The organism is Oerskovia turbata, assembly GCF_000718325.1.
Classification (GTDB): domain Bacteria; phylum Actinomycetota; class Actinomycetes; order Actinomycetales; family Cellulomonadaceae; genus Oerskovia; species Oerskovia turbata.
Genome location: NZ_JOFV01000009.1, coordinates 1 through 56,327, shown reverse-complemented (window position 1 = coordinate 56,327; position 56,327 = coordinate 1). Strand labels below are relative to the sequence as shown.

At 73.2% G+C, this 56,327-nt stretch carries 53 protein-coding genes, 1 tRNA gene and 1 pseudogene (1 of these 55 running past the window's edge); 26 read left to right on the top strand and 29 right to left on the bottom strand.

Annotation, left to right across the window (positions count from 1 at the left end; genetic code table 11):
• A protein-coding gene (gene rlmC, locus IE95_RS0111455) for a 23S rRNA (uracil(747)-C(5))-methyltransferase RlmC (protein WP_030151763.1) crosses the window boundary here: on the bottom strand, positions 1-1,050 show its 5' portion. 90 nt of this gene lie to the left of the window's left edge; the window shows 1,050 of its 1,140 coding nt (coding positions 1-1,050); the start codon lies at positions 1,048-1,050; its stop codon lies beyond the left edge, outside the window.
• A gap of 10 nt (positions 1,051-1,060) precedes the next feature.
• Positions 1,061-1,861 (bottom strand): putative protein N(5)-glutamine methyltransferase, encoded by an 801-nt coding sequence (locus IE95_RS0111450; RefSeq protein ID WP_051703033.1) that lies wholly within the window; start codon positions 1,859-1,861, stop codon positions 1,061-1,063.
• A gap of 51 nt (positions 1,862-1,912) precedes the next feature.
• Between IE95_RS0111450 and IE95_RS0111445 the strand changes: the two genes are divergently transcribed.
• Positions 1,913-3,286 carry a M18 family aminopeptidase gene (locus tag IE95_RS0111445; RefSeq protein ID WP_084690164.1) on the top strand — a complete coding sequence of 458 codons (1,374 nt, stop codon included), beginning with the start codon at positions 1,913-1,915 and terminating at the stop codon, positions 3,284-3,286.
• 161 nt (positions 3,287-3,447) lie between these two features.
• Positions 3,448-6,189 carry a DEAD/DEAH box helicase gene (locus tag IE95_RS0111440; protein WP_084690162.1) on the top strand — a complete coding sequence of 914 codons (2,742 nt, stop codon included), beginning with the start codon at positions 3,448-3,450 and terminating at the stop codon, positions 6,187-6,189.
• On the opposite strand, the gene IE95_RS0111435 is transcribed toward IE95_RS0111440, so the two are convergent.
• The 5 genes from IE95_RS0111435 to IE95_RS0111415 form a co-directional block, all read right to left on the bottom strand.
• The gene (locus IE95_RS0111435) at positions 6,190-6,726 is read right to left on the bottom strand and encodes a hypothetical protein (RefSeq protein ID WP_030151759.1); all 537 of its coding nucleotides are present in this window, start codon (positions 6,724-6,726) and stop codon (positions 6,190-6,192) included. It lies immediately after the preceding gene.
• 103 nt (positions 6,727-6,829) lie between these two features.
• Positions 6,830-7,183, bottom strand: coding sequence for an Rv3654c family TadE-like protein (locus tag IE95_RS0111430; protein ID WP_051703032.1), 354 nt, complete (start codon positions 7,181-7,183; stop codon positions 6,830-6,832).
• Complete coding sequence (locus IE95_RS0111425) at positions 7,180-7,560, bottom strand: TadE family type IV pilus minor pilin (protein WP_030151757.1); 381 nt, start codon at positions 7,558-7,560, stop codon at positions 7,180-7,182. Before IE95_RS0111425 ends, IE95_RS0111430 begins: the two co-directional genes overlap by 4 nt.
• A 2-nt stretch (positions 7,561-7,562) precedes the next feature.
• Complete coding sequence (locus IE95_RS0111420; protein WP_030151756.1) at positions 7,563-7,775, bottom strand: DUF4244 domain-containing protein; 213 nt, start codon at positions 7,773-7,775, stop codon at positions 7,563-7,565.
• Between the two features lie 162 nt (positions 7,776-7,937).
• Positions 7,938-8,897 (bottom strand): alpha/beta fold hydrolase, encoded by a 960-nt coding sequence (locus IE95_RS0111415; RefSeq protein WP_030151755.1) that lies wholly within the window; start codon positions 8,895-8,897, stop codon positions 7,938-7,940.
• Positions 8,898-9,058: 161 nt separating this feature from the next.
• Here IE95_RS0111415 and IE95_RS0111410 point away from each other — a divergent pair, with 161 nt between their 5' ends.
• Genes IE95_RS0111410 through IE95_RS0111400 form a run of 3 tightly spaced genes read left to right on the top strand, consistent with a single transcriptional unit; the run spans position 9,059 to position 10,943 of the window.
• Positions 9,059-9,469: a YciI family protein gene (locus IE95_RS0111410; protein ID WP_051703030.1), complete on the top strand. Its 411-nt coding sequence runs from the start codon at positions 9,059-9,061 to the stop codon at positions 9,467-9,469.
• Positions 9,470-9,472: 3 nt separating this feature from the next.
• Positions 9,473-9,643, top strand: coding sequence for a hypothetical protein (locus IE95_RS20430; RefSeq protein WP_157283428.1), 171 nt, complete (start codon positions 9,473-9,475; stop codon positions 9,641-9,643).
• 22 nt (positions 9,644-9,665) lie between these two features.
• A complete protein-coding gene (locus IE95_RS0111400; RefSeq protein ID WP_036571909.1) occupies positions 9,666-10,943 on the top strand; it encodes an RNA polymerase sigma factor in 1,278 nt (425 codons plus the stop codon).
• Between the two features lie 34 nt (positions 10,944-10,977).
• Here IE95_RS0111400 and IE95_RS18950 read toward each other — a convergent pair whose 3' ends face one another.
• From IE95_RS18950 to ssd, 4 genes are read right to left on the bottom strand one after another with little or no spacing between them, the layout of a single operon-like run.
• Entirely contained in the window at positions 10,978-11,592 is a 615-nt protein-coding gene (locus IE95_RS18950; RefSeq protein WP_240666245.1) for a type II secretion system F family protein, read from the bottom strand.
• The gene (locus tag IE95_RS0111390; RefSeq protein ID WP_129429564.1) at positions 11,589-12,248 is read right to left on the bottom strand and encodes a hypothetical protein; all 660 of its coding nucleotides are present in this window, start codon (positions 12,246-12,248) and stop codon (positions 11,589-11,591) included. Before IE95_RS0111390 ends, IE95_RS18950 begins: the two co-directional genes overlap by 4 nt.
• A complete protein-coding gene (locus IE95_RS0111385) occupies positions 12,245-13,402 on the bottom strand; it encodes a TadA family conjugal transfer-associated ATPase (protein WP_036571908.1) in 1,158 nt (385 codons plus the stop codon). Before IE95_RS0111385 ends, IE95_RS0111390 begins: the two co-directional genes overlap by 4 nt.
• Entirely contained in the window at positions 13,399-14,157 is a 759-nt protein-coding gene (gene ssd, locus IE95_RS0111380) for a septum site-determining protein Ssd (RefSeq protein WP_240666244.1), read from the bottom strand. The genes IE95_RS0111385 and ssd overlap by 4 nt, the downstream gene beginning before the upstream one ends.
• Positions 14,158-14,357: 200 nt before the next feature.
• Here ssd and IE95_RS0111375 point away from each other — a divergent pair, with 200 nt between their 5' ends.
• The 3 genes from IE95_RS0111375 (at position 14,358) to acs (ending at position 19,296) form a co-directional block, all read left to right on the top strand.
• Positions 14,358-15,233, top strand: coding sequence for an HAD family hydrolase (locus IE95_RS0111375; protein ID WP_051703029.1), 876 nt, complete (start codon positions 14,358-14,360; stop codon positions 15,231-15,233).
• Positions 15,234-15,638: 405 nt separating this feature from the next.
• On the top strand, positions 15,639-17,042 hold the full coding sequence (locus tag IE95_RS0111370; RefSeq protein WP_030151747.1) for an NAD-dependent malic enzyme: 1,404 nt from the start codon (positions 15,639-15,641) through the stop codon (positions 17,040-17,042).
• Positions 17,043-17,265: 223 nt separating this feature from the next.
• Complete coding sequence (gene acs, locus IE95_RS0111365) at positions 17,266-19,296, top strand: acetate--CoA ligase (RefSeq protein ID WP_084690158.1); 2,031 nt, start codon at positions 17,266-17,268, stop codon at positions 19,294-19,296.
• A gap of 133 nt (positions 19,297-19,429) precedes the next feature.
• On the opposite strand, the gene IE95_RS0111360 is transcribed toward acs, so the two are convergent.
• A complete protein-coding gene (locus IE95_RS0111360) occupies positions 19,430-20,284 on the bottom strand; it encodes a hypothetical protein (RefSeq protein ID WP_051703028.1) in 855 nt (284 codons plus the stop codon).
• 271 nt (positions 20,285-20,555) lie between these two features.
• On the opposite strand from IE95_RS0111360, the gene IE95_RS0111355 reads away from it, so the two are divergent.
• Positions 20,556-21,185 carry a GNAT family N-acetyltransferase gene (locus IE95_RS0111355; RefSeq protein WP_084690184.1) on the top strand — a complete coding sequence of 210 codons (630 nt, stop codon included), beginning with the start codon at positions 20,556-20,558 and terminating at the stop codon, positions 21,183-21,185.
• A gap of 66 nt (positions 21,186-21,251) precedes the next feature.
• Here IE95_RS0111355 and recQ read toward each other — a convergent pair whose 3' ends face one another.
• From recQ to IE95_RS0111340, 3 genes are read right to left on the bottom strand one after another with little or no spacing between them, the layout of a single operon-like run.
• Entirely contained in the window at positions 21,252-23,144 is a 1,893-nt protein-coding gene (gene recQ / locus IE95_RS0111350; RefSeq protein WP_030151743.1) for a DNA helicase RecQ, read from the bottom strand.
• On the bottom strand, positions 23,104-24,576 hold the full coding sequence (locus tag IE95_RS0111345; RefSeq protein ID WP_051703027.1) for an MFS transporter: 1,473 nt from the start codon (positions 24,574-24,576) through the stop codon (positions 23,104-23,106). The genes recQ and IE95_RS0111345 overlap by 41 nt, the downstream gene beginning before the upstream one ends.
• On the bottom strand, positions 24,573-25,817 hold the full coding sequence (locus tag IE95_RS0111340) for an NAD(P)-binding domain-containing protein (RefSeq protein WP_051703026.1): 1,245 nt from the start codon (positions 25,815-25,817) through the stop codon (positions 24,573-24,575). Before IE95_RS0111340 ends, IE95_RS0111345 begins: the two co-directional genes overlap by 4 nt.
• Positions 25,818-25,991: 174 nt before the next feature.
• On the opposite strand from IE95_RS0111340, the gene IE95_RS19640 reads away from it, so the two are divergent.
• The 4 genes from IE95_RS19640 to IE95_RS0111320 all read left to right on the top strand — a co-directional run bounded on the left by IE95_RS19640 (position 25,992) and on the right by IE95_RS0111320 (position 31,663).
• Entirely contained in the window at positions 25,992-27,251 is a 1,260-nt protein-coding gene (locus IE95_RS19640) for an alpha/beta hydrolase (protein ID WP_051703025.1), read from the top strand.
• A gap of 64 nt (positions 27,252-27,315) precedes the next feature.
• On the top strand, positions 27,316-28,314 hold the full coding sequence (gene mshD, locus IE95_RS0111330; protein WP_051703024.1) for a mycothiol synthase: 999 nt from the start codon (positions 27,316-27,318) through the stop codon (positions 28,312-28,314).
• The gene (locus tag IE95_RS0111325; RefSeq protein WP_030151738.1) at positions 28,311-30,644 is read left to right on the top strand and encodes an RNA degradosome polyphosphate kinase; all 2,334 of its coding nucleotides are present in this window, start codon (positions 28,311-28,313) and stop codon (positions 30,642-30,644) included. Before mshD ends, IE95_RS0111325 begins: the two co-directional genes overlap by 4 nt.
• Positions 30,641-31,663, top strand: a complete 1,023-nt coding sequence (locus IE95_RS0111320; RefSeq protein ID WP_084690154.1) for an NUDIX hydrolase — start codon at positions 30,641-30,643, stop codon at positions 31,661-31,663. Before IE95_RS0111325 ends, IE95_RS0111320 begins: the two co-directional genes overlap by 4 nt.
• 112 nt (positions 31,664-31,775) lie before the next feature.
• Here the strand turns inward: IE95_RS0111320 and IE95_RS0111315 are convergent, their stop codons facing one another.
• The 4 genes from IE95_RS0111315 to IE95_RS0111300 form a co-directional block, all read right to left on the bottom strand.
• Complete coding sequence (locus IE95_RS0111315; protein ID WP_036571906.1) at positions 31,776-32,711, bottom strand: hypothetical protein; 936 nt, start codon at positions 32,709-32,711, stop codon at positions 31,776-31,778.
• 164 nt (positions 32,712-32,875) lie between these two features.
• The gene (locus tag IE95_RS0111310) at positions 32,876-33,880 is read right to left on the bottom strand and encodes an inorganic phosphate transporter (RefSeq protein ID WP_030151735.1); all 1,005 of its coding nucleotides are present in this window, start codon (positions 33,878-33,880) and stop codon (positions 32,876-32,878) included.
• A gap of 5 nt (positions 33,881-33,885) precedes the next feature.
• Positions 33,886-34,506: a DUF47 domain-containing protein gene (locus IE95_RS0111305; protein ID WP_030151734.1), complete on the bottom strand. Its 621-nt coding sequence runs from the start codon at positions 34,504-34,506 to the stop codon at positions 33,886-33,888.
• 477 nt (positions 34,507-34,983) lie between these two features.
• Positions 34,984-35,583 carry a hypothetical protein gene (locus tag IE95_RS0111300; RefSeq protein WP_030151733.1) on the bottom strand — a complete coding sequence of 200 codons (600 nt, stop codon included), beginning with the start codon at positions 35,581-35,583 and terminating at the stop codon, positions 34,984-34,986.
• 164 nt (positions 35,584-35,747) lie between these two features.
• On the opposite strand from IE95_RS0111300, the gene IE95_RS19635 reads away from it, so the two are divergent.
• From IE95_RS19635 to IE95_RS19630, 4 genes are all read left to right on the top strand, one after another.
• Positions 35,748-36,287 (top strand): MarR family winged helix-turn-helix transcriptional regulator, encoded by a 540-nt coding sequence (locus IE95_RS19635; protein ID WP_164984120.1) that lies wholly within the window; start codon positions 35,748-35,750, stop codon positions 36,285-36,287.
• Between the two features lie 162 nt (positions 36,288-36,449).
• The gene (locus tag IE95_RS0111290) at positions 36,450-38,150 is read left to right on the top strand and encodes an MDR family MFS transporter (protein ID WP_240666243.1); all 1,701 of its coding nucleotides are present in this window, start codon (positions 36,450-36,452) and stop codon (positions 38,148-38,150) included.
• A 119-nt stretch (positions 38,151-38,269) separates the two neighbouring features.
• Positions 38,270-38,746, top strand: a complete 477-nt coding sequence (locus IE95_RS0111285; RefSeq protein WP_030151730.1) for a MarR family winged helix-turn-helix transcriptional regulator — start codon at positions 38,270-38,272, stop codon at positions 38,744-38,746.
• Position 38,747: 1 nt separating this feature from the next.
• Complete coding sequence (locus IE95_RS19630; RefSeq protein ID WP_051703023.1) at positions 38,748-39,188, top strand: DUF2809 domain-containing protein; 441 nt, start codon at positions 38,748-38,750, stop codon at positions 39,186-39,188.
• Between the two features lie 41 nt (positions 39,189-39,229).
• Here the strand turns inward: IE95_RS19630 and msrB are convergent, their stop codons facing one another.
• Together msrB and IE95_RS0111270 are read right to left on the bottom strand one after the other, a co-directional pair.
• Complete coding sequence (gene msrB / locus IE95_RS0111275; RefSeq protein WP_051703022.1) at positions 39,230-39,679, bottom strand: peptide-methionine (R)-S-oxide reductase MsrB; 450 nt, start codon at positions 39,677-39,679, stop codon at positions 39,230-39,232.
• Between the two features lie 322 nt (positions 39,680-40,001).
• Entirely contained in the window at positions 40,002-41,426 is a 1,425-nt protein-coding gene (locus tag IE95_RS0111270; protein ID WP_051703046.1) for a DEAD/DEAH box helicase, read from the bottom strand.
• Positions 41,427-41,977: 551 nt separating this feature from the next.
• On the opposite strand from IE95_RS0111270, the gene IE95_RS0111265 reads away from it, so the two are divergent.
• Complete coding sequence (locus IE95_RS0111265) at positions 41,978-42,724, top strand: M50 family metallopeptidase (protein WP_030151726.1); 747 nt, start codon at positions 41,978-41,980, stop codon at positions 42,722-42,724.
• Between the two features lie 249 nt (positions 42,725-42,973).
• On the opposite strand, the gene IE95_RS0111260 is transcribed toward IE95_RS0111265, so the two are convergent.
• Positions 42,974-43,258, bottom strand: a complete 285-nt coding sequence (locus IE95_RS0111260; protein WP_030151725.1) for an iron-sulfur cluster biosynthesis family protein — start codon at positions 43,256-43,258, stop codon at positions 42,974-42,976.
• A 496-nt stretch (positions 43,259-43,754) separates the two neighbouring features.
• Between IE95_RS0111260 and IE95_RS0111255 the strand changes: the two genes are divergently transcribed.
• A tRNA-Lys gene (locus IE95_RS0111255) sits at positions 43,755-43,826 on the top strand.
• An 11-nt stretch (positions 43,827-43,837) separates the two neighbouring features.
• Here the strand turns inward: IE95_RS0111255 and IE95_RS18935 are convergent.
• The gene (locus IE95_RS18935) at positions 43,838-44,515 is read right to left on the bottom strand and encodes a PAS and ANTAR domain-containing protein (RefSeq protein ID WP_051703021.1); all 678 of its coding nucleotides are present in this window, start codon (positions 44,513-44,515) and stop codon (positions 43,838-43,840) included.
• A 629-nt stretch (positions 44,516-45,144) separates the two neighbouring features.
• Between IE95_RS18935 and IE95_RS20425 the strand changes: the two genes are divergently transcribed.
• Positions 45,145-45,342 (top strand): hypothetical protein, encoded by a 198-nt coding sequence (locus IE95_RS20425; RefSeq protein ID WP_129429562.1) that lies wholly within the window; start codon positions 45,145-45,147, stop codon positions 45,340-45,342.
• 50 nt (positions 45,343-45,392) lie between these two features.
• The gene (locus IE95_RS0111235) at positions 45,393-46,154 is read left to right on the top strand and encodes a class I SAM-dependent methyltransferase (protein ID WP_030151723.1); all 762 of its coding nucleotides are present in this window, start codon (positions 45,393-45,395) and stop codon (positions 46,152-46,154) included.
• Positions 46,155-46,258: 104 nt separating this feature from the next.
• On the opposite strand, the gene IE95_RS0111230 is transcribed toward IE95_RS0111235, so the two are convergent.
• Complete coding sequence (locus IE95_RS0111230) at positions 46,259-46,489, bottom strand: hypothetical protein (protein WP_030151722.1); 231 nt, start codon at positions 46,487-46,489, stop codon at positions 46,259-46,261.
• Between the two features lie 147 nt (positions 46,490-46,636).
• Here IE95_RS0111230 and IE95_RS0111225 point away from each other — a divergent pair, with 147 nt between their 5' ends.
• Together IE95_RS0111225 and IE95_RS0111220 are read left to right on the top strand one after the other, a co-directional pair.
• Entirely contained in the window at positions 46,637-47,620 is a 984-nt protein-coding gene (locus IE95_RS0111225) for a DUF2804 domain-containing protein (RefSeq protein WP_030151721.1), read from the top strand.
• Between the two features lie 78 nt (positions 47,621-47,698).
• Positions 47,699-48,265, top strand: a complete 567-nt coding sequence (locus tag IE95_RS0111220; RefSeq protein WP_030151720.1) for a pyridoxamine 5'-phosphate oxidase family protein — start codon at positions 47,699-47,701, stop codon at positions 48,263-48,265.
• A 298-nt stretch (positions 48,266-48,563) separates the two neighbouring features.
• Here IE95_RS0111220 and IE95_RS0111215 read toward each other — a convergent pair whose 3' ends face one another.
• Positions 48,564-49,703, bottom strand: coding sequence for a sensor histidine kinase (locus IE95_RS0111215; RefSeq protein ID WP_206053300.1), 1,140 nt, complete (start codon positions 49,701-49,703; stop codon positions 48,564-48,566).
• Positions 49,704-49,708: 5 nt separating this feature from the next.
• On the bottom strand, positions 49,709-50,383 hold the full coding sequence (locus IE95_RS0111210; RefSeq protein ID WP_030151718.1) for a response regulator transcription factor: 675 nt from the start codon (positions 50,381-50,383) through the stop codon (positions 49,709-49,711).
• 135 nt (positions 50,384-50,518) lie between these two features.
• Here IE95_RS0111210 and IE95_RS21085 point away from each other — a divergent pair, with 135 nt between their 5' ends.
• Positions 50,519-51,262 carry a M15 family metallopeptidase gene (locus tag IE95_RS21085; protein ID WP_084690178.1) on the top strand — a complete coding sequence of 248 codons (744 nt, stop codon included), beginning with the start codon at positions 50,519-50,521 and terminating at the stop codon, positions 51,260-51,262.
• A 7-nt stretch (positions 51,263-51,269) separates the two neighbouring features.
• Here the strand turns inward: IE95_RS21085 and IE95_RS0111200 are convergent, their stop codons facing one another.
• On the bottom strand, positions 51,270-53,096 hold the full coding sequence (locus IE95_RS0111200; RefSeq protein WP_240666242.1) for a glycoside hydrolase family 2 protein: 1,827 nt from the start codon (positions 53,094-53,096) through the stop codon (positions 51,270-51,272).
• A 4-nt stretch (positions 53,097-53,100) separates the two neighbouring features.
• Positions 53,101-54,711 (bottom strand): methyltransferase domain-containing protein, encoded by a 1,611-nt coding sequence (locus IE95_RS0111195; RefSeq protein WP_030151715.1) that lies wholly within the window; start codon positions 54,709-54,711, stop codon positions 53,101-53,103.
• A gap of 138 nt (positions 54,712-54,849) precedes the next feature.
• Here IE95_RS0111195 and IE95_RS0111190 point away from each other — a divergent pair, with 138 nt between their 5' ends.
• Together IE95_RS0111190 and IE95_RS0111185 are read left to right on the top strand one after the other, a co-directional pair.
• The gene (locus tag IE95_RS0111190) at positions 54,850-55,224 is read left to right on the top strand and encodes a VOC family protein (protein WP_030151714.1); all 375 of its coding nucleotides are present in this window, start codon (positions 54,850-54,852) and stop codon (positions 55,222-55,224) included.
• Positions 55,221-55,808: a TIGR03086 family metal-binding protein gene (locus IE95_RS0111185; protein ID WP_030151713.1), complete on the top strand. Its 588-nt coding sequence runs from the start codon at positions 55,221-55,223 to the stop codon at positions 55,806-55,808. Before IE95_RS0111190 ends, IE95_RS0111185 begins: the two co-directional genes overlap by 4 nt.
• On the opposite strand, the pseudogene IE95_RS20670 reads toward IE95_RS0111185, so the two are convergent.
• Positions 55,799-56,327: pseudogene (locus tag IE95_RS20670) on the bottom strand (hypothetical protein); the annotation flags it as partial. The gene IE95_RS0111185 and the pseudogene IE95_RS20670 overlap by 10 nt on opposite strands.

Sequence of the window (56,327 nt, the reverse complement as noted above, 5' to 3'; positions counted from 1 at the left end):
GGGGCGCAGCGACGGCATGGCGGCGAGGTCGCGGGCCAGCGACACCGCGTTGCAGCTCGAGTAGACGACCTGCCGGACGGTCGAGGACTCTAGCCAGCCCGCGAGCGCGGCGCCGATCCCGCGCCGCGGCGGGTTCACGATCACGAGGTCGGGGTCGTGCTGGGCCGCGAGGGCGAACGTCGTGGCGTCCCCGGCCCGGAACGTCACGTCGTCGAGCCCTGCCTGGGCCGCGCTGCGCTCGGCGCTCAGGATCGCCTCGCGGCTCGACTCGATCCCGACCACCTCCCTGCCAGGGGTCGCGCAGTGGAGCGCGAAACCACCCACGCCGCAGTACAGGTCCCAGACGCTGTCCGGCGCGGCCTCGTCGACCCACTCGCGCCCCTGGCGGTACAGGGCCGCAGCGACCTCGGTGTTGGTCTGGAAGAAGCTCTGCTGGCGCAGGTGCATCTCGATCCCGTTGACCCGCATGGTCAAGGTGTCGGCCTCGGTGAGCAGGATCTCGTGCTCGCCCTCGAGCGCGGCCTTGTGCTCGGGCAGGATGTTGGCCGACACCACGCGCGCCTGCGGCAGCGCGTCGAGCAGGCTCGGCAGGTGCTTGCGCAGGCGTGAGACCGGCTCCTGCGAGCGCAGCACGAAGCGCACCATGAGCTCGCCGTCCGGGGACTGCGTGACCAGCAGGTTCTTGAGCTCACCGCGCCGCGTCGCCACGTCGTAGGGCGTGAGGCTCGCCCGGGTGACGAAGTGCGCGAGGACGGGGAGGACGGCCTGGAGGTCGGCCGGGTAGAGACCGCAGTCCTGGAGGTCGACGCCGCGTCCACCGGCGTCGAGGATGCCGAGCGTCGGGCTCTCGACCGTGCCGCCGACGACCATCTTGGCCTTGTTGCGGAAGCCCGACTCGCGGCTCGCGACCGGTCGCTCCCACCGCAGGTCGGCGTGCGCCGCGAGGAGCTCGCCCGCGTGCCGCTGCTTGTCGGCGAGCTGCGCGGCGTAGCCCTGGCCCATGAGGGTGCACGAACGGCACTCGTGGGCGTCGAAGTGGGGGCACTGCATTCCCCCGATCCTACGGGGCGGGCCTGGGCGGGACGGCCCCGTCCCGGGGCGCTACCGGCTTCTCGCCGATCACGACCGTCGCCCCGAGCTCGTCGTCGGTCTCGATGCTCGCCAGGAGTCCCGCACGCTCGAGGAGCCCGACGGCGACGGGCGCCTGGTGCTCGCTCGTCTCGATCAGGAGGTGGCCGCCGGGGGCCAGCCAGGACGCTGCGTCGGCGGCGACGCGGCGGTGCACGTCGAGGCCGTCGTGACCGCCGTCGAGCGCGACGCGCGCCTCGTGGATCCTCGCCTCGGGCGGCATGGTCTCGATCGCGTCGGTCGGGACGTAGGGGGCGTTGACGACGAGGACGTCGACGTTCCCGCGCAGACGCACCGGCAAGGCGTTGTACAGATCACCCTCGTGCACTTGTCCATCGAGGTTCCGGCGGGCGCTGCGCACCGCGGCGGGATCGATGTCCGCTGCGTGCAGGTCGATGCCCGGGTGCGCCGCCCGCAGCACCGCCCCCAGCGCGCCCGTGCCGCAGCACAGGTCCACGACCGTCGCGCGCTCCCCCGTGAGCCCGCTCGCGAGCGACGCGAGGACCTCGGTGCGGCGTCGCGGCACGAACACCGTCGGCTCGACCAGGATGCGTAGCCCGCAGAACTCCGCCCAGCCCAGGACCTGCTCCAGGGGCAGCCCCGCCACCCGGCTCGCCACCATGTCGTCCAGCTCGGCCGGGGAGGTGGCGGCCGCACGGAGGAGGTCGGCCTCCTCCTCGGCGAACACGCACCCCGCAGCACGCAGGGTGGACACGACGTCTGACGGGCTCATGGCGGGACTCACGCTACTACCCGGCCCCGCTCACGGGCGGACAATGGACCCATGCCCGACGACGCAGCCCCCGCCCCCACCCGTCCCACCCCTCCCGTGGTCGCCACCCCACGGGGCCCGTCCCCGCAGGCGCGAGCCCACGCGGAGGACCTCGCACGATTCGTCGAGGCCTCGCCCTCGTCGTTCCACGCGGCCCACGAGGTCGCGCGCCGCACCGTCGAGGCGGGCTTCACGCTGCTCGACGAGGCCGACGCCTGGCCGCAGCAGGCCGCCGGGGGCCGCTACGTCGTCGTGCGGGACGGTGCCGTCATCGCCTGGGTCACGCCCGCGGGCGCGACCCCGACGACACCCTTCGCGATCCTCGGCGCGCACACCGACTCCCCCGGGTTCAAGCTCAAGCCCAGGCCCACCACGGGCCGCGAGGGCTGGTGGCAGGCCGGCGTCGAGGTCTACGGCGGGCCGCTGCTCAACTCGTGGCTCGACCGCGAGCTCGAGCTCGCCGGTCGGCTCGTGACGCTCGACGGCCGCAGCCACCTCGTGCGGACCGGCCCCCTGCTGCGCATCCCGCAGCTCGCGATCCACCTCGACCGCACCGCGAACGACGGCCTGAAGCTCGACAAGCAGCGCCACACCCAGCCCGTATGGGGCCTCGGTGCGCCCGACGCCCCCGACGCCGACCTGCTCGCGCTCCTCGCCGAGCACGCGGGCGTCCGGGCCGCGGAGGTCGGCGGGTACGACCTCGTCGTGGCGGACACGCAGGCGCCGCGGATCTTCGGTGCGCACGAGGAGCTGCTCGCCTCGGGACGGCTCGACAACCTGCTCTCGGTGCACGCGGGACTCGTCGCGCTGCTGGAGGCGGCTGCCGGGACCGAGACCGGAACCCCGGGCGGTGAGGCACCGATCGCGGTCCTCGCGGCGTTCGACCACGAGGAGATCGGCAGCGAGACGCGCTCGGGGGCCAGCGGGCCGTTCCTCGCGGACGTCCTGTCGCGCATCAGCGGCGGGTCCGGGGCCGGCGCCGAGGACCGGTACCGCGCGCTCGCGGGGTCGCTGTGCGTGTCGAGCGACGTCGGGCACTCGGTCCACCCCAACTACCCGGAGCGGCACGACCCGGCCAACCGCCCCGTGGCAGGCGGTGGCCCGATCCTCAAGATCAACGCCAACCAGCGGTACGCGACCGACGCCCACGGGGCAGCGGCCTGGGCCGCGGCCTGCGCGGCGGCCGGGGTCCCGAGCCAGGAGTTCGTCTCGGAGAACACGGTGCCGTGCGGGTCGACGATCGGGCCGCTGACCGCGACCCGCCTCGGTATCCGGACGGTCGACGTCGGCGCGCCCATCCTCTCGATGCACTCGGCGCGCGAGCTCACGGCCGTCGCGGACCCGTACTACCTGTCCCGCGCGATCGGGCAGGTGTTCGCGGGCTGAGACCGGCGGACGCCCGTCACCGGTCACCGAGGGAGAACGTGGTGCGCGAGGTAGAAGCCCTCGCGCACCGCGTCGCGCAGAACGTTCCGCCTCGTCGCCCTCGGGGCAGTGCCCGCTCGACGGTTCGGTGCCCGCAGGTGCCAGGTGGGAGACTCTGAGACGTGCCCAGCCCGTCGCGAACCCCGGAACCGGGCGTCCTCCTCGACGTCCTGCTCGCGGGCGGCCGCCGCGCCGACCGGCTGACGCACGTCGAGCACCTGCCCGGTCGCCCCGGGCGGCAGGCGGACTGGCCCGCCTGGGCCGACGCGTCGCTCGTCGCGGGCTACCGCTCGATGGGCGTCGATCGACCGTGGTCGCACCAGGTCGAGGCCGCCGAGGCCGCCTGGTCGGGGCGCCACGTCGCGCTCGCGACGTCGACCGGCTCGGGCAAGTCGCTCGCGTTCTGGTTGCCTGCGCTCAGCGCGGTGCGCGCCGACCGCGCGGCGGAGACTCTGGCCCCGGGCCGGATCGAGAGTGCCCGCACGCGCGGCACCGTCCTCTACCTGAGCCCGACCAAGGCCCTCGCGGCCGACCAGGTCGACGGCCTCCAACGCCTCCTCGACGCCTCCCGCACGGGCGACGTCAAGGTCTCGACGTGCGACGGTGACACGTCGTTCGAGGAGCGCAAGTGGGTGCAGGAGTACGCCGACGTCGTCCTGACCAACCCCGACTTCCTGCACTTCGCGCTCCTGCCCAACCACCGGCGCTGGGCGCGGTTCCTGCGCAACCTGCGCTACGTCGTCGTCGACGAGGGGCACTCCTACCGGGGCGTGTTCGGGGCCCACGTGGCCCTCGTGCTGCGGCGCCTCGCACGGCTCGCGGCGCACTACGCACCGGCGCTGCCCGCGCCACAGGCCAGCGTGTCAGAACCAGCGAGCACTCGAGGTCACGCTCGTTCTGACAGCAGCGCCCCGAGGAGAGGTCTCACGTTCGTCGTCGCGTCAGCCACGACGGCCGACCCCGCCGTGAGCGCGGGCCGCCTCATCGGGGTCCCGCCCGAGCAGATCGTCACGGTCGACGCCGACACGAGCCCCGCCGGGCGCAAGACGTTCGCGCTGTGGCAGCCACCCGAGGTCCTGGGCTACGAGGCCGCGCAGGCCAGGGCGGCAGCGGCGAACGACCCGGCGGCCGACGCGGCCCTCGCCGAGGCCCTGCTGATCGACCCCACGGCCCACGACGAGCTGGGTCTCACGCGCGACCCCGACGAGCCCGCGACCCCGGGCGACTCCCCCGAGCGCCCGCGCCGGTCCGCGACGGCCGAGGTCGCGGACCTCCTGGCCGACCTCACGGCAGCAGGGGCCCGCACGCTCGCGTTCACGCGCTCGCGCCGAGGCGCCGAGGCTGTTGCCACCCAGACGCAGGACCACCTGCGCGTCGTCTCGCCCCAGCTCGCACGCCGCGTCGCGGCCTACCGCGGCGGATACCTCCCCGAGGAACGCCGGGAGCTCGAGCAGGCGCTGCGCAGCGGCGCGATCCGCGGCCTCGCGACGACCAACGCGCTCGAGCTCGGGGTCGACATCTCGGGCCTCGACGCGGTGCTCATCGCGGGGTGGCCGGGCACGCGCATGTCGGTCTGGCAGCAGGCCGGGCGCGCGGGGAGGGCCGGGGCCGACGGCCTGGTCGCGTTCGTCGCGCGCGAGGACCCGCTCGACACCTACCTCGTGCACCACCCCGAGGCGATCTTCGCGGCGCCCCTGGAGGCCACCGTCTTCGACCCCGCCAACCCGTACGTCCTCGCGCCGCACCTGTGCGCGGCGGCCGCAGAGGTCCCGCTCCGGCAGTCCGACCTCCCCCAGTTCGGCGACCCCGCCGCGGTGACCGAGCTCCTGGGCGTGCTGGTCGCGCGGGGTGCGCTGCGCCGTCGGGCGTCCGGGTGGTACTGGACCCATGCCCGGTCCGCCGCCGCGATGACGGACCTGCGCGGCTCGGGCGGCTCGCCCGTGCGCGTCGTCGAGGCCGGCACGGGGCGCCTGCTCGGCACGGTCGACGCGGCCTCGGCCGACGGCTCGGTCCACGACGGCGCGGTCTACGTCCACCAGGGCGTGAGCTACGTCGTGGAGTCCCTCGACCTGCGGGACGGCGTCGCGCTCGTCGCGCGCCGGGACGTCGACTTCGGGACGTGGTCGCGCTCCGTCACGGAGATCGCGATCCACGGCGTCCGCGACGACGAGCCGGGCGAGGCCCCGCTCGAACCGGGCGAGGTCGCGTCGCCGAGCGCAGGCCCGACGGCGGAGCCCACCCCGGGCGACCAGCCGTCCGTCCCGCAGGGCACGGCCCCGAACGACGCCGCGCACCCCGCGATCCAGCGCTGGTGGGGGCCGATCGGCTGGGGGTTCGGGCCGGTCGAGGTCACGAGCCAGGTCGTGAGCTTCCAGCGCCGACGCCTGCCGGACCTGCAGATCCTGGGCACCGAACCGCTCGACCTGCCCGAGCACACGCTCCCGACGACCGCCGTGTGGTGGACGGTCCCGGCCGACGTGCTCGAGGCCGCCGGCATCGACGCCGACACTGCGCCGGGAGCGCTGCACGCGGCCGAGCACGCGTCGATCGGGCTCCTCCCCCTGCTCGCGACGTGCGACCGCTGGGACCTGGGCGGGGTCTCGACCGCGATGCACGTCGACACCGAGCAGGCGACGGTGTTCGTGTACGACGCGTACCCCGGCGGTGCGGGCTTCGCCGAGCGGGGGTTCCACCTGGGCGCGACGTGGCTGCGCGCGACCCGGGCCGCGATCTCACGCTGCCCGTGCGCGGACGGCTGCCCGGCGTGCGTGCAGTCACCCAAGTGCGGCAACTTCAACAACCCGCTGGACAAGGCCACGGCGGTCCGCCTGCTCGACGCGGTGCTCGCGTACGCGCCCGCGTGATCACTCCTGCTGCAGCACCTGCTCATCGAGCCAGGCAGGGACCTCGCCACGGGCGAGCGTGACACCCGTCCAGTACTCGTAGACCGCGACGTGGTGCGGCTCGGACTCGGTCGCGACGTGCGTCGCGAGGTCCACGGCGATGCCCATCTCGGCGACGCGCACACGACGCCCGTCGACCACCTCGTCACGCAGCATCCGCACACCGTCGCCCGAGCAGGCCGAGTCGACGTCGTCCGGCTGGTCGCAGATCACGATCTGCAGCCCGCCGTGCTGGAAGGCCATCTCGAACCGGTCGCGCTCGACACGGGTCACGAAGAGGAAGTCGGCCCGGGGAGAGTCGACGGGCAGTGCCATGGTCCCCTGGTGCGGGGACTGCGTGATCCGCCGCGCCTGGTCGCTGTTCATGCTCGCCGGAGCCGCGTGCGCGGGGGCCTGCTCACCGCCCAGGAGAAGGGTCGTGAGCAGCCCGATGGCCCCGACCAGCCCGAGCGCCCCCAGCACCGTCGCGACGGTGCGCCGCTCGATCGTGATGTCCATGTCTCCCCCTGCCCGGTGCCCCGGGGACCCGGGTGTCGTTGGACCCTCGAACAACGAGCCGGGCGGAGCATGGCACAGGCGGCCGCTGGCCGTCGATGTCCGCTCACCGCGCCGACAGCGGTCCCGCGCGTGCCGCAGCCCGCGCGGTGCCCAGCACCCCGGCCCACCCCGTCGCCTCGCGCGTGACGTCGACCCGGACGACCCCGCGTCCCTGCTCGTCGCAGGTGACGACCACGGCGCCGTTGCGCTCCGCGGTCTCCCGCGCCGTCGGGCAGGCCTCCCACCCTCGCTGGAGGGCGGTCGCCGCGGCGAGCGCCGCGAGGTCGGCCGCTGCCTGCGCCCTGCCGCGGGCCCCCTGGGCCGAGGCGAGCGCCGCGAGGGCGAGCCCCAGCACCAGGGCGACCGCGATGAGGCCGAGCGCCAGCACGGTTCCCGAGCCGCGGTCGCGTGGCCTCACGGCTCGCTCCACGCGACCGCCGCCCCGCGCGCCTGGAGCGGAGAGCGCGACAACCAGCCGCCGACCACGGGCTGGGCGACCCGCACCTCGACCCACGGGTCGACGCGCGTGACGGTCACCGTGGCGTCGGGCCCGGCGACCTGCCCGACGACGGCGCGCACCGCCGCGTCGTCCTCGCCGATCGCGACGGCCCGGGCGGCGGCGCGCGCGGCGTCGGCGGCCTGGAGCTGCGCGTTCGCCGCCGCTGCGAGCGTGAGGACGGCCACCAGCACGAGGACGACCGCGGGCAGCGCGAGCGCGAGCTCGGCGGTCACGGTGCCGCGTTCACGGTCGCAGAACCTGCGCCCGAGCCGCCACCGCACGCTGGTGGCCGTCACCCTCATCCGATCGACAGGGCGCGCTGGACGATGCCGAGCAGCATCTCGCGCACCTCGCCGCTCTTGAGGATCGCGATGAGCAGTCCGGCGAACCCGACCGCCGCGATGGTCGCCACCGCGTACTCGGCGGTCGCGAGACCGGCCTCCGGGTCCTCGCCGCGGACGCGGGCGAGCAGCCCCGCCCACCCCGCTCTCGCTCCGTGCACAACCTTCATGGGTGTCTCCTCCTGGTCGTGGCCCGCCCGTCGCGCGCCGTGCCGCCCACTGTGGCGGGCCCGGGCCCCGGGCCGCTGGGCCGAGCGGCGCCGCTGTGGATGGAGCCCCCCGCAGGCGTCCTGTGGACGGCCCGGCCCGGTCCGGCGGGCCCCTCCGAGCCGCTACGTGGCGTCCTGCTGTGCCAGCCAGGTGAGGATCACCCGGTTCGTCTCCTCCGGCAGCTCCTGCTGGATCCAGTGACCGCAGTCCAGGTCGACCACGTCCACGTCGGGCACGAACTCGGCGAGCCTCTCCGACCTCGCGACCATGTCCCGGGAGCCGTGGATCATGAGCGCGGGTTGCTTGATGACGGGGTCTGCGTCCGCCAGCTGGCGCCAGTTGCGGTCGAGGTTCCGGTACCAGTTGATGCTTCCCGTGAAGCCTGTCGCCTCGAACGCGGCCACGAACACGGCCAGCTCGGCGTCGCTCATGAGGGGATCGCCGAGCGGTTCCTCCGCCCTGGCGAGACTCATCAACGCCATGCCCGGCTCGGGTGCTCTGAGCGGCTCGTTCTTCCGGTACAGGTTCCGCAGGAACCGGGACGTGTTCTCGTCGAGCACGGCGTCCGCGACGCCCGGTCGGCGGTTGAAGTGGACGAAGTAGAAGTCGCCGCCGAGCACGTCTTCCATGAGCTCGATCCAGGGCCGCTCACCACGTTCCTGGTAGGGCAGGCTCAGGTTGATCACCCGGTCGACCCGGTGCGGGTGCAGCAGGGTCAGCCCCCAGACGACGAACGCACCCCAGTCGTGGCCCACGAACGTGGCGTCCTCGTAGCCGTAGTGGTCGAGGAGCGCGACGAGGTCTCCCGCCAGGTGCTCGATGTCGTACTCGGTCACCTCGGCCGGCCGGGACGAACCGCCGTAACCACGCTGGTTCGGGACGATCACGTGATAGCCCGCCGCGACGAGGGCGGGTACCTGGTGGCGCCAGGAGTAGGCGTGCTCCGGCCAGCCGTGGCACAGCACGACGGGCCGTCCGGCGTTGTGCCTGCCTGCTTCGAAGACTTCGAGCTCCACGCCGTTGACGGCTACCAGGGTGGGCTCGGGGAAGTCGGGGAGACGGTGAGTCGTCGGTGGGTTCATGCCGCCATGGTGCGCACGGGTACCGGTCAACCCGTGTCCGGTTCTCCGCGCGACCGCCACGTCTTCCCGCGAGACTGGTCGGCAGCGGCTGTCGATTCCGTCGGTGGTCACGCGTCATCGTGATGAAGGACCCACCCACCACCCACTCATCTGGAGGAAACATGAGCACCGAGTACGCGATCCTCATCCACGCCCCGGAGGACGGCACGCCCGCGATGCGTCCGGACCTGGCCGCGGAGATCATGGCCCAGCACGACGAGTTCACGCGCCGCGTCGTCGCCGAGGGGCACCGCATCACGGGCGGCGTCGAGCTCGAGGCCGCCCGGACGGCGACCCTGGTCCGCCCGGGCGTCGGGACGACCGAGGGCCCGTTCACCGAGCTCGCCGAGCAGATCGGCGGCCTCTACCTGGTCGTGAGCGACGACCTCCCCGGGCTCGCGACGATCATCGACGAGGTGTTCGCGGGCGACGGCTGCACGTACGAGATCCGCCCCACGGTCGATCACGGCGGGCCCGACGACGCGACCGACCCCGAGGCCGCCGTCGCGTCGACCGCCGGCGCAAAGGCCTGACCTGTGAAGGTCGTGCTCCTGCTGGACGAGGACGAGCAGCTCTGGGCCGCGGCCTCCGCGGACGAGCGGTCGCGGTACGTGGTGCAGCACGACGAGCTCGCGGCGAGGCCGTCGCCCTCCTGCCGCAGCTCACGGTCGAGCTGCACCCGGTCGTGGACGTGGACGACCCTGTGAGCCGGCGCCTCGGAGGCCGCGGGTGACGGAGGTCGAGGACGCGCTCTCGGCCGCCTGGCGGGAGCACTGGGCGCGGTTGCTCGCGATGCTCGTCGCGCGCTACCGCCGCCCCGACCTCGCCGAGGACGCTCTCGCGGACGCGTTCGCCGCTGCGGCCCGCACGTGGCCCGTCGACGGCGTGCCGGGCTCCCCCGCCGCCTGGCTGCGCACCGCGGCAGGGCGGCGGGTCCTCGACCGCCTGCGCGCGGAGGCGGTCGCCGTCCAGAAGGTCCCGCTCATGATCGTGGAGGCGAGGTCCGCGGCGGACGCCTCGGACGCAGTGCCCGGCCCGCCCGACGACGGCGCGCACCTGCCCGACGAACGGCTGCGGCTCGTCTTCTCGTGCTGCCACCCGGCGCTGTCGGTCGAGGCGCGCACGGCGTTGACGCTGCGGTTCGTCGCGGGTCTGCCGGTCCCGGACATCGCACGCCTCTTCCTGGTCCAGGAATCGACCATGGCCGCTCGCCTGACGCGTGCGAAGAAGCGTCTGGTCGCGGCGGGCATCCCGTTCGAGGTCCCGCCGCCCGAGCGGCTGGGCGAGCGGCTCGACGACGTCGCCTCGGTCCTGTACCTGACCTTCACCGCGGGCTACGCGCCGGGCACGGGGACCGACGTCCTGCGGGTCGCGCTCGCGGGCGAGGCGATCCGGCTGGGGCGTCTGCTCGACGAGCTGCTGCCGGGCCGCCCGGTGGTGCGTGCGCTGCTCGCGCTCATGGTGCTCCAGCACTCGCGCCGGGACGCGCGGGCCGCGGCGGACGGGTCGCTCGTGCTGCTCGCGGACCAGGACAGGTCGCGGTGGCGCGGCGAGGAGATCGCGTCGGGTCTCGCGCTGCTCGCATCCGTGCCCGACGACGTCGCGGGCCTCGCGCACGAGTACCGCCTCCAGGCGTCGATCGCCGCCGCGCACGCTGTCGCGGGACGTGCCACCGACACCGACTGGGGTGCGATCGCCGACCTGTACGCGGAGCTGGAGGTTGTCACTTGCTCGGCGATGGTGCGGCTCGCGAGGTCGGTCGCGGTCGCCGAGGTGCAGGGGCCGGTCGCCGCCCTCGCGCTGATCGACGACTTCGAGGGCATCGACGAGGTCCTGCGGACGAACCACCGGCTGCCTGCGACGCGGGCCGAGCTGCTGGCGCGGGCCGGCCGACCGGTCGAGGCTGCGGCGTGCTTCGAGGAGGCCGTCCGGCGCTGCGGCAACGCGGCCGAGCGTGAGCACCTGACGCGGCGGTCGGCCGAGGTGCGTGCTGCCGCAGGGCGGTGATCCCTGCATGCGCCGCGTCGGTGACCCAAGCCGCTCAGCCCCCGAGCACCCCGCCCCCCAGCGACAGCAGCACCGGCAGCAGGCCGATGAGGACGAAGGCCGGCAGGAAGCACACGCCGAGCGGCAGCACGAGGTGCACCGCGAGGCGCGCCGCGGCCTGACGTGCGGCGGCCTGCTGGTCGCTGCGCAGCTGCTCGCCCGCCGCGCGCAGCGCCTCGCCGGGCGCCGCTCCCTGCTCCCACGCGAGCCCCAGCGCGGACTGCACCACGGCCAGCCGGGCAGGCGCACCGGCCCACGCCTCGGCCCACCCTGCGCCGAGCACGACCGCCGCCCCCGCGCGGGCGAGCGCGGCGCCGTCGGGCCCTCCGACCGCCTGCCCCACGGCCTCGAGCGCACGCGGGACGCTCGTCCCGGCCCGGACCGCGGCCCCGAGCAGCTCGAGCAGGACACCGATCTCCACAGGGCCCACGGGCCCCGTCCGGCTCCCTGCGGCACGCCCGCCCCTCGTGAGCTCGTCGAGCCGCGCTCCGACACCGGCCCGCGCGACCCACCACGCGCTCGACGCGACGAGGCACCCGCACGCGACCGCGACGACCAGAGACCAGTCGATGCTCACGGACCCGTCGATGCCCAGGGACCACGCGCTCACGGCGGTGCCCCCACCGCACGGGCTCGTGCCACGAGGCGCCCCGACCACCGCCGACCGACCAGGAGGAGCACCGCTCCTGCGAGCAGCCCGGCAGACCCCACGCCCCCGCCGAGTGCCGTCGCGAGCGGGTCCACCCCCAGCGCGACCCCGAGCAGCACCCCGACGATCGGCAGCCACAGCAGCACGCGCGCCGTCGCGGCGGGTCCCGCGAGCGAGGCCTCTCTGTCGGCCCGGGCCTCGGCCTCGGCCGCGAGCGCCCGCGCGATCGACTCCAGGACCTCGCCGAGCGGCGCGCCGACGTCGGCGGCCAGGCGGCTCGCCGCCACGACGGCCGCGACCTGCCCCTCTGCCTCGGCCGACCCGCGAGCACTCACCACGGTGAGCAGGTCGCCGCGGTCGGGCACCCCCTGCTGGTCGACGCGCACCGCGGCGGCCGAGACCCAGGCGGTGCCGGGCGCGGCCCCGGCGCGCAGCAGCGAGGCGACGTGCGCGACCACGAGACGCACCGAGGACGGCGAGGCCGTGCGCCGCCACGTGAACAGCCGGCTCCCTCGGGACCTGCGGTCCGGGCGCCCACCGGCGACCTCCACCGCCGACCGCCCGGGCGGCGCGACCGCGACCCACACCACGCACGCGACGAGCAGGCCGAGGATCACGCCCCGCCCCACCGGTCGACGAACGCGTCCCACCCGGCCCCGTGGACCGGGTCCTGCTCACGGTCCCACGTCGCGACGGGGTCGACCACGAGCTCTCCGCGGACGTCTCGCCGCACGACCCCGATCTCGGCGAGGTACCGCACCCGCCCGGACCGCCGCAGGTGCAGCACCACGTCGAGCGCACCGGCGGCCTGGGCCGCGACGGCCTCGCGCGGCATGCCCGCGAGCGCGGCGAGCGCCTCGAGGCGTGCGGGGACCACGGCCGCCGCGTTGGCGTGGATCGTGGCGAGCCCTCCGTCGTGCCCCGTGTTGAGGGCCATGAGGACCTCGCGGACCTCGGCACCGCGGCACTCGCCCAGGACGATCCGGTCGGGTCGCATGCGCAGCGCGTTGCGGACCAGGTCGGCGAGGTCGACGGCGCCGGCCCCCTCGACGTTGGGCCGTCGGGCGGTGAGGGGCACGACGTGCGGGTGGTCGGGGACGAGCTCGCGGGCCTCCTCGACGCACACGATCCGTTCGTGCCCGGGGACGAGCGACAGGAGCGCCGCGAGCAGGGTCGTCTTGCCCGTCCCGGTGCCGCCCGAGACGAGCATGGTAGCGCGTTCCGTCACGAGACGTCGGAGCACGGGCGCCCAGCACCGGTGCAGGCCTCCCGAGTCGACGAGCTCGTCGAGCGCGAAGGCCCGGGAGCGGAGCACGCGCAGCGAGATCACGGCCCCGGACTCGCACACGGGCGCGATCGCGGCGTGCAGGCGTGTGCCGTCGGGCAGCCGCGCGTCGACGAGGGGGCTCGCATCGTCGAGGCGCTGCCCGCCCGCGGCGGCCAGCCGGACCGCGAGCGCCCGCACCTGTGCGGGGCTCCCCAGGTGCAGGGGGACCCGCTCGAGCCCCGCGCCACGGTCGACCCACACTTCTTCAGGAGAGTTGACGAGGACGTCGGTGACCTCGGGGTCGTCGAGCAGGGGCTGGAGCGGCCCGGCACCGTAGAGCTCGGCGCGGGCGCGACGGGTCAGGTCCGCGAGCGCGGCGCTGCCGAGCACCCGGCCCGAGCCGCGCAGGGCCGCGTGGAGCTGGGCGTCGTCGGCCGGGGCGCCCCCGACGAGCTGCCCGCGCACCTCGGCGAGCAGGGCGTCGTCGAGAGCGTCGCCGGTCATGCGGCGCCCCGCGACGCGGCGCCGACCGCGGCGGCCAGCTCGGTCCCGGCGCGGCCGAGGGGGCGCCGGGACCGGACGTCGGGCCCCTCGCCGCGCTCGACGCGTGCGGCGTGCCCACGGTCCCAGGGGACGATCCCGGCGAGCGGCAGCCCGACGACGTCGCTCACGTCCCACGGGTCGAGGCGCCCGGGTGCGGGCCGCCGTGCCACGAGGCGCAGGGCGCGCCCGGCGCCGTGCCGGGTCGCGAGGTCCGCGGTCGCGACGGCCCCGGCGACCGCGGGCAGGTCGAGCGGGGTCACGAGGAGGAGCGTGTCGCAGGCGCCCACGAGGGCTGCGTGCGAGCCGGACCCCGCCCCGGCGGCGTCCGCGGCCCCTTCCAGCACCGAGCGGGGCAGGTCGAGGACCAGGACGTCGCACGCGTCGGCGAGGGCCGAGCAGACGTCCACGACCACGCCGTCGTCGAGGGTCACGGGGTCGGCGCGGTGCGCGCTCAGGACCGGTACGTGCTGCCAGGCGGGCAGGAGGCCGGCGAGCGCGGGCCCGTCGACGGCGCCGCGCGCGTCGCGCAGGTCGGACCAGCGGGGCCCTTCCTGGTGGTCGATCCCGAGCAGCACGTCGATCCCGCCGCCTCGTGTCGCGAGGTCCACGAGCACGGTGCGCCGTCCGGCCCGCCGCAGCCCGTCGGCGAGCGCTGCGGCCACCGTGCTCGTCCCTGCTCCACCACGTGCGCCGATCGCACCCACCACGGCTGCCACTGCCCTGCCCATTGGACGTCCCCCCTGTCGCCGGCCCGGGACCGGGCCGTGTCCATCCTGGGGCGAGATGCGAGCGTGTGGGGGCTGCGCCGTCGGGCCTGTGGAAAACCTGTGTGGCTCCGCACCTGTGGTCCACCTCCACACCGCTGGAACCGGGACATTCCGCCCCGCCGGTCGCCGGTTGCGGCTAGGCTCGCCGGGTGACCCATCTCCAGGACTCACCGCAGCCCGGCCCCCGACCCACGACCGGCGCCCGCGAGGGGCGCCCGCGGAAGGTCGCCGCGTTCTTCGACCTGGACAAGACGATCATCGCGACGTCGTCGACCGCGGCCTTCTCCAAGCCCTTCTACGCGGGCGGACTCATCAGCCGCGGCGACGTGCTGCGCAGCGCCTACGCGCACTTCCTCTACATGGTGGGCGGTGCGGACGCCGACCAGACCGAGCGCATGCGCGCGCACCTCAGCGCGCTCGTCACGGGCTGGGACGTGCGCACCGTCTCGCAGATCGTCGAGGAGACGCTGCACGAGTACATCGACCCCGTCGTCTACGCGGAGGCCGTCGACCTCATCGTGAGCCACCACGACCGGGGGCACGACGTCGTGATCGTCTCGGCCTCGGGGTCGGAGGTCGTCGAGCCCATCGCCGCGGTCCTCGGGGCGGACCACTTCGTCGCGACCCGCATGGAGATCGTCGACGGACGGTACACGGGCGAGATCGACTTCTACGCGTACGGCGAGAACAAGGCGGCCGCGATCCGCGAGCTCGCCGAGGCGCACGGCTACGACCTCGACGCGTCCTACGCCTACTCGGACTCGATCACGGACGCGCCCATGCTCGCCGAGGTCGGGCACGGGTTCGCGGTCAACCCCGACCGCACCCTGCGTCGCCTCGCGGGCGAGAGCGGCTGGGGCACCCTCACCTTCACGCGCCCCGTCACGCTGCGCACCCAGCTCTCCCCGCCGCGCACCGCAGCAGTGGTCGGGGGCGCCGTGACGGTCGCGGTCGTCGTGTGGCTCGTGTGGCGTGCCGTCCGCGGAGGCTCGGGCGGCACGGCGCAGGAGGACTCCGCCGCGTAGGGAACCCGTGCCCGACGGCGGTGCGCAGGTCGCGAGACCCGCCCGCCACCGTGCGTCGCACCGGGTGCCCGGCGGCGTCGGCGTTCGAACCGCGTCCTCGTTGTCCGGGTCCTCCCGGCTCGGGATCGAACACCTCGTGGAGGTTCCACCGTTCGGCTCCCCACCCCTTGCGCGGCACCTGGGACAGGCGTATCACTGAGGGACAACAGCATCAGGGGCGGGCGGAACCCACGCGCGAGAAGTCCACGCATAGGACTGGCTGACCGGGCTTGACCCGTTGCAGCACCTACCCTCGCAGCACGCTTGTTAACCCCCGCCCCGCTGGCGAGCACGGCGCCCCTCCGGGGGCGCCGTTCCCGTGTCCGGGCGTGGTCGAGCGTCCCCCACGCCGAATACCCTGGCTCCATGACCTCAGCGCCGAGCGTTTCCTCGTCCATCACCGTCCGCCTCCAGGTCGAGGCAAGGCCCACCGCGGTCAGCGAGCTCACGACCGCGATCGAGCAGACGGGCGGGATCGTGTCGGCCCTCGACGTCACCGCGTCGGGCCACGAACGCATCTCGGTCGACGTGACGGTCGCGACGCGCGGCGAGTCCCACGCCGAGGAGATCGTGGGCGCCCTGCGCGTGCTGCACGGGGTCAGCGTCGAGCGGGTCTCCGACCGGACGTTCCTGCTGCACCTGGGCGGCAAGCTCCAGATCGAGTCCAAGGTCCCGATCCGCAACCGTGACGACCTGTCGATGATCTACACGCCAGGCGTCGCGCGCGTGTGCGAGGCCATCGCAGCCCATCCCGAGGACGCGCGTCGCCTGACGATCAAGCGCAACACGATCGCGGTCGTCACGGACGGGTCGGCCGTGCTGGGCCTCGGGGACATCGGGCCGCTCGCGTCGCTGCCCGTCATGGAGGGCAAGGCCGCGCTCTTCAAGCGGTTCGCGGACATCGACGCGTTCCCCATCGCGCTCGACACGCAGGACACCGACGAGATCGTGCGCACCGTCAAGGCCATCGCGCCGGTCTTCGCGGGGATCAACCTCGAGGACATCTCGGCGCCGCGCTGCTTCGAGATCGAGCGCCGGCTGCGCGCCGAGCTCGACATCCCCGTGTTCCACGACGACCAGCACGGCACGGCGATCGTCGCGCTCGCCGCCCTGACGAACGCGCTCAAGGTCGTGGGCAAGGACCTGGCCGAGGTGCGGATCGTGCTCTCGGGAGCGGGCGCAGCGGGCACGGCCGTCCTCAAGCTGCTCCTGGCCGCAGGGGCGCACGACGTCGTGGTCGCCGACATCGAGGGCGTGGTCCACCCCGACCGTCCGGGCCTGTCGCCCGCGCTCGCGTGGACCGCGATCAGCACCAACCCGCGGCGCGTGAGCGGCACGCTCGTCGAGGCGCTCGCGGGGGCCGACGTCTTCATCGGGGTCTCCGCCCCGGACATCCTCACGGGCGACGACGTCGCGACCATGGCACCGGACTCGATCGTGTTCGCGATGGCGAACCCCACCCCGGAGGTCGACCCGGTCGAGGCCGCGCAGCACGCCGCCATCGTCGGCACGGGCCGCAGCGACTTCGCGAACCAGATCAACAACGTGCTCGCGTTCCCCGGGGTGTTCCGCGGCCTGCTCGACGCCCAGTCGCACAAGATCACCGACACGATGCTGCTCGCGGCGGCCCGCGCGCTCGCGTCGACGATCCACGAGGACCAGCTCAACCCGACGTACATCGTGCCGAGCGTGTTCAACCCGGAGGTCACGACCGTCGTGGCGGCCGCGGTCGAGGCCGCGGCCCGCGCGGATGAGGCCGCCGCGTCCTGAGGACGCACGACGACCCGTGGGCTTTTGTCAGCACCTTCTCCCATGTCGAGAAACAGTGACGGCGGTCACCCGATGGGGTCTAGACTCGGCCCGGTCGGGGCAGGACAGGCCCCGTCGCTCGACGTGTCTCGCACCCTTCCGCCGCCTCGCGGGCGGAGGGGATCTCACGTCATGAGCCCCGCACCAGAGTCGATGCGCACCGGAGGTAAGAGTGCCTGAGAATGTGACCACCACCGAGAACCAGGTCGACGGGCAGCCCGAGTCGCCGGGTCTGGAGAACCTTCTCCACGAGGAGCGCAGCTTCCCACCCAGCCCTGAGTTCGCCGCCCAGGCGGGCGCACAGGCGTCGCTGTACGAGGAGGCCAGGGCCGACCGTCTCGCATTCTGGGCACGTCAGGCCACCGACCTCGTGTCGTGGAGGACGCCGTTCACCGAGACGCTCGACTGGTCGAACGCGCCGGTCGCACGCTGGTTCGGCGACGGCACGCTCAACGCCGCGTACAACGCCGTGGACCGCCACGTCGAGGCCGGCCACGGCGACCGCGTCGCGATCCACTTCGAGGGCGAGCCGGGCGACACCCGCACCGTCACGTACGCGGACCTGCAGCGCGAGGTCTCGCGCGCGGCCAACGCCCTGAACGCGCTCGGCGTGACCACGGGCGACCGCGTCGTCATCTACCTGCCCATGATCGTCGAGGCCGTCGTCGCGATGCTGGCCTGCGCCCGCATCGGGGCACCGCACTCCGTGGTGTTCGGCGGGTTCTCGGCCGACGCGCTGCGCAGCCGCATCGCGGACGCCGAGGCCAAGGTCGTCATCACCGCGGACGGCGGCTACCGCCGCGGTGCCGCGTCGGCCCTCAAGCCCGCGGTCGACGAGGCCCTCGCCCCCAAGGAGGGCGCCGAGGCCACCACGGTCGAGCACGTCCTCGTGGTGCGGCGCACCGAGCAGGACGTCGAGTGGACGCAGGGACGCGACGTCTGGTGGCACGACGCCCTCGAGGCGGCCGACGTCCAGCACACCCCCGTGTGGGTCGAGGCCGAGCACCCGCTGTTCATCCTCTACACGTCCGGCACCACCGGGAAGCCCAAGGGCATCCTGCACACGACGGGCGGTTACCTGACGCAGGCCGCGTACACGCACAAGAACGTGTTCGACCTCAAGGCCGAGACCGACGTCTACTGGTGCACCGCGGACATCGGCTGGGTCACCGGGCACTCGTACGTGACGTACGGGCCGCTGCTCAACGGCGCCACCCAGGTCATCTACGAGGGCACGCCCGACTCCCCGCACCAGGGCCGCTGGTGGGAGATCATCGAGAAGTACAAGGTCTCGATCTTCTACACCGCGCCGACCGCGATCCGGGCGTGCATGAAGTGGGGCGATGAGATCCCGAACAAGTTCGACCTCACGAGCCTGCGCGTCCTGGGCTCCGTCGGGGAGTCCATCAACCCCGAGGCGTGGATGTGGTACCGCCGCGTCATCGGTGGCGGCAAGGCCCCGATCGTCGACACGTGGTGGCAGACCGAGACGGGCGCGATCATGATCTCGCCCCTGCCGGGCGTCACGGCGACCAAGCCGGGCTCTGCCCAGGTCCCGCTGCCGGGAATCGTCGCGGACGTCGTCGACGACAACGCGCAGCCCGTCCCGAACGGGGGCGGCGGCTACCTCGTCCTGTCGGAGCCGTGGCCGTCCATGCTGCGCGGCATCTGGGGCGACCTCGAGCGCTTCAAGGACACCTACTGGTCCCGCTTCCCGGGCATCTACTTCGCGGGTGACGGCGCCAAGAAGGACGAGGACGGCGACATCTGGCTCCTCGGCCGCGTCGACGACGTCATGAACGTCTCGGGCCACCGCCTGTCGACCACGGAGATCGAGTCCGCGCTGGTCTCGAACCCGCTCGTCGCCGAGGCCGCGGTCGTGGGCGCCACGGACGAGCTGACCGGCCAGGCCGTCGTCGCGTTCGTCATCCTGCGCGGGGAGCACGCGGACCGCGCCTCGACCCCCGAAGGCTCGGCCGAGGTCGAGCTCGAGCTGCGCAACCACGTGGCCAAGGAGATCGGGCCCATCGCGAAGCCCCGCAAGATCCTCGTGGTCCCCGAGCTGCCCAAGACGCGGTCCGGCAAGATCATGCGCCGCCTGCTGCGCGACGTCGCCGAGAACCGCACGGTCGGGGACGCGACGACGCTCGCGGACTCCTCGGTCATGACGCTCATCGCGTCGGGCCTGGCGAAGCCCGCAGGCTCGGAGGGCTGAGGCCCGGCGCGCCGAGCCGGTCGGTGCGCCGGGCAACCGCGCCCGAGGCCTCACAGGTCTCGGGCGCGGACACCGCACGTGGTGCGCTCCGCCGTCGGGCCTCGTGGGCTTCCCCGGCCCGGCCGGGAGTGCCCTACGCAGGCTCGGGAGCCGCGTCCTTGGACGGCCCGACGCCGTCGCTCGCGTCCCCCGCCTCGGCCGCCTCGTTCGCGGGGCTCGTCGCGAGAACCACGCAGCCCGCGAGCGCGACGAGCGCCGCCACGGCGACGGCCGGGTCCCAGCCCGAGCGGATCGTGTCCCCGAGCACCGCGATGCCCACGGCCCCCGGGACGACGACCTCGACGACCGACAGGATCGCGGCGTTCGTCCCGACCTTGCCGTGCTCGAGCGACCGCAGGTAGGCGAGCGCGCCCACGACCCCGAACACGACGATCGCGAGCGCGAGCGGCTGGAAGATCGTGTCCCAGATGTCCCCCGACGCGTGCGCACCGCGCGCCGCGACGGCCGCGCCCGAGTACCCGAGGGCACCGATCACGGCGAGCAGCACCGGGCTCCCGGCCTTGTAGGACACCAGCGCGAGGACCGCGAGCCCCACGGCCACCCCGATGAGCACGGGCGCGAACCAGTCCGGCGGGACGGGCGCCGGCTGCTCACCGCCTGCGATCCCGAGGACCACGAGCGCCGCCACGATGGCCGTCATGGCGGCGACGTCGATCCGCCGCATGGGCACCGACAGGAACACCTTCGCGAGCAGGACCGTCACGACGAGCGAGCTCGCGAGCACGGCCTGGACGACGAACAGCGGCAGGTGGTCGAGCGCGACGAGCGAGAACAGCCACGCGACGACGTCGACCGTGAACGCGAGGATCACGAGCGGTTGGCGCACCACCGCGAGCCCCTGGGCGCGACGGGCCGCGACGGCCTGCATGACGGTGCTGACGCCGTAGCCGATCGCGGCGGCGACGGCGGCGAGCAGGCTGAGGAACACGGGACCTCCTGAGGGTGCACGTCACGGGACGCGGGAGTCCCCAGTCTTCCCGGCGGGGGCGCGCGTCGCGCGGCGACCCGCCCCGCGGGTTGTCAGAACCAGAGTGGCCCAGAGGCCACGCTCGCTCTGACAGGCTCGGTCGCGTCGGCGAGGTGTCAGAACCAGAGTGGCCCAGAGGCCACGCTCGCTCTGACACGTTGCGCAGGTTCCGTCACACGAGCCTCTCCTGGCGTTCACGGGGGCGAAACGCGCCGTGGCTACCGTGACGGCCATGCGCATCGAACCCCTCACCTTCCCCGCGCCCGGTGGCGGCGCGCTCGCCTCCTCGTCCCGCCGCGGTGGGACCGCTGTCCGGTCGGGCCGACCGGCTCCGAGCGCCCCTGCGGGACTCTCGCTGCTCGACAGCCTCGCCGCCAGGACGACCGACCTGTCGCACCTCGCGGACGTGCTGGTCGACTGCGTCCAGGGCGGTGCGAGCGTCGGCTGGGTCAAGGCGCCGACCAGGGAGGCCGCGACGGCCTGGTGGTCCGCGTTCCTCGCGGCCCCGGACCACCGCACGTGGGTCGGTCGCGACGACTCGGGGAAGATCGTCGCGACCGCCTCGCTCGACCTGACCTCGAAGGACGACGGCGCGCACCGTGCCGAGGTCGTCAAGCTCCTGGTCCACCGTCGGGCCCGCGGGCACCGGTTCGCGCCGGGACTCATGGCGACGATCGAACGTTTCGCGCGCACCGAGGGGCGTTCGCTCCTGACGCTCGACACAGAGACGGGCAGCCTGGCCGAGTCCCTGTTCCGCCGGTGGGGCTGGACCGAGGTCGGAGCCGTCCCCGGGTTCGCCCGGGTCGCGGGCGGCGCGCTCGTGTCGACGACGATCTTCTCCAAGCAGCTCGGCGCCCACTGACGGCGCACGCCCGGCCGCCCACGCCCGAACGCACGACGCGGCGCACGCCGCACGCCGCAGGCCGCGCTACCCCTCGGCGAGGAGCTCGAGGATCGCCGCGCCGTAGCGCTCGCGCTTGGCGGCGCCGATCCCGCTGACGTCGGACAGGTCGTCGATCGAGACGGGGTTGCGCTGCGCGAGCGCCCGCAGGGTCGCGTCGTGGAAGACGACGTAGGCCGGCACACCCGCCTCCTTGGCGGTCGCGCTCCGCCAGGCGCGCAGCTTCTCCATGCGCGCCGCGGCGTCGGGGGTCAGCTCCGCGTCGGCCGCCGCGGCGGCGGGCTTGCGGGCGCGGGACGTCTTGGCGGCCCGCACGTCCCGGCGCAGCCTGACCTCCTGCGTGCCGGCGAGCACCGGGTCGGCGGCCTCGGTCAGGCTCAGGGTCCCGTACCCCTCGCTGTCGACGCCGAGCAGGCCCTGCGCGAGGATCTGCCGGACGACCGTGCGCCACTCGGTGGCGCTGAGGTCCGCACCGACCCCGAAGACGGGCAGCTGGTCGTGCCCGAGCGACGTGATCCGGGGCGTCGGCTTCCCGGTGAGGATGTCGACGACGTGCCCGGCGCCGTAGCGCTGCCCCTGACGTTCCAGGCGCAGGACGGTCGAGAGGACCTTCTGCGCGGCGACGGTCCCGTCCCAGGACTCGGGCGGGGCGAGGCACGTGTCGCAGTTCCCGCACGCGGGCCCGTCCTGGCCGAAGTACGCGAGGAGCTGGACCCTGCGGCACGTGACGGTCTCGCACAGGGCGAGCATCGCGTCGAGGTTCGCGCCCATGCGTCGCTTGTGCGCCGCGTCGCCCTCGGACGTGTCGATCATGCGGCGCTGCTGGACGACGTCCTGGAGCCCGTACGCGAGCCACGCGGTCGACGGCAGGCCGTCGCGCCCGGCGCGGCCCGTCTCCTGGTAGTAGCCCTCGACCGACTTGGGCAGGTCGAGGTGCGCGACGAACCGCACGTCGGGCTTGTCGATCCCCATGCCGAACGCGATGGTCGCGACCATGACGATGCCGTCCTCGCGGAGGAACCGGGACTGGTTCGCTGCGCGCAGGTGGGCGGGCATGCCCGCGTGGTAGGCCAGTGCCGGGATCCCGTGGGCGTTGAGGTGCTCGGCGGTGGTCTCGACCGAGGCGCGCGAGAGGCAGTAGACGATGCCCGCGTCCCCGGCGTGCTCGGCCCGGATCAGGTCGACGAGCTGGGTGCGCGGGGAGTCCTTGGGGGCGATGCGGTAGGTGATGTTGGGGCGGTCGAAGCTCGAGACGAAGGTGCGGGCGTCGTGCAGCTCGAGCCGTCGGACGATCTCGTCGGCCGTCTGCCGGGTCGCGGTCGCGGTGAGCGCGATCCTCGGGACGTCCGGCCACGTCTCGGCGAGCACGGTCAGCCGCAGGTAGTCGGGGCGGAAGTCGTGGCCCCAGGCCGAGACGCAGTGGGCCTCGTCGATCGCGAACAGGGACACCGTCCCCGCCTGCAGGAGGCGCACGGTCTCTGGCACCCCGAGCCGCTCGGGGGCCAGGTACAGCAGGTCGAGCTCTCCGGCGAGGAAGGCGTCCTCGACGGCGCGGCGCTCGGGCAGCGACTGGGTCGAGTTGAGGAACCCGGCGCGCGCGCCGAGCGCGGACAGCGCGTCGACCTGGTCCTGCATGAGGGCGATCAGGGGCGAGATGACCACACCCGTCCCGGGTCTCAGGAGCGCGGGGATCTGGTAGCACAGCGACTTGCCCCCACCGGTGGGCATGAGGACGAGCGCGTCCTGCCCGCGCAGGACCGTGTCGATGATCTCCGCCTGGTCGCCCCGGAACTGGTCGTACCCGAAGACGGTCGTCAGGACGTCGAGCGCGGTGCGGGTCTCGGGCAGGGCGGATGCTGTCACGGGGTGGGTGCTTCCTTCACGATCGGGTCGGGCGGCGTCCGGGGGATCGCGGCCCATCCTTCCTCAGGAGCCTGCCCACGACCAGCACGAGGTACGCGACGAGCAGGACCGCGGCGCCCCAGGAGAGCGCGGCGTAGGACGAGACCGCGATGACGATCCCGGCGAGCACCCCGCCGACGGCTCCGCCGAGGTTCATCGCGAAGTCGGTGAGTCCCTGGACCTGGGTCCGGTCGGTCGCCGGCGTCGCGTCGATGAGCAGCGCCGACCCGGCCACGAGCCCGCACGACCAGCCCACGCCGAGCAGCACGAGCCCGACGGTCAGCCGTGCCGAGTCGTCGCTCGGTGCCCCGGCGACAATCACGGCCGAGGCGAGCAGGATCACCCCGACCAGCACGAGCACGCGGGAGTGGCCGACCTTGTCCGCGGCCCACCCGATGACGGGGCTGAGCACGTACATGCCCGCGATGTGCGCGCTGATGACGATCCCGATGATCTGCAGGCTCGCGCCGCCGTGTCCCATGTGCACGGGCGTCATGGACATGAGCCCGACCATCACGAGGTGGCTCACGACGATCGCCGCGAGCGCGAGCTGGGCGGTCGCGGACGCGCGGATCACGGCCCACCCGGCGGCGAGCCCGGCACGGAAGCCGGGGCGCGGGGGCGCCGGGGTGCGGGCGGTGCCCGGGGCGTCCACGGGGCCCGACGGCGTGGCGTCCTTCGCCGCGTCGGTACCGGTCGGGCGCGTACCGGTCGGGTGCGTACCGGTCGGGTGCGTCCCGGCCTGCTCGGGCCGGCCGGCGGGAGTCTGCTCGGCGGCTCGCGCGGCGGCCACGTGGAGCGGGTCGGGGCGCAGGAGCAGCCAGACGGACGCGGCGGCCGCGGCGAACGCCAGGGCTGCGACGAGCAGGGGCGCGGCCGAGGTGCCGTGCGCGCCGTGCTCCCCGGCAGGGCCGGGGAGGAGGCCGAGCTTCTCGGTGGCGCCTGCGAGGTTCGGTCCGAGGACCGACCCGATGGTCGTCGCCCAGATGACGACCGACAGGTCGGTGGCGCGGCGTTCGGGGCGGGCGAGGTCGGTCGCGGTGAAGCGTGAGGCGAGCCCGGTCGCGGAGCCGGCTCCGAAGAGGAGCATCCCGGCGAGCAGCAGGGGCCAGGTCTGGAGGAAGGTCGCGGTCGCCGCGAGGAGCGCTCCGAGGAGGGCGACGACGTACCCGGTGGTGAGCGACCGCCGTCGGCCGTGGCGTTCGGCGAGGCGAGAGAGGGGCAGTGCGATGATGGCCGCCCCGACGACGGCGGTGGTCTGGGCGAGGCCCGCGATGGCGTCGGAACCCGACAGCTCGGACGCGATGAGCGAGCTCACGGCGACGCCGGTCGCGACCCCGATCCCGCCGAAGACCTGGCTCGCGGCGAGGACGGTGACGGTGCGGCGCTGGATGCGGTCGACGGGCGGGCGGAGGGTTCGGTCGGCGGGCTCGACGTGGGGGGCGCTCACTGCGTGAGCCTATCGGCGTGCGCCACCGTCGAGCTGTCAGAGCGAGCGTGACCTGGAGCTCTCGCTGGTTCTGACACCTTCGTTCCCAGGACCCGCAGGACGGCCCGCACCGCCTCCCGCCCGGCCCGGTTCGCTCCGATCGTCGACGCGCTCGGCCCGTACCCGACGAGCTGGACGCGCGGGTCGGCGACCACTGTCGGACCGTCCATGACGATCCCCCCTCCGGGTCCGCGCAGCCCGAGCCGTCCGAGGTGGTCGAGCGCGGCCCGGAAGCCTGTGGCCCACAGGATCACGTCGGCGCCCTGGTGCGTCACGCCGTCGGGACGGACGCCGGGGTCCCACGCGACGCCGTCGGGCACGACGCGCGAGAACATGGGCAGGCAGTGCAGGACGCCCGAGGCGATGCCCGCCTCGTACGCGGGCGTGAGCGGCAGGCCCGTGACCGACACGACGCTCTCCGGGGCCAGCCCCGCGCGTGTGCGCTCGTCGACGAGGGCCACGGCGTCGCGGCCCCGGTTCTCGTCGAACGGGCCGCCGACCCACACGGGCTCACGGCGCGTGACCCACGTGGTCGAGGCCGCGTGCGGCGCGATCTGGAGCAGGAACTGCGTCGCGGACGCACCGCCGCCCACGACGACCACGCGCTTGCCCGCGAAGTCCTCGGCGCCACCGAAGTCGTGCGTGTGGAGCTGCGTGCCCGCGAACGTGTCACGGCCCGGGTACCAGGGCCAGAACGGCTTGGTCCACGTCCCGGTCGCGTTGACGAGCGTCCGCGCACGCCACGTCACCGGCCCGTCGGGCGTGGTCGCCTCGACGAGGAGCGCGCCGGACGGGTCGTCGCGCACCTCGCGCACCGCGACGGGCCGCAGCACCCGCAGGTCGTTGACCTGCTCGTACGCACCGAAGTACCGCCCGACGGCGGTGCTCGCGCTCTCCTGCGGGTCGCCCGCGTCGAGGGCCAGGCCGGGCAGGTCGTGCACCGCGTGCGTCTGCGCCATCGTGAGCGACGGCCAGCGGAACTGCCACGCACCTCCCGGGGCGGGCGCGGCGTCGAGCACCACGAAGGTGCGCCGCCCGCCCGGGGAGGCTCCGTCGTCGGGCACGGACGCACGGCCGTCGCTCCCGAACGGGACGAAGCCCCGCCGCCGCAGGTGGAACGCGGCCGAGAGCCCGGCCTGTCCGGCGCCCACCACGAGGACGTCGACGTCGAACGGCTGGGCGGGTCCGGGCGAGGTGCTCACTCCCGTACCAACCCCGCGCGTGCCGGGACCCATCCGGGACCGTCCGTGACGCGCCGCACAGCGGGGCAGGCATGCGCGCGCACCGTGGGGACACCCCGTGGACGTCCCGTGGACCTTGGCGGCCGCCTGGGTGTCGGCCCGGCGCGACCCGTGCGCGGCAGGCACCCTGGAGGGGTGACCCCGTTCGACGCCCTTCCCGGCGCTCCCCTGCCGGGCGCCTCGCTGCTGTCCGCGACCGTGCCGCTCCCCGAGCCCGAGACCGCCGCGACCCTGCCGCCCGCGGTGCTGCGCGAGCTCGCGGGACGCGGCGACTGGCTGTCGTCGTGGTGGACGGTCGCCCTGCTCACGGCCGCCGCGGCAGCCGTCGCCGTCCTCGTGGCGTGGGACCGGCGACGTCGTGCGGCGGCCCGCCGCGCGGGCGACGGCACGAGCCGCGGCGGTGCCCACGGACGCGGCGCGTGGCGCGCCTGGGTCGGGACGGTCGCGTCGGGGCTCCTCGTGGTGCTGTCGGTCACGGTCGCGGTCAACACGTACGCGGGCTACGTGCCCAACGTCGCGGCCCTGCGCACCGCGATGGCCGGGTGGGGGCTCGTCGACCCGCCGCCCAGCCACCGGGACGAGCCGTCGGAGCGCGACGGGTCCTCCGAGGCGGGGTCGGTGACCTCGACGCCCGTCACGGCCCCCGACCTGCGCATGGCCGACGGCACGACCTGGGTCTACACACCGCCCGGCTTCGACCCCTCGGCGGCCACGCGCTACCCCGTCGTCTACCTCTTCCACGGCAGCCCCGGCCAGCCGAGCGACTGGTTCGCCGCGGCCGACAGCGCGAACGTCATGGACACGCTGCTCACGGCTCGCCTCGTCGAGCCCATGATCCTCGTCGCGGTCGACGTCAACGGGCAGGGCCCCTCGGCGCGTGACACCGAGTGCCTCGACTCGACCACGGGCGGCGCCCAGGTCGAGACGTACGTGACGGGCGTCGTGATCCCGTGGGTCGACAAGAACTTCCCGACCGTGCCCGACCGCGAGCACCGCGCGATCGGCGGGATGTCCTCAGGCGGCTTCTGCGCGCTCAACCTGGGCCTGCGCCACCTCGACACGTTCGGCGCGATCATGGCGCTCGAGCCGTACGGCGACCCGGGAGACGGCGGCCGCGCGATGCTCGCGACGCAGGAGGAGTTCGACACCAACTCCCCCAGCCACTACCTCCCGACCATGGACTTCCCCGAGCCCGTCGCGGTGTTCCTCGACGGCGGCACCGAGTCGCCGCGCAAGGACCGCGAGGCCAACCGCCGGCTCGCCGCGGTGCTCACCGAGCGCGGCCAGACCGTCGCCCTGCGCGAGGAGAAGGGTCAGGGGCACACGTGGGCCATGGTCCACGTGGGCCTGCCGTACGGCCTGATGTTCCTCTCCGAGCACCTGGCGCACCCCTGAGCCGGGCGCTCGACGACCCGCCGACGACTCGGTGACCCCGCACCCGACGTGATGGGATGGAGCCATGCGCTCCCCCCTCGAGATCGGCCCGCTCGACCCGGCCACCGCGGACGAGGTCCGCGCCCTGGCCGCGGCCGCCCAGGAGTCCGACGGCGTCGCCCCCCTCTCCGAGCAGCCCCTCCTGCGCCTGGGCGTCGACGACGAGGACCTCACGCACGTCGTCGCGTACGACGACGAGGGAACGGTCACCGGGTACGCCCAGGTCGACCGCGGCGGCGACGTCGCGAGCGCCGAGCTCGTGGTGCACCCGGCCGCGCGCCGCCGTCGGACCGGCCGCATGCTGCTGCGCACCGCGCAGCGCGACGCGACCCTGCCCGCACGCTCGGGCGAGCCCAGCCAGCACGGCGGCGTCCTGCACGTGTGGGCGCACGGCGACCTCCCCGCAGCGCGGGCGTTCGCGGCCCACGCGGGGCTCGTCGTCGTGCGCGAGCTGTGGAAGATGGGGCTCGACCTGCGGTCCGGGGCGTGGGAGCGCCCCGAGATCCCCGCGGGCCTGAGCCTGCGCACGTTCCGCCCCGGGCCCGACGACGCCGCCTGGCTCCGCGTCAACGCGCGCGCCTTCGCGCACCACCCCGAGCAGGGCCGCCTCGACCAGGCCGACCTCGACGCCCGCGTCGCCGAGGACTGGTTCGACCCCGAGGGCTTCTTCCTCCTCGAGCGCGAGGACGGCTCGCTCGCCGGGTTCCTGTGGACCAAGGTGCCCACCGACCGGACCGGGTCCTCGGCCGGGACCGTGCGCGAGGGCGAGATCTACGTCGTGGGCGTCGACCCCGACGCCCAGGGCCAGGGGCTCGGGAAGGTGCTGACCGCCGTCGGGCTCGCGCACCTCGCCGCACGCGGGCTCGACCGCGCGGTCCTCTACGTCGACGGCGACAACGCCGCCGCGACCCGCACCTACCTCGGGGCCGGCTTCGGCCAGGACACCGTCGACGTCCAGTACGGGCCGCCGGCAGTGAACCCCGTCACCCAAAGTTCACCGAGTGATGCCACCATGAAGTCATGACCGACTCCACCGTCCGTCCCGGCGTCCGCACCCCCGCGCGCCCGGACCAGCAGCCGGAAGCCGTGCGCGCGTCCAGCCCGCGAGCCGTCCTCGACCCCGAGCTCGCAGCACACATCGCCGAGCACATCGCCGAGGAGGAACCGGTCACCGGCACGATCGACAGGGAGGTGCTCGACGCCGAGCCCCTGCCCGCGGACCGCTTCGCCGACCGCGAGCTGAGCTGGCTCTCGTTCAACCAGCGCGTGCTCGAGCTCGCCGAGGACGAGACGCAGCCCCTGCTGGAGCGCGTGCGCTACCTCGCGATCTTCGCGTCGAACCTCGACGAGTTCTTCATGGTCCGCGTCGCAGGGCTCAAGCGACGCATCGCGACGGGCCTCGCGGTCACCGCCGCGTCCGGGCTGACACCGCGCCAGGTGCTCGACGCGATCAGCGAGCGCGCGCACGAGCTCATGGCCCGCCACGCCGCGGTGTTCTCGGACCAGGTGCAGCCCGCGCTCGCGACCGAGGGCATCTCCTTGCTGCGCTGGGAAGAGCTCGACACGCGCGAGCAGGAGCGCCTGCACAAGTTCTTCCGCAAGCAGATCTTTCCCGTCCTGACGCCGCTCGCGGTGGACCCCGCGCACCCCTTCCCGTACATCTCGGGGCTCTCGCTCAACCTCGCGGTCGTCGTGGTCAACCCGACGACGGGCAAGGAGCACTTCGCGCGTGTCAAGGTGCCGCCGCTGCTGCCGCGGTTCATCGCGGTCGACTCGCGCGGGCGCCCGTCCGCACCCAGCTCGCAGGCCGCCGACCCGGACAAGGGCCCCACGTCGTTCGTGCCGCTCGAGGACGTCATCTCGCAGCACCTCGACCACCTGTTCCCCGGCATGGAGGTGCGCGAGCACCACACGTTCCGTGTGACGCGCAACGAGGACGTCGAGGTCGAGGAGGACGACGCCGAGAACCTGCTCCAGGCCATGGAGAAGGAGCTGCTGCGCCGCCGGTTCGGCCCGCCCGTGCGCCTCGAGATCGCCGACGGGATCAGCCCCCGCATCCGCCAGCTCCTCGTGCGAGAGCTCGACGTCGCCGACGACGAGGTCTTCAAGCTGACCGCGCCGCTCGACCTCACGGGCCTCAACCTCATCGCGGACCTCGACCGCGCGGACCTGCACTACCCGCGCTTCGTGCCGACGACGCACCGCTTCCTCGCGGAGGTCGAGAGCGCGAGCCCGACCGACGTGTTCGCCGCGATCCGCGACCGCGACATCCTGCTGCACCACCCGTACGACTCGTTCTCGACGTCGGTCCAGACGTTCCTGCAGCAGGCCGCGGCCGACCCGAACGTGCTCGCGATCAAGCAGACGCTCTACCGGACGTCGGGCGACTCGCCCATCGTCGACGCCCTGATCGACGCGGCCGAGGCCGGCAAGCAGGTCCTCGCGCTCGTCGAGATCAAGGCCCGCTTCGACGAGCAGGCCAACATCTCCTGGGCCCGCAAGCTCGAGCAGGCCGGCGTGCACGTCGTGTACGGGATCGTGGGGCTCAAGACCCACTGCAAGCTCTCGCTCGTGGTCCGTCAGGAGCCCGAGGGCCTCGTGCGCTACTGCCACGTCGGCACGGGCAACTACAACCCCAAGACCGCACGCCTGTACACGGACCTCGGTCTGCTCACCGCGGACCCCGAGGTCGGCCAGGACCTCACGCGGCTGTTCAACCAGCTGTCCGGCTACGCGCCCCAGTCCCGGTTCCACCGGCTCCTCGTCGCGCCCCGCTCGGTGCGCTCGGGGCTCGTCGAGCGGATCGAGCGCGAGGCCGTCGCCGCCCGGGAGGGGCGCGAGTCCTGGGTCAAGTTCAAGGTCAATTCAGTCGTCGACGAGACCATCATCGACGCCCTGTACCGCGCCTCGCAGGCCGGCGTGCGGGTCGACCTCGTGGTCCGCGGGATCTGCGCGATCCGCCCCGGGGTGCCGGGGCTCAGCGAGAACATCCGGGTGCGGTCCATCCTGGGCCGGTTCCTGGAGCACTCGCGCATCTTCGCGTTCGCCAACTCGGGCGGCCCCGCGATCGCCGACGGCCCCGAGTCCGGGCCCGAGGTCTTCATCGGGTCGGCCGACCTCATGCACCGCAACCTCGACCGCCGCGTCGAGACCCTGGTGCGGCTCGTGGACCCCGACCAGATCAGCGGGCTGATCGATCTCGTCGACGTCTCGATGGACGACGGCACGGCCTCGTGGCACCTGCAGAGCGACGGGTCGTGGGAGCGGCACGCGAACGGCTCCGACGGTCCGCTCCTGGACATCCAGTCGACCCTCATCACCCGACAACGTCGGCGGCTGGGCATGGGTCGATGAGCTCGTCCTCGTTCGCACCGCTCGTGGACACGCTCGGCCCCACGCACGTCCCCCACGCCCCCGTGATCGAGTCTGCGGGCGGGCTCGTGTGGCGGGTGCGCGACGGCGAGCTCCAGGTCAAGCTCGTGCACCGGCCCCGCTACGACGACTGGTCGTGGCCCAAGGGCAAGCTCGACCCGGGCGAGGCGTTCCAGACGGCTGCCGTGCGTGAGGTCGCCGAGGAGACGGGCCGGCCCGTGGTACTCGGCGTACCGCTGCCGGGCCTGCAGTACCTCACCCCTGAGGGCCGTGTGAAGCGTGTGCACTACTGGGCTGCACGGCAGGCCAAGCGGGTCCGGGACGCGGGACCGCTCGCTGCGCGCGCCCCCGTGCCCGCGGTGTCGCTCGACGAGATCGACGACGCCGTGTGGCTCGGTGTCGAGGAGGCGGCCCGGCGCGTGACGCGCAAGGCGGACCGCGGACCGCTCGCGGCGCTGGCCGAGGAGTTCGCCCAGGACCGTCTCGCGACCCGCGTGGTCGTGATCGCCCGCCACGGCAAGGCCGTGACCCGTGCGGCGTGGCACGGCGCCGAGGAGGACCGGCCGCTGACGCCCGCGGGTCATGCGCAGTCGGTCGCGCTCGTGCCCGTGCTCGCGGCGTACGGGGTCAACGCCGTGGTCACGAGCCGGTGGAACCGGTGCGAGCAGACCATCTCGCCGTACACGGAGGCCGCGCGGCTGGACCGGATCTCGATCGACCACCTGTCCGAGGCCCAGCACGAGCGGTCGCCGTCGCGCGTCGCCCGCACGGTGCGCGAGCTCCTCGAGTCCGAGCGGTCGACCGTGCTGTGCACGCACCGGCCCGTCCTGCCGACGGTGCTCGACGTCCTGGGCCAGCACTCGCGTCGCCCCGTCGCGAACGCCCTGCCGAGCAAGGACCCGTTCCTGGAGCCGGGCGAGATGCTCGTGGCGCACGTCGCGGACACGTCCCGGGGCCCGAGGGTGCTCGCGGCGGAGAAGGTCGCGCCGCCGCTGCACTGAGGTGCTGTCAGAAGGAGCGTGACCTTGGGTGCACGCCCACTCTGACACCCCTGTGCTCGGCACCAAGTTGTCAGAACGAGCGTGACCTGGAGGTCACGCTCGTTCTGACACGTCAGGCCCGCGGAAGGTAGCGCTCCAGGATCCGCACGACCCGGAGGGGCTCGATCCGGGCGGCGGCCGCGGGCAGCCGGATCGTCACCGTGCCCTCGTCCGGGCCAAGCTCGGCGCCCCGCAGCAGGTCGTCGTACCAACGAGTCACCTCCATGTGCCCGATTCCGTCGATCTCCACCACGAGCCGCCGACCACCCGGCAGCTCCCACTCGGCGTCGAGGAACCTCCAGCGGCCGCGCACGTCCCGACGCCGTACCTGACGGCGGGGCGGCGGGAACCCGTGCTCGTCGCACAGCGTCGAGAAGTCGATCTCGCTCAACGCGTCGGCCCCTCCACGGATGTCGGCGATGCTCGCCCGCATGAGTCGGTGGAATCGCACCTTCCCCACCCGGTCGAGCTGCTCCCAGAGGCGCTCCGGCGTGGTCAGCCGCTGCTGCACCACCGCAGCCAGCAGCCCGACGGCGGTGCGCGGCGAGGTCTGCCAGGCCGCGGCGTCGATCGCGCACCTCTCGACCCGGTGCACGGGCAGACCGCGACGACTCTCGATGTCCTCGGGCGCGGGCCGTCGCGACTCGTGCACCACGACACCGGCGAGCCGGGGCGGCCGACTTCCTCGTCGGACGACCAGGTGTACCCCGGGCCTCTCCCAGCCACGGAGCCCGTGGAGGGCCAGCCCGGTCCACGACCCGACGGCGACCGGGGCGGTGGCCGCCAGGACGCCGAGCCAGAGCCGGGTGTCGGGTGCGAGCGGCCCGCTGTACAGCACGAGGACCTCGGGGGCGCCGAGCTGCCAACGACGTGCGCTCAGCTGGCTCGCGACGTGGAAGCGGTTCACCCCGAGCTCCGCGAGCTGCGTGCGAGTCACCACCTGGGCCTGTCGGGCAGCGAGGCGTGCGAGTCCCGCCACGGTGAGGAGGGCGGAAGAGGATCCGGACATGGGACCGAGGATGCGCCGTCGGGCGGGCGCTCGTCCCCAGGAGGACCGGGGGCTGTGGACGACGGCGCACGGACGCTCCCTGTGCACGGCTCACGCACCCAGAACGTGTCAGAACGAGCGTGACCTCGAGGCCACGCTCGTTCTGACACTCGGGAGAGGAGCGCTCAGAGCAGGATCGGAGACAGGATCCAGAACATGAGCGCGGCCACGAGCGCTGCGGCGGGGATCGTCAGGACCCACGCGACGGCGATGTTCTTCGCGACTCCCCAGCGCACCGCCGACAGTCGCTTGGTCGCACCGACGCCCATGATCGCGGACGTGATGGTGTGCGTCGTGGAGACCGGTGCGTGCAGCGCGAACGCGTTGACGTAGAGGACGATCGCGGACACGGACTCGGCGACGAAGCCGCGCGCCGGGTCGAGCTCGATGATCTTGCGCCCCAGGGTCCGCATGATGCGCCAGCCGCCGGAGTAGGTTCCGGCGGAGATCGCGGCGGCCGCGGCGAGCTTGACCCACAGCGGGATGCCCTCGTCGGGGCTGGCCCAGCCCACGGTGAGCAGCGCCATGAAGATGACGCCCATGGTCTTCTGCGCGTCCTGCAGGCCGTGGCCCAGGGCCATGGCGGCCGCGGACACGGTCTGGGCGAGGCGGAAGCGGCGCGTGGTCTTGGACGGCGCGGCGCGACGGAAGGCCCAGAGCAGGCCGACCATCGCGAGGAACGCGAGGCCGAAGCCCACGAGCGGCGAGAAGATCATCGGCAGGACGACCTTGTCGACGATCGCCTGACCGTAGATCATGAGCCCGCCCGCGAGGCCGGCGCCCACGAGGCCGCCGATCAGCGCGTGCGTCGAGGACGAGGGCAACCCGAACCACCACGTGATGAGGTTCCACACGATGGCCCCGACCAGGGCGCACAGCACCACGATGAGCGCCTCGTGCGGGTCCACCCCGTTGAGGTCGACGATCGAGGTCGCGATGGTCTCGGCGACCTCGGTCCCGAGGAGTGCGCCCGCGAAGTTCATGACCGCGGCCATGATGAGCGCGGCGCGCGGTGTGAGGGCCCTCGTCGAGACGGATGTGGCGATCGCGTTGGCCGCGTCGTGGAATCCGTTCGTGTAGTCGAAGCTCAGCGCGAGCGCGACGACGAGGACGACCAGAGCGAATTCCACGGGGCTCAGGACTCCTTGAGCGCGATGGTCTCGACCATGTTCGCGACCTTCTCGAACGCGTCGGCGGCCTGCTCGAGGATCTCGATGACCTCCTTGAGCTTGATGAGGAGGATCGGGTCGGAGACGTTGTCGAAGAGCTCGGCGAGGAGCTTGCGGTGGATCTTGTCGGCCTGGTTCTCGAGGCGGTTGACCTCGACCCAGTACTCGGCGAGGTCGTTGAGCGAGCGCAGGCGCGGCATCGCCTCGGCGGTCAGCTCGGCGGCGCGCTGCAGGACCTGGACCTGCTCGCCGACGCGGGCGGGCAGCTCCTCGATCTTGTACAGGACGATGAGGTCCGCGGCCTCTTCCATGTAGTCCATGCAGTCGTCGAGCGCGGACGCCAGCCCGTAGATGTCGTCGCGGTCGAACGGCGTGACGAAGGTCTGGTTGAGGCGTCGCATGATCGTGTGCGTCGCGTCGTCGGCCAGGTGCTCGGTCTCCGCGAGCTTCTTGGCGAGCTCCTTGCGGGTCGGGCGGTCTGCGCCGAGCAGCTCGGCCAGGAGGTTCGCCCCGGTGACCAGGTGCTGAGCGGAGTCGGCGAGGAGGTCGAAGAACGAGGTATCGCGCGGGGTGAGGCGCAAGCGCACGGGAGGCTCCGAAAGGGCTGGACGCTGGTGGGTTTTCACAGGCAGGTGACGACCGCTCGGAGCGATCGTCACCCGGATGTCACAGGTGTTCTGTTGGAAGGTGACGCTGTGGTGAGTCGCGCCGGAGGGCGCGCTAACGCATCTCTAACGCTCGTCAAATGTAGCCGAACTGTCGCCTGAACGTTCAATCGCTCTCGGCGACCGGCGGGAGCGTCCGAGGGCCTCCGAGAGGGCACGCCGGACGGCGCTCACGTCGTGGTGGGGGGCGACGCCGGGCCGGGAGCGCCTGTCGGCGCGAAGGCCGCTCGAAGCGGCTGATGTTGGAGCCCGGGGCTACCGCGACCCGACGTCGTGAACCATCGTACGCCCGCGCCCCGGAGGCTTCGAACCCGCAGGCCGCAGGGCCCTTCGAGCCGTTTGACGAGCTCCCGCGGGGCACGGCGCACAGGGAACGCACAGCGGCCCGACGGCGCCGCGTCAGTCGAGCCTGTCAGCCCGCCACAGCGCGGCGGAGTGCTCGAGCTCCTCGGCGGTGCGCAGGAGCGACGAGGCGCCGCGTGTCATGCGCAGCGCGGAGTCCGGGTCCGCGGCCTCGCGCGCGTCAGCGTCGAACGCGGCGCCCGTGGCGAGGATGCGGCAGAACGCGGCGGCCCGTTCGAGGGCTACGGAGAGGTCGCCGGCGAACACTCCGGAGAGCACGGCGTCGGCGAGCTCGCGCACGTCCTCGGGTCCGGGCGGGCTCACGACGCCGGCGACGACCTCCTGGACGGGGGCGGCATCGACGCCGAGGCGGTAGCGCAGCGTCACGGTCTGCGGGTCGCGGCGCACCCACTCGCGCAGGACGTACAGGCGCCAGAGCGCACCGGGCAGGGTCGCGGGGGCCGAGTCGGCCCAGAGGCCGGACACGACGTCGAGGCCTTCGGTCTCGACGAGGCGGATGAGGCGGTCGACGACCTCGGGGTCCTCGGCGGCGCGCGCGCCGTGCACGATCGCGGCGGCGGTCGTGTGGGCGATCTGGTCGCGCAGTGCGGGGTCGAGGTCGCCGGGGAGCTCGTCGGCCTCGCGCGGGTCGAGCATCGCGGGGCGGCGCGGGCGGTGACTGGGGGCCGGTTGTTCGCTCACGTCTCGATCGTACGCACGGTGCTCGGCGACGGGACGCCCGAGAACATGTTCGCCGCAACTATTGCCCTCAGCAACCATCTGCTCTATGGTTGCTTGCAGCAACTAAGGAGATCTCTCGCGTGCCCCTCTCCCCCAGCCCCTCCCTCGACGCCCCCGTCACCACCGTCAGCCCCGCCGTCGAACCGGTGCCCGCCCCCTCGACGCCCACGAGCGCCCCCCACGACCAGGTCCTCGACCTCCCCGTCAAGGAGCTCACGATCGCCCTCGAGGAGCTCAACCGCGCCCAGCGCGAGGTCTCGGCCCGCCTGTCGCGCGAGCTCGACTTCCCCCGGGCCTCGCTCGGGGCGCTGCGTCTCCTGCAGCGCTGCGGCCCGCTCCAGGTCACCGAGCTCGCGCACCACCTCAAGGTCGACCTGTCGGTCGCGAGCCGGCAGGTCACGCACCTCGTCGACGCGGGACTGGTCGAGCGGACGGCATGCGACGACGACCGGCGCGCCCGCAGCGTGACCCTCACACCCGAGGGGCGCACGAAGGTCGACGAGACCTTCCACCTCCTCCTCAGCCGCACCGCCGAGACGTTCGCCGGCTGGACCGCCGACGACCTGCTCGCGTCGATCCACCAGCTCGGACGCCTCACCGAGGCGCTCTCGCGCGCCTGACCGCACCGGCTCGATACCGGCTCGGCGCCGGCTCGGCGCCGGCTCCGTCCCTGCGCCCCTGAGCCACCCCAGGGCGACCCGCGCGCCCGGCCCGGCCTCCGCCGTCGGGCACCAGCACGACCTCTCGACGACACCGCACGACCTAAGAAATGTGAGTCCCGTATGAGCGCTACCACCACCATGACCCGCAGAGAGGTGCTGGAATCACTGTCCGGCATCCTCCTCGGGATGTTCGTCTCGATCCTCGCGACCTCCGTGGTCTCGAGCTCGCTGCCCAAGATCATCAACGACCTGAACGGGTCGCAGTCGTCGTTCACCTGGGTCGTCACCGCGACCCTCCTGACGACCACCATCTCCACGCCCATCTGGGGCAAGCTCGCCGACCTGACGAACCGCAAGGTCCTCATCCAGCTCGCGCTGATCATCTCCGTGGTCGCTGCCGCCCTCGCGGGCCTGTCGCAGAACGTCGGCACCCTCATCGCGTTCCGCGCCCTCCAGGGCGTCGGCGCCGGTGGGCTCATGGCGCTCGCCATGGTCCTCATCTCCGACATCATCTCCCCGCGCGAGCGCGGCAAGTACATGGGCCTCATGGGCGCGATCATGGCCGTGAGCCAGATCGGCGGCCCCCTCCTCGGCGGCGTCCTGACCGACACCGTGAGCTGGCGCCTCAACTTCTTCGTGGGCCTGCCGTTCGCGATCGCCGCGATCGTCGTCCTCCAGCGCACGCTGCACCTGCCGCCCATCCCCCGCCGCGTCGTGAAGATCGACTACTGGGGAGCGCTGCTCATCAGCGTCGGCGTGTCGACCCTGCTGCTGTGGGTCACGTTCGCGGGCAACACCTTCGAGTGGGTCTCGTGGCAGAGCGCCGTCATGGTGATCGGGTCGCTGCTCGCCCTGGTCGCGGCCGTCCTCGTCGAGAAGAGCGCGGTCGAGCCCATCATCCCGCTGCACCTGTTCAAGAACCGCACGTTCGTCCTCGCGGTCCTCGCGAGCGTCGCGGTCGGCGTCGCGATGTTCGGCACCGCGGTCTTCCTCAGCCAGTACATGCAGGTCGCGCGCGGCAAGACGGCGACCGAGTCGGGTCTGCTGACCATCCCGATGATCGTCGGGACGTTCGTCGCGTCGACCCTGATCGGGCAGCTCATCACGCGCACCGGCCGCTACAAGGCGTTCATGGTCACAGGTGGCGTGCTGCTCGTCGGGTCGCTCTTCGCGCTCTCGACGATCGACTACCACACGAGCTTCGTGCTCATCAGCATCTACCTGTTCTTCCTCGGTGCGAGCATGGGCATGCTCATGCAGAACCTCGTGCTCGCGGTCCAGAACACCCTCGACGTGTCCGAGATGGGCGCCGGCACCTCGACCGTCGCGTTCTTCCGCACGCTCGGCGGCGCGATCGGCGTCTCCGTCCTCGGTGCTGTCCTCGCGAGCAAGGTCACGAGCTCCATCCAGGCGGGCCTCGCCACGATGGGCGTGCCGAGCGACGGGACCGGCGGCACCGTGCCGGACGTCTCGACGCTCCCCGCCCCGATGCGCGACCTCGTCGAGCGCTCGTACGGCGAGGGCATCGCGGAGATCTTCCTCGTGGCCGTGCCCCTCGCGGTCATCGGCCTGATCTGCGTGATGTTCCTCAAGGAGGTCCCGCTCGGCACCAAGTCCGGTCTCGACGAGCGCCTCGAGCGTGAGCTCGCCGCCGGTCTGCCCGACCTGACCGACGAGATCGAGCAGGAGCACGAGGGCGACGTCGCCGCCGCCGAAGGCTCGGTCCTCGCGGGGGCGGGCGCGCCGTCGGGCGGCTCGTCGTCGCAGGGCACCGAGAGGGCAGGTGACGGCCCCGCTCGCGGGGGCAGCGCCTCGCGCTGACCTCCTCTCGCAGGGCCTCCCCCGGGGCCGTCGTGGATGCGTGTTCCACGGCGGCCCCGCCGCACGCCATGATGGGGCGTGTGATCCTGCCCTCGCCGACCGACCAGCCGGAGCCGACTGTGTCCTCAACGCCCACCACGCCCACCGCCGACGACTCGCCGCTCTACGCGCTCGAACGCGAGCTGCGCGTCCTCACGCGCCGGGCGGGCTCGTCCGCGAACGCGATGGCGAAGCGCATCCACCCCGACCTCGACGCGAGCGCGTACCCGCTCCTCGCCCACATCTGGGCCAACCCGGGCGTGCGCGGGTCGGACCTCGCGCAGCAGTTCGGGGTCGGCCGCGCGACCATCTCGCGGCAGCTCGCCCGGCTCGAGTCGGTCGGGATGGTGGACCGCGAGGTCGACCCCGACGACTCCCGCGGCCAGATCATCACGCTCACCAGCGCCGGGGAGACGCTGCTGCGGACCACGCACGAGCGTCGCGTCGACTCCATCTCCCAGGCGCTGAGCGACTGGTCGCCCGACGACGTCGCGGCCCTCGCCGACCTGCTCCACCGGTACTCGGAGGACGTCGTGCGGTGGCAGGCGTCGCGCTGACATGACGTCGGAGTACGCGCCGGGTCGCGTGACGTCGCCCCGGCCTGCCCGACGGCGCAGCCGCCCTCGCGTCCTGGCCGTCCTCGCGGCCGTGGTCACCCTGGGCATCGTGGTGACGACGCAGGTCCCCGACCCTGTCGGTGACGTGGTCGGGGACCTGCTGTACGCCGTCGCGGTCTACGTGGCGCTCGTGCTCGTGGCTCCTCGGCTGCGACCGTGGGTCGCGGGAACCGTGGTGCTCGCGTGGTGCTGGCTCGTGGAGTTCCTGCAGGCGACGCCCGTCGTGGCGGCCGTGCTGGACGTGGTGCCCGCGGCCGCGTGGGTGCTCGGGAGCACGTTCAACGCGCGTGACCTGGTGCTGTACCTGGTGGGCGTGCTGCTCGCGGCGGGCCTCGACGTGCTCGTAGGCGTCACCACCTCGCACGTGTCAGAACGAGCGTGACCTCGAGGTCACGCTCGTTCTGACACAGGTCCTGGTGCAGCTCAGGCGCCGGCGTCCTCGAACGTCAGGCTCAGGCTGTTCATGCAGAACCGGTCGCCCGTCGGGGTCTGCGGCGCGTCGTCGAACACATGGCCCAGGTGCGAGCCGCAGTTCGCGCACCGCACCTCGGTACGGACCATGCCGTGGCTCCGGTCCTGGATCAGCTCGACCGCGTCCGACTCCTTGGGCGCGTAGAAGCTCGGCCACCCGCAGTGCGAGTCGAACTTGGTGTCCGAGCGGAACAGCTCGTGCCCGCAGGCCCGGCACCGGTAGACGCCCTCACGCTTCTCGTCGAGCAGCTCGCCGGTCCAGGGACGCTCGGTGCCGGCCTGCCGGAGCACCGCGTACTCGTCAGGCGCCAGCTCCTCGCGCCACTGGGCGTCGGGCTTGGCCACCGGATACACCTTCTGCGAGAACAGGCTTCCGGTCGTGTCGTGGGTCTCGTTGGTCATGCTCCACCTCCGACAGCGACAACCGTGGCGGGTGTCGGGGTGTTCCCGTCACTCTCCCGCCGACGGTGACGCTCCTGCCCGCCGACGGTGACGCTGCGGACCGCCGACGGTGACGCTCCCGGTCACCGAGGGTGACGGCACGCTTCGGCCCGAACGCAGAGGACCCCGGTGGTGATCCGAAGATCACCACCGGGGTCCCGAAGCGTGTCGTCACCCTCGGCGGGTGGGTACGTCACCCTCGGCGGGTGGGTACGTCACCCTCGGCGGGTGGGTACGTCACCCTCGGCGACAGAGCGCGTCACCCTCGGCGGGCAACCGTCCGTCAGTACGACGACGACGAGTACACCGTCGCCGAGCCGCCACCGCGCTGCGCGCGACCACGGCCGCCGCGACGACGAGCCTGCGCACCAGCGCCGCCCTCGCCACCCTGCGCCGACTGGCCGCGACCACCCTGGGCGCGCTGCGCCGTCGGGCCTGCGGACTTGGCCGGGGCCGACGTGCGGGCCGCACGCGACCCACCGTTGCGCGACGGCGTGCCACGACGCGCCTGCGTCTGCGGCGGCGTGATGTCCGCAGGGCGCACGTACTCGGCGACGTCACCGACGAGCGCCGTGATGGCCGCGTCCCCCGGGGCGACGGGCTGGGGCTGCGCCGTGATCTTCGCCTTACGGGTCAGGTCCTTCACGTCGCTCCGCTGCTCGGGAAGCATGACCGTCACGACGACGCCCTCGGAACCGGCGCGAGCCGTACGGCCCGAGCGGTGCAGGTACGCCTTGTGCTCGGCCGGCGGGTCGACGTGGACGACCAGCTCGATCTCGTCGACGTGGATGCCGCGCGCCGCGATGTCGGTCGCGACGAGCACACGGACGGACCCGTTCGAGAACGCCTCGAGGTTGCGCTCGCGCGCCCCCTGACCGAGGTTGCCGTGCAGGTCCACCGACGGGATGCCCTGCGCCGTGAGCTGCTTCGCGAGCTTCTTCGCCTGGTGCTTGGTGCGCGTGAACAGGACACGACGGCCCGTGCCCGACGCGAGCTGCTGCACGACGTCCTTCTTCGCGTCCGCGTCACGGACCGCGAAGATGTGGTGCGTCATGTTGGAGACGGGCGACTCGGCAGAGTCGACCGAGTGGCTCACCGGGTTGCTCAGGTACCGCTTGACGAGCTGGTCCACGCCGTTGTCGAGCGTCGCAGAGAACAGCAGGCGCTGGCCGCGCGTCGGGGTCTTGTCCATGATGCGCTTGACGCCGGGCAGGAAGCCCAGGTCGGCCATGTGGTCGGCCTCGTCGAGGACCGTGATCTCGATGCCGTCGAGCGACAGGACACGCTGGTTGAGGAGGTCCTCGAGGCGGCCCGGGCAGGCGATGACGATGTCGACACCTGCGTTGAGCGCGCTGACCTGGCGGCTCTGCGCGACACCACCGAAGATGGTCGTCGTGTTCAGGCCCAGGGCCTTCGCGAGCGGCTCCATCGTGGCGTTGATCTGGTTGGCGAGCTCACGCGTCGGGCACAGGACCAGGGCGCGGGGGCGACGGGCGGCGCGGCGCGTGTCCGACTGGGACAGGCGCGTCACGACCGGCAGCGAGAACGCGAGGGTCTTGCCCGAGCCCGTGCGGCCACGGCCCAGGACGTCGCGGCCCTTGAGCGTGTCCGGCAGCGAGGCCACCTGGATGGGGAACGGCGACTCGATGCCCTGGCTGGAGAGCTCACGGATCACCGTGGTCGGGATCGCGAAGTCGGCGAACGTCAGGCCCTCGGGCACGACGGTCGGGACGGACGAACGCACCGGGGCGGGACGCTGCTCGTGCTGCTCACGGGGAGCGTGCTGCTCACGGTTGCCACCAGCGGGCCGCCCCTGGCCGGCGCCGCGGCCGTCGCGCGAGTCGCGCTCACGGACCGGGCGACCGTCACGGGTCACCTTGGCGGGACGGGAGTCACGCTCGTCGCGCGAGTCCCGGGCCGGGCGGGCCCGGTCGTCGCGGGCCGGGCGGTTGGTGTCGCGGGACTGCTGCCCCTGCGACGAGGTGGTGCGGGGGGCTGCGGCGTTCGGGCGCACGGCAGCACGAAGGGAGTTGTTCAAGGGTTTGCCTCTCGGGCGTAGGGTCGGGGTTCGCCGCAAGAAATCCAGGGAACTCCACGACGCTGGGCGCGCAGAGATGCGCAGCCACGGTCCCCACTCTCTCACGACTGGGGCGCGCGTGCGTCGATCGTGATCGACGTCTCCACGTCCCACACCGATCCCACACCTCCGACGACGGCTCGCCCGGACCTCTCACCGTCCGCACCTGCGGGCGTGGTGGAATGTCGCCCGTGGACTTCATGAGCTCCGTGGGCGACGTCATCGGTCAGATCTGGTCGGCGGCCACGACCCCCGTGCCCGCGCCGGCCTCGGCGGTCGTGCTGTCGATGTCGCTCGTCGCGCTGATCGTCGTGGTGTTCACACCCGTGTGGCGGGTCGCTCGGCACGTCGTGACGATCGCGCACGAGGGCGCGCACGCCATCGCGGCCCTGCTCACCGGGCGACGCCTGACGGGCATCCGCCTGCACTCCGACACGTCGGGCCTCACGGTCTCCTACGGCAAGCCGCGCGGCGTCGGCATGGTCCTCACGGCCTTCATGGGGTACGTCGGCCCAGGTCTCGTGGGGCTCGGGGCGGCCGCGCTGCTGCGGGCGGGCTACGCCGTCGGGCTCCTGTGGCTCCTGGTGCTGCTGCTGACCCTGATGCTCCTGCAGATCCGCAACTGGTTCGGCCTGTGGTCGGTGCTGGTGAGCGGAGTGGCGCTCGTCGTCGTGTCGTGGGCCGCGACGCCGCCCGTGCAGGGCGCCGTCGCGTACGCCGTGACGTGGTTCCTGCTGCTGGGCGCGATCAGGCCCGTCCTGGAGCTGCAGGTCTCCCGCAGCCGCGGCAAGGCCCGCCAGTCCGACGCCGACATGCTCGCGCGGCTCACCGGCATCCCCGGGCTCGTGTGGGTCGGGGTGTTCCTGCTCGTGACCGTCGGCGCGGCCGTCCTGGGCGGGTACTGGATCGTGTCGCCGGCGGCGGCGTGAGGCGCGCTGGTCCCCCTGTCAGAGTGAGCGTGAGCCCGGGGTCACGCTCACTCTGACAACCTCGTCAGCGCGCACGACGACGGGCCGCCCGCTGTGCGCGGACGGCCCGTCGGGTGATCGGGTGCGTGGCCCTGGCCGGGCCGGGAACCTTCCGAGGAGGAGGGGAGGTCGGCTCCCGGGACGGGCGGGCCGCGCAGCCGGTCGAGTCGTGGTGCGGGCTGTCAGGCCCCGCAGGTGGTGCCGGGCTGCTCAGGCCTGCGGCGTGAGGACGAACCCGGGGCCCTCGGTCGCACGAGGGTCGGTGTCCAGCGTGAGGTTCGCGAGCGCGACAGAGGTGGTCGGCTCGACGAAGACTCGTGCGTCGCCGCTCTCGACCACCGTGTCGTCGGGCTGCGGGCTCGGCACGAGTGCCAGCTCGAAGTCGCCGGACTGCGGTGCCGACTCGGCGATCCGGAGGCCGCCACCGTCGGGCACTCCGGCCCGCGTGGTGAGGTCCTGGACTGCATCGCGGGCGTTGTCGGTCAGGGTGAGCATGGGAGCTCCTCTCGGTTGCCTGGGGACGCACGGGCAGTCTTGCGACGAACCCTCGGCGTGCGCCTTTCGGTTGCCTCCAACCAAACAAGGATCGGGCCCGATCGCAAGGTCGGGAGCCGATTCACGGCGTGTCTCTCACCCAGTGGGATCGAGCGCGACAAGCCCCCGCGGACCGCGTTAGGGTCCGCGCCTGCGGGGGCGACGTGGCGCCGCCCGCTGAGTGCGGAGTAGTTGTCGTGAAGCGACGCGTTGCACGACAACTACTCCGCACTCAGCGCCAGCTGAGGCCGGTGGGAGCATGGCTCCGTGACCGCGCTTCGCTCACCGGACCACCGGGCCGTCGACGACGCCGCCCAGCCGAGCCGCGACGTCCGGGCGCCATCCGGCCCGACGGCGCCGCTCGCCACCGTGGGCACGTCGCCGTGGGCAGGGGCTCGGCGCGTAGACTCTGCGCGGGCCTTGGTGCCGCCTCGGACGAGGCGCGCGCACGGCGCCCGGGCCTCTAGCTCAATGGCAGAGCTGCGGACTTTTAATCCGTAGGTTGTGGGTTCGAGTCCCACGGGGCCCACCGTCTCGCCCTCACCGCACCGGCCGCTTCCCCTCGAAGAACCTGTCGAGGTCTGCCCGCTGCAGCGCGCCTGCGGCCCCGCCTGCGGTGAGTTCTGCGACGAGCCGCCGTGACAGGTCGCGCAGGGGTTCGTTGTTGACGCTCGAGTGGTGGCACATGAGGCCGAACGCCTCCTCGGCGGGCAGCCCGTAGATCGCCATGACGGCGCCCTTGGCCTGCTCGATCGTGGAGCGGCTCGCGGAGGACGCCCGGATCGCGGCGGTGGCCTCGCGCTGGGCGAGCTCGCGCTGCGTCGTCGTGAGGTCGATGAAGTAGCCCGAGACGTGCGTGGCTTCGCTTGTGCGACGGTCGAGCCGTGCGCGCCCGACGACGCCGAGCGTCCGCGTCCGTCCTTGTGCGTCGACGATGCGGTGGACGGAGCTGAAGGGTTCACCGGTGGTGACGGCGGTGAGCGGGGCGTCCTCGACGCGTTCGCGGTCCTCGGGGTGCTTGTGCGCGACCATGAGCGCGGTCGTGGGCATGATCTCGCCGGGCCGGAAGCCGTGCATGGCGTACAGCTCGTCGGACCACCACCAGCTCTGGTCGGCCAGGTCGAGGATGAACTGGCCGACGATCTGCGGTGCACCGCCCAGCAGGGCCTCGGCGAGCTCGGGGTCGAATCTGCGCGACGGGTTGTGCGAAGTGGTCAAGTAGGCCCCCAGGGCATGGGAAAGGAGCGGGCCTACTTCCAGACTCCTCGGTGATCCTAGCCCGGATCCGCGGCCTCACCAGCGAGGACGGCCCGACGGCGCAGCGCCCGTCGGGCGGGCGCGAACGTGCGCAGCGCACCGGTCGGGGAACGACGAAGCCCCCGCCGGCCGGGGCCGATCAGGGGCTTCGTGAACGTTAGGTGGTGGCGCGATGCAGGGGGTACTTCGCGCCACCGAGGAAGACATTACCCCCTACGAGCGGGGGTTGACGAACCGCGTTCGGATGGCGGGCGATCGGACGCACTCCTTCCGATCTCAGCCCCCCTCTCTGCGTGCTGCGACTCGTCGTGGCGTCGTCGATCTCGGCTGCGAGGAGCACATGGCCCGGGTTCCGGCCGACGCCAGGCCAGGCGCTGGCCGCTCTCCGCACGGGACCGTGCGTGAATGACGACTGACTCGCACGTCCCATGCATAGAGGGGGTGACGTCCCACTCAGTGAGCACCGTCCGGATTCCCAGGAACGACACCTAGGGTTTCGCACATGGCCCGCCTCTGTGTGGCATAAAACACCACGTACCAGGAGGTTCTTCGAATTGCGGGCAGCGGCCTCCTACGTGCAGAGTGGGACAATGGTATGGGTTACGGTAGGGCTGGTTCTCGTGGTGCTCGGCGTGTCCCTCGCCGTGCGCGCCGCGTGGGTCGTGCGCGCCGGTGAGCAGCGCGGGCACTCCAGCAGCGGGGGCCACGGCATGGGCATCGCCCTCGGCGTCGGCATCGCCTTCTGGGGTGCTGTGATCACCACGATCGCGCTCATCGTCAACAACTGACCCCCGAGCCAGCTGACCACCACCTGCTCACACCTGCCAGGATCGAACGTATGAAGCGATCCTTCGACGACCTCGTCTCCGAAGCAGCCTCCGTCTCCGTCGACGGCTGGGACTTCTCCTGGCTCGACGGCCGCGCGACCGAGCAACGTCCGTCCTGGGGCTACGCCCGCTCGATGAGCGAGCGTATGGCCACCGCGAGCGCGGCCCTCGACCTCCAGACGGGCGGCGGCGAGGTCCTCGCCTCGGTCCCTCGGTTCCCCCGACTGACCGTCGCGACCGAAGGCTGGCCCCCGAACGTCGCCAGGGCCACGAGGCTCCTGCACCCGCTCGGCGTCGCGGTCGTCGCCGACGCGGACGAGCCGCCCCTGCCGTTCGCTGACGAGTCGTTCGACCTCGTCGTGAGCCGCCACCCCGTGACGCCGTGGTGGTCCGAGATCGCGCGCGTCCTCACCCCGGGCGGAACGTACTTCGCGCAGCACGTCGGCCCGTACAGCGTGTTCGAGCTCGTCGAGTTCTTCCTGGGCCCGCAGCCCGAGGAGGTCCGCAACGGCCGCCACCCCGACGACGACCGTGCCGCGGCCGAGGCGGCCGGGCTCGAGGTCGTCGACCTACGGTTCGAGGAGCTGCGCACCGAGTTCTTCGACGTCGGCGCGGTGGTCTACTTCCTGCGGAAGGTCGTGTGGATGGTCCCGGGGTTCACGGTCGAGGAGTACCGCCCGCACCTCGCCGCGCTGCACGAGCAGATCGAGGCCGAGGGACCGTTCGTCGCGACGACGACGCGCTTCCTGGTCGACGCGCGCAAGCCGGGCTGACCGCCCGGACGGGAGGGGCGCCGTCGGGCACGCCCCGCGGGTGGAGAGGTGTCGCCCTTGACACCCCGGCCACCGGCGTCAGCGGCGTCCCGGTCGGACAGGTCTCAGCTGCCGAGGCCCCGCGTCAGGTCCCCGAGGGCCGCGAGCGCCCGACGCTTGCGGTCCGCGGGGTCGATCGTCCGTTCGTCGCCGGGGTTGGCACGGCGCACGGGCTTGCCTGCGCTGTCGCCGGACTCGACGGTGCGGGGCATGCCGGGTGCGCCGGCCGCCCGCGTGGACCGGGAGCGCCGGTGCGGGGTGCTCGGGGCGAGGAAGTAGGGGCGTTGGGTGCTCATGGGCTCTCCTCGGGTCGTCACCGCCCCGCTGCCGGGGCCGTGGTGTCGATCCTGAGGCACCGTCGTTTCGTCCGTGTTGCGAGCGCAGGACATCGAGGTGTCGTCCGTACGACGCCCCGGCCGACCACGGGCCAGTAGCCTCCTCGCATGACGACGCACGAGCGCGAGATCACGTCCTCGGTCGACCTGTGCCTGCCCGACGGCCGGCTGAACCCGGACGCGGTCGGGTGGACGCGCACCCCGCTGCACCGCGCGAACCTGCGCGGGTGGGGGCGGACCAAGCGCTGGGAGTACTGGGGCGTGATCACGCCGACCCATGTGGTCGGGATCGTCGCGTCCTCGATCGACTACGCGGGCGTCCACGGTCTGTACGTCCTGGACCGGGCGACGGGCGAGGAGACGGTGACCGACGTCGTCGTGCCCCTGGCCCGGGGCGTGGTCATGCCGGGGCGCAGCGGCACCGGCCGCGTCGAGGCGCGCGCGAAGGAGCTCGCGATCGTGATCGAGCAGCGCCCCGAGGCCACCCGCCTCCGGGTGGCGTCGCACGAGGTGAGCCTCGACCTGACCGTCCCCCTCCCGCCGGGGCACGAGTCGCTCGGGGTCGTCGTGCCGTGGAGCGACCGGTTGTTCCAGTACACGGTCAAGGACGTGGCCCGCCCGGTCCACGGCTCGCTCACGGTGCGCGGCGCACGGCACGACGTCAACGCCGACGACTCGTTCGCGGTGCTCGACCACGGGCGCGGCCGGTGGCCCTACGCCATGACGTGGAACTGGGCCGCGGGCAGCGGGCACGGCCGCGGCATCCAGCTCGGCGGCGGGTGGACGGACGGCACGGGCTCCACGGAGAACGCCCTCCTGGTGGACGGGCGGCTCCACAAGATCGGCGCGACGCTCGACTGGACGTACGACCGCACCGACTGGCTCGCACCGTGGCGCGTCTCCGGGGACGGGGTCGAGGCGCTGTTCACGCCCTTCCACGAGCGGGTGGCACGCACCGAGCTGCTCGTCGTGGGCAGCGAGACGCATCAGTGCTTCGGCACGTGGTCGGGCCGTGCGCGCACGGACGAGGGAGTGTGGGTCGACCTGGACGGGCTGGTCGGCTGGGCCGAGGAGGCCCGGCAGCGCTGGTAGCCGCAGGCCCGACGGCGCCGCTCACCTCGGACGTGGACAGCACCTTCGCGACGCTCGCCCCGGTGCCAGACTGCCGCCATGGCGACCGTCCACGACGAGATCACTCCCCGGCTCTCCCGCTTCGTGCTGTCCCAGCCCGTGTTCTTCGTGGGCACGGCACCGCTCGCGGGGGACGGGCACGTCAACGTCTCCCCCAAGGGCATGGGCGGCACGTTCGTGGTGCTCGACCCGCACCGGGTCGCGTACCTCGACTACACGGGCTCGGGCGCCGAGGTCGCTGCGCACCTGCAGGAGAACGGGCGCATCGTGGTCATGTTCTGCGCGTTCGAGGGACCGCCGAACATCGTGCGCTTCCACGGCCGTGGCCGGTACGTCCTCGCCCGCACCCCCGAGTTCGACGCGCTGCGCCCGCTGTTCGCCAAGGAGCGCGAGTCGGGGCAGCGCGGCATCGTCGTGGTCGAGGTGGACCGGGTCTCGGACTCGTGCGGGTTCTCGGTGCCGCTCATGGACTTCGTGGCGGACCGTGACGTCCTGGACCGCGCGCACGACCGGCGGGAGCCCGAGTACTTCGACGCGTACTGGCAGAAGAAGAACGCGACGAGCATCGACGGGCTGCCCGGGGTGGACATCTCCCCGCTCTCCTGATCAGCCGAGCGTCGCGTCGAGGTACGCCCGCCCGTGCGGCGAGATGCGGTAGCCGACGGGCAGGCTCTCGGTGAGGCCGAGCCCTTTGAGCCCCCGGACCGAGTCTTGAAGGAGTCGCGCTCGACGCCGATCGAGGTCGCGAGGTCGCGTGCCACGACCTCGGGCCGGGCGACGATCAGGTCGACGGGGACCCCGTCCACCTCCGCGACCCGGTCGATCGACGTGACCTCCACGACGCCGACCCGCGTCCTCGTGCGGCCGCCCGCGCGCAGGGGCGCGCCGGGTCGCCAGTCCCCCCTCAGGAGGCACCGCGGACCGCGGCGACCGGCCGCGTCCCGCGGGGGATCACGACCCGCGCGCTGACTCCCCCGCCGGGGCGAGGCGTCAGGCTCAGGCTCCCGCCGTGCAGCTCGACGACGCGGGAGACGATCGCGAGCCCCAGCCCGTTGCTGCTGCGGTCGGTCCCCACGTCGTCGCGGGTCCTCGCGACGGCACCGACCTGGCGGGCGAACGGCTCCAGGGCGATCCGGAGGTCGTCGTCGGTCAGGACGCGGCCGCTGTTCTCGACGGTCAGGACGACGAGTCCCGCGTCGACCAGGGTGATGCGGGCCCACCCGTCCTGGGGCAGGTTGTGCCGGACCGCGTTGCGCAGCAGGTTGTCGACCACGCGAGCGAGGAGGGTCTCGTCGCCCGGGACGACGGCGGGTGAGACGTCCACCTCGACGCGCACGCCCCGCTCGGTGGCCTCGCGCGCGACGTCGTCGACGGCGTCCTCGACGACGACGTCGAGGTCGAACGGCGCTCGCACGATCGGTGACCTGTCGAGGGCCGCGAGCTGCAGGAGGGCCGCGACGAGGTCCGTGGCGCGCCGGTTGGTGACGTCGAGGCGTTCGAGCAGGCGCGGGAGGTCGACGGCGTCGGGGTCCTCGCGCGCGACGTCGAGCATGGTCTGGGTGACCGCGAGGGGTGTCCGCAGCTCGTGCGACGCGTTGGCCGCGAACCGCTGCTGCGCGGCGAAGGACCGTTCGAGCCGTTCGAGCATGGTGTCGAACGTGTCGGCCAGGTCCGTGAACTCGTCCCGCCCGCGCCTGCTGTGCCGGGCCGAGATGCGGTGCGACAGGTCGCCCGACGCCGCGGCCTGCGCAGCGGTGTTGAGGTCCGCGAGGGGACGCAGCACCCGTCCGGCCACGAGCCACCCACCCACTGTCCCGACGACGGCGAGCACACCCATCGCCACGGCGCAGGCCCGGACCAGCGAGTCGAGGATCTGGCCCCGCGACGCGATGACGAGATGAGCGTCCGACGGGTTCGCCGCCGTGAGCGGGTAGTTCGGCACGAAGCGCATGACGGCGTAGACGATGACGGACATCGCGAGCCCCGCGGCGAGCAGGAAGGCCACGTAGCTCAGCGTCAGGCGGAGCCGGGCGGTCTGGCGCACGACCCTCACGAGACCTCGCCGCTCGGCACCCCGACGCGGTAGCCCACGCCCGGCACCGTGTGCACGACCCACGGGTCGCCCAGGCGCTTGCGGAGCGTCGAGACGGTCACCCGGACGGCGTTCGTGAACGGGTCGGCGTTCGCGTCCCACGCACGTTCGAGCAGGTCCTCGGCGCTCACCACGCCGCCGTCGGCCGCCAGCAGGACCTCCAGCACCGCGAACTGCTTGCGGCTCAGGCGCACGTGCTCGCCGTCCCGGAACACCTCCCGGCGGAACGGGTCGAGCCGCACACCGGCGGCCTCCAGCACGGGTGGGAGCGGGGCCGGGCGCCGCCCCAGGGCGCGGACGCGCAGGATCAGCTCGGGCAGCAGGAAGGGCTTGGTCAGGTAGTCGTCGGCGCCGATCCCGAAGCCTCGGGTCTTGTCGTCGAGCGTGCCCGCCGCGGTGAGCATGAGGACCCGGGTCGGCAGGCCGCGCGCGACGATCGACCGGCAGACGTCGTCGCCGTGCACCCCGGGCAGGTCACGGTCGAGCACCACGACGTCGTACGCGGTGTGGCCGAGCATCTCGAGGGCCACCTCCCCGTCGAGCGCGACGTCGGCGGCCACGGCCTCGCGCCGCAGCCCGGTCTGCACGGCCTCGGCCAGGAACGGCTCGTCCTCGACGACCAGCACCCGCATCGATCCTCCACCCGCTCGTCAGACCGGCCCCTCCGACGGCGGGCCCGCCCCGCCAGTCTAGGAAGGGGGGTGTGTCGAAAACGTCTGCGAAAAGTGAGACGCCGGGACAACATGCCGACGGGTGCAGTGGTGGTCATGGACACACGCACCCCACCGCCCTCGTTCGCCCCGGTGCCCGCCTCCGCGCCGGCGCCGGACGGCCCGCCCCGACCTCACCGCCCGAGCGCCCGCAGGCGTCGCACCGCCGTCCTCGCCACGGCCGTCACGGTCCTCGCGGTGGTGGCGCTCGCATGGGCCGTCCTGCCCGACGCCGACCGCGGCCTGCGCACGCTCGTCGCCGACACGCTCGGCACCGAGGACGCGGGCACCGGGGACGCGGGCACCGGCGGCGGGGCCGGTGCAGCGGACGCCGAGCCCGGGGCGGGCGTCACGCCGGACCTCCCCGCCGACGACGACCCGCGTCAGGAGGACGACATGATCGACCCGTTCGACGACCAGCACCCCGCGATCGCGGGGCTCGACGACGACCTGCGCGCGGCGCTCCAGTCCGCGGCACGCGACGCGCAGGCGGCGGGCGTCGACTTCTGGGTCACGTCCGGGTGGCGCAGCACCAACTATCAGCAGAGCCTCCTCGACCGTGCGGTCGACAGGTACGGCTCGCTCGCCGAGGCCCGCAGGTTCGTCAGCACCCCCGAGACGTCCGAGCACGTGCAGGGACGGGCGGTCGACATCGGGCCGACCGACGGCGCGGACTGGACGATCCGCAAGGGCGCGCGCTACGGGCTGTGCCAGACGTACGCCAACGAGATGTGGCACTTCGAGCTGGCCACGACGCCGGGCGGCACCTGCCCGCAGCCGCTGCCGGACGCCGCAGGCTGAGCCGTCGTCAGCCCAGCCGCAGCTCGGCGTTGACCGCCCGCACCAGGTCGGCCGGGAGCTTGGCGACCTCCCGGTCGTAGGTCAGCAGCCCGTTGGTCTCGTCCTCGACGTCCGAGAGCTGGGTGTAGACCGTCGCGGCCAGGCCGCGCGCGATCGCGGGCACGACCTGCTCGCGGTGCAGCGCCTCGAACGCGGCGCCGAGCGCGCCCGAGTCGGCGTACGTCGCGTACCCGAAGTCCTTCTCCCCGGCGACGTGCCCCTCGACGCGCAGGTTGTAGCCGCCGTACTCGGAGAGCACGAGCGCCCGCCGGTCACGTCGTGGCGGCACGCGGAACTGCTTGAAGTACACGTGCAGGCTCCGCAGGTTCCCCGCGCCCTGGTCGTGCCAGCCGCTCGCGTGGTCCACCGACCGCGTGGGGTCGAGGGCCTTGACGCGGGCCGCCACCTTGGCGGCGTCGAACTGTCCCCAGGCCTCGTTGAACGGCACCCACACCGCGAGGCTCACGACGTCGCGCAGGTGCTCGACGGTCGCGTCGACCTCGCGGAGGAACTCCTCGCGCCCCTCGGCGTCGCCCCGGCCGAACAGGGCGTGGAACCGGTCGCTCAGGCGCAACGGCAGGAGCACGGGCGCCTTGACGACCGCGGGACGGTACGGGCCGCCCCCGTTGACCATGTCCTGCCAGACGAGCATCCCGAGCCGGTCGCAGTGGTGGTACCAGCGCAGGGGCTCGATCTTGATGTGCTTGCGCAGCATCGTGAACCCGAGGTCCTTCATGGTCGCGATGTCGTGGACCAAGGCTTCGTCCGACGGCGCGGTGAGCAGGCCGTCCGACCAGTATCCCTGGTCCAGGACCCCGGCGTGGAAGTACGGTTCGCCGTTGAGCAGCAGGCGCGGCACCCCCTGGGCGTCGGGGCCGACGCCGAACGACCGGAGCCCGGCGTAGCTGCGCACCTCGTCGTCGCCGAGGGTCACCGTCACGTCGTACAGGTGCGGGTCCGCGGGCGTCCACAGGTGCGGGTCGGGCACGGGGACGCGGGCGACCACGCCCACGGGCGCGTCGACCTGCGCGACGAGCGTGGCGCCGTCGTGCACCTCGATGCGCGCCACGGGCGCGTCCTGCCCGACGCCGCCGCCCGCTCCCCCGGGCGTCTCGCCCGCGTGGACGGTCACGTCGAGGCGTCCGCCCGGGAGGTCGGGCACGAGCGTGAGCCGTGCGACGTGCAGGGCGGGCACGGCCTCGACCCACACGGTCTGCCAGATGCCCGACTGCGCCGTGTACCAGATGCCGCCCCGCCCGAGGTTCTGCTTGCCGCGCGCGTGGAAGCTGGTGTCGCTGACGTCGGTGACCTCGACGAGGAGCTCGTGCGCCTCACCCGGCGCGCCGGCGAGGGCGTCCGTGACGTCGCACGCGAACGGCAGGTAGCCGCCGGTGTGACGCCCCACCTCGACGCCGTCGACCAGGACGCGGCACGACTGGTCGACCGCGCCGAAGTGCAGCAGGACGCGGCCGCCGCGCGGGACGAAGCGCTCGGGGAGCGCCAGGTCGCGGCGGTACCAGAGCGCTTCATCCGGCTGGAGCTGGCGCCCCACCCCGGACAGCGGCGACTCGGGCGAGAACGGCACGACGATCTCGCCGTCGAACACCTCGGGCGGGGTGCCGCCCAGCGAGCCCACCGGACCGGGACCCTGCGCCATGACGGCGTACTCCCAGACCCCGTTGAGATTGAGGTAGCTGTCGCGGGCGAGCTGCGGGCGCGGGTACTCGGGCAGCGGCGCGTCACGGTCGAGCGTGGCGGTCCAGCGCGTCGGCAGGCTGGGCAGGGTCGCGCTCACCCCGTCACCCCCTGCCACGGGTCGCGTCCAGCACGGGTCGGCGCGCGACCGTCAGCACATGCGTGTCGGGCCACTCGACCGACTCGCCCGTCGCGGCGTCCGTCAGCGTCGCCACGGGCGCGAACGAGTGCTCGACGAGCCACTCGTTGCGCCACGCGCCGCTCCCGGGCCCCAGCTCGAAGCCCGCACCCGCCAGCAGGTCTGCCCACGCGTCGCCGTCCAGGTCACAGAACCGCTCGTGGCACTCGGACAGCCAGTTGTCGGCGTAGTCCTTGGTCGTGAGGAACTCCATGGCGTCGCGCAGCGTGAGCCGGAACGTCCCGGGCTCGACCTCCTCGACCGCGAACGACGCACCGGACAGCCGCGGGAAGTCGACCGCGAACTGGCGCATCCTGGAGGCCGTCGACAACCCCCGGACGTGCGCGGCGACGTCGGGCCGCGCCCACTCGTCGAGGTCCCTCACCACGCCGGGGCGCGCGCCGTCGTCGTCCCGGAGGGTCATGTGCACCAGGCGGTCGCCGTCCGCGGGACCGCACACGTCGCTGTTGATCCACACCCCGCCCGGGCGGGTGTGGACGAACGTGCGCTGCGCGAACCGTTCGACGTCGAGGACGCCCTCGCCGTACGACGAGATCTCGTGCGTGAGCGCGATCGTGACGGTCGTGTCGACGCTGCGCTCGGGCATGACCTCACCGCGCAGGATGTTGGCCTGCACGAACCACACGTTCGGGTTCGCGAACACGCCCTGCGTCTTCTTGTGCTCGGCCTCGGCCACGAGGTGGCGCGCGACGTCGACGCCGAACAGGTCCGACTCGTGCAGGCGCGGCTCGGCCGCAACGAGCTCCAGGAGACCACCCGTCGCGCACCCGATGTCGACGATCCGCCCGGGGAGCACGTACGGGCGCACCTGCTCCCACTTGCGGCGCGAGGCGTCCTCGAACGCCGCGGCGTACGTCCGGTAGTCGCGCGTCGCGGTCAGGTCGCCGTCGCCCGAGACGACGGGATCGGCGAAGACCTGGGCGATCTGCGCCTCGAGCCCGTAGCGCCGGAAGAAGCCCGGCACGGCAGGGTGTGCGACGTCGGTCCACGTCGGGTCCCCCGCAGCCAGGCGCCCGACGGCGTCCCACGGGCGGGCGGGCCCCTCGCCCTGGGCGTCGGTCGCGTCGAGCTCGACGCCCACGACCCGGTACCCGAGCTCCTGGTAGGCCGCGATGACCTCCGGGGTCGAGCAGGCCACGACCGTGTCGTGCGGGTCGAGCGTCACGGCGTGGCCGGTCGCCGTCGCGACCGTGGTCGCGACGAGGTGCGCGAACCGCGGGTGCGGCGCCACGTCCGGGACCGGGACCACGAGGCTCGGCAGGTGCTCGACCGCGGTCACGTGCTCGATCAGCGCCTCACGCCGGTGTCCCGGGACCGGGTTGCGGCGCGTGCCCGCGTGATTCGCGGACGTCACGGCCCACACCACCACAGCGTCCGGGGAGCAGCGGACCGGGACGCCGTCGAGGTCGCTCACCAGCCCGGCGCGCAGCGCCCGCAGGTAGTCGACCTGGAAACGGGTCACGAGGTGGTGGCGTCCCGGGAAGAGGACATGACGGACGAGCGGGGTCGAAGGCACCCGCGTACCTTCGCGCGCCGACGGGGTCGGTCGCAAACGGAGAGCCTCCCCTCGTCACCGTCGGCGTTCCGTGCCATCGTGGAAGAGGCGCCGACGACGCCACCCCCCTGTGGATCTGCCGTGGACAAGGAGCACCCGATGGTCTCGACGACGAACGCATTCAGCAGCTTCTCGGTGAACGACCTGGACGCCGCGCGGGCGTTCTACGCCGACGTCGTGGGCATCGAGGTCGACCAGACCCCCATGGGTCTGGACCTGCGGCTCGGGTCGGGCGGGCACGTGTTCCTCTACCCCAAGAAGAACCACGTCGCGGCGTCGTTCACGGTCCTCAACTTCGGGGTCGACGACGTCGAGGCGGCGGTCGACGAGCTCGCAGCGAAGGGCGTCGAGTTCGAGCGCTACGTCGGGTTCGACCAGGACGACAAAGGCATCGCGCGTGGCCCTGAGGGCCCGGCGATCGCCTGGTTCAAGGACCCGGCGCGCAACGTCCTCGCGATCCTGAGCAACCCGTGAGCACCGCGGTCTCGTCGCACGAGCACCTCCTGGCGGCGCACGGCGACGCGATCGGGGCGTTCGACCACCTGGTCCGGCGGGTCCAGGACGACCAGTGGGACCTGCCCACGCCCGACGACGGGTGGAGCGTCCACGACCTCGTCAACCACCTCGTCTCCGAGCAGCTCTGGGCGCCCGAGCTCCTCGCGGGCCGGACGGTCGCCGACGTCGGCCCGGTCTTCGACGGCGACGTCCTGGGCGACGACCCGATCGACGCGTGGATCGACGCGTCGACCCAGTCGCGCGAGGCGTTCCTCGCGCCCGGCGCCCTGGACCGCGTGGTCCACCTGTCGTACGGCGACGCCCCGGCGACCGAGTACGCGCACCAGATGACGTTCGACCTCACGGTCCACGCGTGGGACCTCGCGCAGGGCATCGGCGTCGACGCGGACCTGGGCCCGCAGCTCGTGTCGTTCGTCCTGGGCTACGCCCGGCGCCGCAAGGGCATGTTCGCGGCGAGCCGCCTGTTCGCGGGCCCGCTCCCCGTGCCCGACGACGCGCCCGACCTCACGAGGCTCCTCGCCCTGGCGGGCCGTCAGGCCTGAGCGTCGGTGGCGGCCCGGGTGCTGGTGGCTGCCTGGGTGCTGGTGGCGGCCTCGGTCTGGCGGCGGGCGATGCGGATCATGTCCTCGCGGGGCACGACCTTGATGCGCTCGCGCCCGTGCGGCTCGCCGAGGGTGCGTTCGTGGGCGTCCAGGACCTCCCAGTCGGCCCACTGGACCACGTCCACCCCACGCTCGGCCAGGAACTCGACGACGCTCTCCGGCTCGGGATGGGCGGCCGTGCGGGACTCGGCGAGGTCCTCGACGAGGTGGCGGACGGTCTCGGACGCGTCGGACTTGGTGTGCCCGATCAACCCGACCGGGCCACGCTTGATCCACCCTGTGGCATACACTCCCGGGACCTGCTCACCATCGATGTCGATCACCCGACCCTCACGGTTGGGAATCACACCCTTGAGATCGTCGAACGGGATCTCCGGCAACGGCGACCCGAAGTACCCCACCGCCCGATACACCGCCTGCACCGGCCACTCGAAGAACTCCCCCGTCCCACTGACCGTC

Bases quoted from the DNA above. Each gene is read 5' to 3' on its own strand.
- IE95_RS0111290 (WP_240666243.1), top strand. From the start codon at position 36,450: ATGAGCGCTACCACCACCATGACCCGCAGAGAGGTGCTGGAATCACTG.
- IE95_RS0111315 (WP_036571906.1), bottom strand. From the start codon at position 32,711: ATGTCCGGATCCTCTTCCGCCCTCCTCACCGTGGCGGGACTCGCACGC.
- IE95_RS0111235 (WP_030151723.1), top strand. From the start codon at position 45,393: ATGAAGCGATCCTTCGACGACCTCGTCTCCGAAGCAGCCTCCGTCTCC.
- IE95_RS0111300 (WP_030151733.1), bottom strand. From the start codon at position 35,583: ATGCTCGACCCGCGCGAGGCCGACGAGCTCCCCGGCGACCTCGACCCC.
- IE95_RS0111230 (WP_030151722.1), bottom strand. From the start codon at position 46,489: ATGAGCACCCAACGCCCCTACTTCCTCGCCCCGAGCACCCCGCACCGG.
- IE95_RS0111355 (WP_084690184.1), top strand. From the start codon at position 20,556: ATGCGCATCGAACCCCTCACCTTCCCCGCGCCCGGTGGCGGCGCGCTC.
- recQ (WP_030151743.1), bottom strand. From the start codon at position 23,144: ATGGGCCGCGATCCCCCGGACGCCGCCCGACCCGATCGTGAAGGAAGC.
- IE95_RS0111415 (WP_030151755.1), bottom strand. From the start codon at position 8,897: ATGAACCCACCGACGACTCACCGTCTCCCCGACTTCCCCGAGCCCACC.
- IE95_RS0111410 (WP_051703030.1), top strand. From the start codon at position 9,059: ATGAGCACCGAGTACGCGATCCTCATCCACGCCCCGGAGGACGGCACG.
- IE95_RS0111225 (WP_030151721.1), top strand. From the start codon at position 46,637: ATGACGACGCACGAGCGCGAGATCACGTCCTCGGTCGACCTGTGCCTG.
- IE95_RS19630 (WP_051703023.1), top strand. From the start codon at position 38,748: ATGACGTCGGAGTACGCGCCGGGTCGCGTGACGTCGCCCCGGCCTGCC.
- IE95_RS21085 (WP_084690178.1), top strand. From the start codon at position 50,519: ATGGACACACGCACCCCACCGCCCTCGTTCGCCCCGGTGCCCGCCTCC.
- IE95_RS0111265 (WP_030151726.1), top strand. From the start codon at position 41,978: ATGTCGCCCGTGGACTTCATGAGCTCCGTGGGCGACGTCATCGGTCAG.
- mshD (WP_051703024.1), top strand. From the start codon at position 27,316: ATGCGCTCCCCCCTCGAGATCGGCCCGCTCGACCCGGCCACCGCGGAC.
- IE95_RS0111220 (WP_030151720.1), top strand. From the start codon at position 47,699: ATGGCGACCGTCCACGACGAGATCACTCCCCGGCTCTCCCGCTTCGTG.
- IE95_RS0111420 (WP_030151756.1), bottom strand. From the start codon at position 7,775: ATGAAGGTTGTGCACGGAGCGAGAGCGGGGTGGGCGGGGCTGCTCGCC.
- IE95_RS0111435 (WP_030151759.1), bottom strand. From the start codon at position 6,726: ATGGACATCACGATCGAGCGGCGCACCGTCGCGACGGTGCTGGGGGCG.
- IE95_RS0111320 (WP_084690154.1), top strand. From the start codon at position 30,641: ATGAGCTCGTCCTCGTTCGCACCGCTCGTGGACACGCTCGGCCCCACG.
- IE95_RS0111210 (WP_030151718.1), bottom strand. From the start codon at position 50,383: ATGCGGGTGCTGGTCGTCGAGGACGAGCCGTTCCTGGCCGAGGCCGTG.
- IE95_RS0111450 (WP_051703033.1), bottom strand. From the start codon at position 1,861: ATGAGCCCGTCAGACGTCGTGTCCACCCTGCGTGCTGCGGGGTGCGTG.
- IE95_RS0111385 (WP_036571908.1), bottom strand. From the start codon at position 13,402: ATGACCGGCGACGCTCTCGACGACGCCCTGCTCGCCGAGGTGCGCGGG.
- IE95_RS0111445 (WP_084690164.1), top strand. From the start codon at position 1,913: ATGCCCGACGACGCAGCCCCCGCCCCCACCCGTCCCACCCCTCCCGTG.
- IE95_RS0111190 (WP_030151714.1), top strand. From the start codon at position 54,850: ATGGTCTCGACGACGAACGCATTCAGCAGCTTCTCGGTGAACGACCTG.
- IE95_RS20425 (WP_129429562.1), top strand. From the start codon at position 45,145: ATGGTATGGGTTACGGTAGGGCTGGTTCTCGTGGTGCTCGGCGTGTCC.
- IE95_RS0111325 (WP_030151738.1), top strand. From the start codon at position 28,311: ATGACCGACTCCACCGTCCGTCCCGGCGTCCGCACCCCCGCGCGCCCG.
- IE95_RS0111260 (WP_030151725.1), bottom strand. From the start codon at position 43,258: ATGCTCACCCTGACCGACAACGCCCGCGATGCAGTCCAGGACCTCACC.
- msrB (WP_051703022.1), bottom strand. From the start codon at position 39,679: ATGACCAACGAGACCCACGACACGACCGGAAGCCTGTTCTCGCAGAAG.
- IE95_RS0111370 (WP_030151747.1), top strand. From the start codon at position 15,639: ATGACCTCAGCGCCGAGCGTTTCCTCGTCCATCACCGTCCGCCTCCAG.